At 39.4% G+C, this 50,897-nt stretch carries 84 protein-coding genes and 3 tRNA genes (2 of these 87 only partly in view); 30 read left to right on the forward strand and 57 right to left on the reverse strand.

The genetic code is table 11. The features are described 5' to 3' along the window. From C7120_RS14040 to C7120_RS08965, 7 genes are all read right to left on the reverse strand, one after another. Positions 1-195: the 5' portion of a DUF2829 domain-containing protein gene (locus C7120_RS14040; protein WP_199220677.1), read on the reverse strand. Its footprint begins 513 nt before the window's first position; the window shows 195 of its 708 coding nt (coding positions 1-195); its start codon is at positions 193-195; the stop codon falls past the left edge of the window. A gap of 12 nt (positions 196-207) precedes the next feature. Then, entirely contained in the window at positions 208-489 is a 282-nt protein-coding gene (locus C7120_RS08940; RefSeq protein WP_107621255.1) for a hypothetical protein, read from the reverse strand. Between the two features lie 22 nt (positions 490-511). Next, positions 512-820: a hypothetical protein gene (locus C7120_RS08945; RefSeq protein ID WP_107621256.1), complete on the reverse strand. Its 309-nt coding sequence runs from the start codon at positions 818-820 to the stop codon at positions 512-514. Positions 821-832: 12 nt separating this feature from the next. Then, positions 833-1,228 (reverse strand): hypothetical protein, encoded by a 396-nt coding sequence (locus C7120_RS08950; protein ID WP_107621257.1) that lies wholly within the window; start codon positions 1,226-1,228, stop codon positions 833-835. Positions 1,229-1,385: 157 nt separating this feature from the next. Beyond that, entirely contained in the window at positions 1,386-2,150 is a 765-nt protein-coding gene (locus C7120_RS08955) for a hypothetical protein (RefSeq protein WP_146154238.1), read from the reverse strand. After that, positions 2,143-2,370 (reverse strand): hypothetical protein, encoded by a 228-nt coding sequence (locus tag C7120_RS08960; protein ID WP_107621259.1) that lies wholly within the window; start codon positions 2,368-2,370, stop codon positions 2,143-2,145. The genes C7120_RS08955 and C7120_RS08960 overlap by 8 nt, the downstream gene beginning before the upstream one ends. A 74-nt stretch (positions 2,371-2,444) precedes the next feature. Further along, the gene (locus C7120_RS08965) at positions 2,445-3,896 is read right to left on the reverse strand and encodes a phage/plasmid primase, P4 family (RefSeq protein WP_107621260.1); all 1,452 of its coding nucleotides are present in this window, start codon (positions 3,894-3,896) and stop codon (positions 2,445-2,447) included. A 985-nt stretch (positions 3,897-4,881) separates the two neighbouring features. Between C7120_RS08965 and C7120_RS08970 the strand changes: the two genes are divergently transcribed. From C7120_RS08970 to C7120_RS09040, 13 genes are all read left to right on the forward strand, one after another. Beyond that, a complete protein-coding gene (locus C7120_RS08970) occupies positions 4,882-5,322 on the forward strand; it encodes a hypothetical protein (RefSeq protein WP_107621261.1) in 441 nt (146 codons plus the stop codon). Between the two features lie 27 nt (positions 5,323-5,349). Further along, the gene (locus C7120_RS08975; protein ID WP_107621262.1) at positions 5,350-5,583 is read left to right on the forward strand and encodes a hypothetical protein; all 234 of its coding nucleotides are present in this window, start codon (positions 5,350-5,352) and stop codon (positions 5,581-5,583) included. Between the two features lie 2,127 nt (positions 5,584-7,710). Then, on the forward strand, positions 7,711-7,953 hold the full coding sequence (locus C7120_RS08990; RefSeq protein ID WP_107621265.1) for a hypothetical protein: 243 nt from the start codon (positions 7,711-7,713) through the stop codon (positions 7,951-7,953). 79 nt (positions 7,954-8,032) lie between these two features. After that, complete coding sequence (locus C7120_RS08995) at positions 8,033-8,239, forward strand: hypothetical protein (RefSeq protein WP_107621266.1); 207 nt, start codon at positions 8,033-8,035, stop codon at positions 8,237-8,239. Between the two features lie 64 nt (positions 8,240-8,303). Then, positions 8,304-8,555 (forward strand): hypothetical protein, encoded by a 252-nt coding sequence (locus C7120_RS09000; RefSeq protein WP_107621267.1) that lies wholly within the window; start codon positions 8,304-8,306, stop codon positions 8,553-8,555. Positions 8,556-8,658: 103 nt separating this feature from the next. Continuing rightward, positions 8,659-8,937, forward strand: coding sequence for a hypothetical protein (locus C7120_RS09005; RefSeq protein WP_107621268.1), 279 nt, complete (start codon positions 8,659-8,661; stop codon positions 8,935-8,937). Between the two features lie 68 nt (positions 8,938-9,005). Continuing rightward, positions 9,006-9,326, forward strand: a complete 321-nt coding sequence (locus C7120_RS09010) for a hypothetical protein (protein ID WP_146154239.1) — start codon at positions 9,006-9,008, stop codon at positions 9,324-9,326. A 142-nt stretch (positions 9,327-9,468) separates the two neighbouring features. Continuing rightward, positions 9,469-9,687 carry a hypothetical protein gene (locus tag C7120_RS09015; protein WP_107621270.1) on the forward strand — a complete coding sequence of 73 codons (219 nt, stop codon included), beginning with the start codon at positions 9,469-9,471 and terminating at the stop codon, positions 9,685-9,687. Between the two features lie 108 nt (positions 9,688-9,795). After that, positions 9,796-10,206 (forward strand): hypothetical protein, encoded by a 411-nt coding sequence (locus tag C7120_RS09020; protein WP_107621271.1) that lies wholly within the window; start codon positions 9,796-9,798, stop codon positions 10,204-10,206. Continuing rightward, the gene (locus C7120_RS09025) at positions 10,203-10,673 is read left to right on the forward strand and encodes a hypothetical protein (RefSeq protein WP_107621272.1); all 471 of its coding nucleotides are present in this window, start codon (positions 10,203-10,205) and stop codon (positions 10,671-10,673) included. Before C7120_RS09020 ends, C7120_RS09025 begins: the two co-directional genes overlap by 4 nt. Positions 10,674-10,749: 76 nt before the next feature. Continuing rightward, a complete protein-coding gene (locus tag C7120_RS09030; protein ID WP_146154240.1) occupies positions 10,750-11,298 on the forward strand; it encodes a hypothetical protein in 549 nt (182 codons plus the stop codon). 68 nt (positions 11,299-11,366) lie between these two features. Continuing rightward, positions 11,367-11,678, forward strand: coding sequence for a hypothetical protein (locus C7120_RS09035; RefSeq protein WP_107621274.1), 312 nt, complete (start codon positions 11,367-11,369; stop codon positions 11,676-11,678). Next, the gene (locus C7120_RS09040) at positions 11,678-11,965 is read left to right on the forward strand and encodes a hypothetical protein (protein ID WP_107621275.1); all 288 of its coding nucleotides are present in this window, start codon (positions 11,678-11,680) and stop codon (positions 11,963-11,965) included. The genes C7120_RS09035 and C7120_RS09040 overlap by 1 nt, the downstream gene beginning before the upstream one ends. Positions 11,966-12,093: 128 nt before the next feature. On the opposite strand, the gene C7120_RS09045 is transcribed toward C7120_RS09040, so the two are convergent. After that, the gene (locus tag C7120_RS09045) at positions 12,094-12,666 is read right to left on the reverse strand and encodes a hypothetical protein (protein WP_107621276.1); all 573 of its coding nucleotides are present in this window, start codon (positions 12,664-12,666) and stop codon (positions 12,094-12,096) included. Between the two features lie 155 nt (positions 12,667-12,821). Between C7120_RS09045 and C7120_RS09050 the strand changes: the two genes are divergently transcribed. The 8 genes from C7120_RS09050 to C7120_RS09085 all read left to right on the forward strand — a co-directional run bounded on the left by C7120_RS09050 (position 12,822) and on the right by C7120_RS09085 (position 17,993). Further along, the gene (locus tag C7120_RS09050; protein ID WP_107621277.1) at positions 12,822-13,058 is read left to right on the forward strand and encodes a hypothetical protein; all 237 of its coding nucleotides are present in this window, start codon (positions 12,822-12,824) and stop codon (positions 13,056-13,058) included. Positions 13,059-13,223: 165 nt separating this feature from the next. Next, positions 13,224-13,751: a hypothetical protein gene (locus C7120_RS09055; RefSeq protein ID WP_107621278.1), complete on the forward strand. Its 528-nt coding sequence runs from the start codon at positions 13,224-13,226 to the stop codon at positions 13,749-13,751. Between the two features lie 2 nt (positions 13,752-13,753). After that, positions 13,754-14,047, forward strand: coding sequence for a hypothetical protein (locus C7120_RS09060; protein ID WP_107621279.1), 294 nt, complete (start codon positions 13,754-13,756; stop codon positions 14,045-14,047). 66 nt (positions 14,048-14,113) lie between these two features. Beyond that, positions 14,114-14,824 carry a hypothetical protein gene (locus C7120_RS09065; RefSeq protein ID WP_107621280.1) on the forward strand — a complete coding sequence of 237 codons (711 nt, stop codon included), beginning with the start codon at positions 14,114-14,116 and terminating at the stop codon, positions 14,822-14,824. A gap of 504 nt (positions 14,825-15,328) precedes the next feature. Further along, positions 15,329-16,165 (forward strand): phage antirepressor KilAC domain-containing protein, encoded by an 837-nt coding sequence (locus C7120_RS09070; RefSeq protein ID WP_146154241.1) that lies wholly within the window; start codon positions 15,329-15,331, stop codon positions 16,163-16,165. 37 nt (positions 16,166-16,202) lie between these two features. Next, positions 16,203-16,409: a hypothetical protein gene (locus tag C7120_RS09075; RefSeq protein ID WP_158267364.1), complete on the forward strand. Its 207-nt coding sequence runs from the start codon at positions 16,203-16,205 to the stop codon at positions 16,407-16,409. 133 nt (positions 16,410-16,542) lie between these two features. After that, entirely contained in the window at positions 16,543-17,484 is a 942-nt protein-coding gene (locus C7120_RS09080) for a tyrosine-type recombinase/integrase (RefSeq protein ID WP_107621283.1), read from the forward strand. 32 nt (positions 17,485-17,516) lie between these two features. Beyond that, positions 17,517-17,993, forward strand: coding sequence for a hypothetical protein (locus C7120_RS09085; protein WP_158267365.1), 477 nt, complete (start codon positions 17,517-17,519; stop codon positions 17,991-17,993). A gap of 59 nt (positions 17,994-18,052) precedes the next feature. Here the strand turns inward: C7120_RS09085 and C7120_RS09090 are convergent, their stop codons facing one another. From C7120_RS09090 to C7120_RS09250, 33 genes are all read right to left on the reverse strand, one after another. After that, complete coding sequence (locus tag C7120_RS09090; RefSeq protein WP_107621285.1) at positions 18,053-18,973, reverse strand: hypothetical protein; 921 nt, start codon at positions 18,971-18,973, stop codon at positions 18,053-18,055. A gap of 2 nt (positions 18,974-18,975) precedes the next feature. After that, positions 18,976-19,332, reverse strand: a complete 357-nt coding sequence (locus C7120_RS09095) for a hypothetical protein (protein WP_146154244.1) — start codon at positions 19,330-19,332, stop codon at positions 18,976-18,978. A 3-nt stretch (positions 19,333-19,335) separates the two neighbouring features. After that, a complete protein-coding gene (locus tag C7120_RS09100; protein WP_146154245.1) occupies positions 19,336-19,608 on the reverse strand; it encodes a hypothetical protein in 273 nt (90 codons plus the stop codon). A 4-nt stretch (positions 19,609-19,612) separates the two neighbouring features. Next, positions 19,613-20,104, reverse strand: a complete 492-nt coding sequence (locus C7120_RS09105; RefSeq protein ID WP_107621288.1) for a hypothetical protein — start codon at positions 20,102-20,104, stop codon at positions 19,613-19,615. Between the two features lie 68 nt (positions 20,105-20,172). Next, the gene (locus C7120_RS09110; RefSeq protein WP_146154246.1) at positions 20,173-20,952 is read right to left on the reverse strand and encodes a hypothetical protein; all 780 of its coding nucleotides are present in this window, start codon (positions 20,950-20,952) and stop codon (positions 20,173-20,175) included. Positions 20,953-21,210: 258 nt separating this feature from the next. After that, positions 21,211-21,441 (reverse strand): hypothetical protein, encoded by a 231-nt coding sequence (locus C7120_RS09120; protein WP_107621291.1) that lies wholly within the window; start codon positions 21,439-21,441, stop codon positions 21,211-21,213. Positions 21,442-21,443: 2 nt separating this feature from the next. Next, the gene (locus tag C7120_RS09125; RefSeq protein ID WP_233247056.1) at positions 21,444-22,250 is read right to left on the reverse strand and encodes a phage antirepressor KilAC domain-containing protein; all 807 of its coding nucleotides are present in this window, start codon (positions 22,248-22,250) and stop codon (positions 21,444-21,446) included. A gap of 7 nt (positions 22,251-22,257) precedes the next feature. Then, on the reverse strand, positions 22,258-22,446 hold the full coding sequence (locus tag C7120_RS09130; RefSeq protein ID WP_107621292.1) for a hypothetical protein: 189 nt from the start codon (positions 22,444-22,446) through the stop codon (positions 22,258-22,260). Continuing rightward, complete coding sequence (locus C7120_RS09135; protein WP_107621293.1) at positions 22,443-22,949, reverse strand: hypothetical protein; 507 nt, start codon at positions 22,947-22,949, stop codon at positions 22,443-22,445. The genes C7120_RS09130 and C7120_RS09135 overlap by 4 nt, the downstream gene beginning before the upstream one ends. A 5-nt stretch (positions 22,950-22,954) precedes the next feature. Next, a complete protein-coding gene (locus C7120_RS09140; protein ID WP_107621294.1) occupies positions 22,955-23,173 on the reverse strand; it encodes a hypothetical protein in 219 nt (72 codons plus the stop codon). Positions 23,174-23,308: 135 nt separating this feature from the next. Next, a complete protein-coding gene (locus C7120_RS09145; protein ID WP_107621295.1) occupies positions 23,309-23,812 on the reverse strand; it encodes a nucleotide modification associated domain-containing protein in 504 nt (167 codons plus the stop codon). A 4-nt stretch (positions 23,813-23,816) separates the two neighbouring features. Continuing rightward, positions 23,817-24,593, reverse strand: coding sequence for a site-specific DNA-methyltransferase (locus C7120_RS09150; RefSeq protein ID WP_107621296.1), 777 nt, complete (start codon positions 24,591-24,593; stop codon positions 23,817-23,819). A gap of 125 nt (positions 24,594-24,718) precedes the next feature. Further along, positions 24,719-25,312: a DNA adenine methylase gene (locus C7120_RS09155; RefSeq protein ID WP_107621297.1), complete on the reverse strand. Its 594-nt coding sequence runs from the start codon at positions 25,310-25,312 to the stop codon at positions 24,719-24,721. A 6-nt stretch (positions 25,313-25,318) separates the two neighbouring features. Continuing rightward, positions 25,319-25,723 (reverse strand): hypothetical protein, encoded by a 405-nt coding sequence (locus tag C7120_RS09160; RefSeq protein WP_146154247.1) that lies wholly within the window; start codon positions 25,721-25,723, stop codon positions 25,319-25,321. Positions 25,724-25,805: 82 nt separating this feature from the next. Further along, entirely contained in the window at positions 25,806-26,243 is a 438-nt protein-coding gene (locus C7120_RS09165; protein WP_107621299.1) for a hypothetical protein, read from the reverse strand. A gap of 70 nt (positions 26,244-26,313) precedes the next feature. Further along, the gene (locus tag C7120_RS09170) at positions 26,314-26,709 is read right to left on the reverse strand and encodes a hypothetical protein (RefSeq protein ID WP_107621300.1); all 396 of its coding nucleotides are present in this window, start codon (positions 26,707-26,709) and stop codon (positions 26,314-26,316) included. A gap of 38 nt (positions 26,710-26,747) precedes the next feature. Next, positions 26,748-26,861 (reverse strand) — tRNA-Tyr (locus C7120_RS13940). Positions 26,862-26,908: 47 nt separating this feature from the next. Then, positions 26,909-27,358, reverse strand: coding sequence for a DUF4494 domain-containing protein (locus C7120_RS09175; RefSeq protein WP_107621301.1), 450 nt, complete (start codon positions 27,356-27,358; stop codon positions 26,909-26,911). 13 nt (positions 27,359-27,371) lie between these two features. Continuing rightward, positions 27,372-28,181: a phage antirepressor KilAC domain-containing protein gene (locus C7120_RS09180; RefSeq protein ID WP_107621302.1), complete on the reverse strand. Its 810-nt coding sequence runs from the start codon at positions 28,179-28,181 to the stop codon at positions 27,372-27,374. Positions 28,182-28,190: 9 nt separating this feature from the next. Beyond that, positions 28,191-28,694 (reverse strand): dUTP diphosphatase, encoded by a 504-nt coding sequence (locus C7120_RS09185; protein ID WP_107621303.1) that lies wholly within the window; start codon positions 28,692-28,694, stop codon positions 28,191-28,193. A gap of 5 nt (positions 28,695-28,699) precedes the next feature. Continuing rightward, positions 28,700-29,005, reverse strand: coding sequence for a hypothetical protein (locus C7120_RS09190; protein ID WP_107621304.1), 306 nt, complete (start codon positions 29,003-29,005; stop codon positions 28,700-28,702). A 19-nt stretch (positions 29,006-29,024) separates the two neighbouring features. Further along, positions 29,025-29,609, reverse strand: a complete 585-nt coding sequence (locus tag C7120_RS09195) for a hypothetical protein (protein WP_107621305.1) — start codon at positions 29,607-29,609, stop codon at positions 29,025-29,027. Further along, on the reverse strand, positions 29,609-30,502 hold the full coding sequence (locus tag C7120_RS13945; protein WP_158267366.1) for a hypothetical protein: 894 nt from the start codon (positions 30,500-30,502) through the stop codon (positions 29,609-29,611). The genes C7120_RS09195 and C7120_RS13945 overlap by 1 nt, the downstream gene beginning before the upstream one ends. Positions 30,503-30,508: 6 nt before the next feature. Further along, on the reverse strand, positions 30,509-31,021 hold the full coding sequence (locus C7120_RS14045; protein ID WP_199220678.1) for an HNH endonuclease: 513 nt from the start codon (positions 31,019-31,021) through the stop codon (positions 30,509-30,511). 200 nt (positions 31,022-31,221) lie between these two features. Then, a complete protein-coding gene (locus C7120_RS09215) occupies positions 31,222-31,662 on the reverse strand; it encodes a DUF3127 domain-containing protein (RefSeq protein WP_107621308.1) in 441 nt (146 codons plus the stop codon). Between the two features lie 20 nt (positions 31,663-31,682). Then, a complete protein-coding gene (locus C7120_RS09220; RefSeq protein ID WP_107621309.1) occupies positions 31,683-32,426 on the reverse strand; it encodes a phage regulatory protein/antirepressor Ant in 744 nt (247 codons plus the stop codon). Next, positions 32,423-33,181 carry a lambda exonuclease family protein gene (locus C7120_RS09225; protein WP_107621310.1) on the reverse strand — a complete coding sequence of 253 codons (759 nt, stop codon included), beginning with the start codon at positions 33,179-33,181 and terminating at the stop codon, positions 32,423-32,425. The genes C7120_RS09220 and C7120_RS09225 overlap by 4 nt, the downstream gene beginning before the upstream one ends. Further along, entirely contained in the window at positions 33,178-34,047 is an 870-nt protein-coding gene (locus C7120_RS09230; RefSeq protein WP_107621311.1) for a hypothetical protein, read from the reverse strand. Before C7120_RS09230 ends, C7120_RS09225 begins: the two co-directional genes overlap by 4 nt. Before the next feature lie 2 nt (positions 34,048-34,049). Further along, positions 34,050-34,277 carry a hypothetical protein gene (locus C7120_RS09235; protein ID WP_107621312.1) on the reverse strand — a complete coding sequence of 76 codons (228 nt, stop codon included), beginning with the start codon at positions 34,275-34,277 and terminating at the stop codon, positions 34,050-34,052. Between the two features lie 70 nt (positions 34,278-34,347). Next, on the reverse strand, positions 34,348-34,881 hold the full coding sequence (locus C7120_RS09240; protein WP_107621313.1) for a hypothetical protein: 534 nt from the start codon (positions 34,879-34,881) through the stop codon (positions 34,348-34,350). 91 nt (positions 34,882-34,972) lie between these two features. Further along, positions 34,973-35,084 (reverse strand) — tRNA-Ile (locus C7120_RS13950). An 84-nt stretch (positions 35,085-35,168) separates the two neighbouring features. Continuing rightward, positions 35,169-35,251 (reverse strand) — tRNA-Ser (locus tag C7120_RS09245). Between the two features lie 276 nt (positions 35,252-35,527). After that, the gene (locus C7120_RS09250) at positions 35,528-35,701 is read right to left on the reverse strand and encodes a helix-turn-helix domain-containing protein (RefSeq protein WP_158267367.1); all 174 of its coding nucleotides are present in this window, start codon (positions 35,699-35,701) and stop codon (positions 35,528-35,530) included. 264 nt (positions 35,702-35,965) lie between these two features. On the opposite strand from C7120_RS09250, the gene C7120_RS09255 reads away from it, so the two are divergent. Next, the gene (locus C7120_RS09255) at positions 35,966-36,661 is read left to right on the forward strand and encodes a S24 family peptidase (protein ID WP_107621315.1); all 696 of its coding nucleotides are present in this window, start codon (positions 35,966-35,968) and stop codon (positions 36,659-36,661) included. 260 nt (positions 36,662-36,921) lie between these two features. Continuing rightward, a complete protein-coding gene (locus C7120_RS09260) occupies positions 36,922-38,064 on the forward strand; it encodes a site-specific integrase (RefSeq protein ID WP_107621193.1) in 1,143 nt (380 codons plus the stop codon). A 42-nt stretch (positions 38,065-38,106) separates the two neighbouring features. Here the strand turns inward: C7120_RS09260 and C7120_RS09265 are convergent, their stop codons facing one another. The 16 genes from C7120_RS09265 to C7120_RS09335 all read right to left on the reverse strand — a co-directional run bounded on the left by C7120_RS09265 (position 38,107) and on the right by C7120_RS09335 (position 46,238). Continuing rightward, the gene (locus C7120_RS09265) at positions 38,107-38,655 is read right to left on the reverse strand and encodes a thymidylate synthase ThyX (protein ID WP_107621194.1); all 549 of its coding nucleotides are present in this window, start codon (positions 38,653-38,655) and stop codon (positions 38,107-38,109) included. Positions 38,656-38,670: 15 nt separating this feature from the next. Continuing rightward, on the reverse strand, positions 38,671-39,525 hold the full coding sequence (locus tag C7120_RS09270) for a hypothetical protein (RefSeq protein ID WP_146154228.1): 855 nt from the start codon (positions 39,523-39,525) through the stop codon (positions 38,671-38,673). Between the two features lie 344 nt (positions 39,526-39,869). Further along, positions 39,870-40,151, reverse strand: a complete 282-nt coding sequence (locus tag C7120_RS13795; RefSeq protein WP_146154229.1) for a hypothetical protein — start codon at positions 40,149-40,151, stop codon at positions 39,870-39,872. A gap of 139 nt (positions 40,152-40,290) precedes the next feature. After that, complete coding sequence (locus tag C7120_RS14280) at positions 40,291-40,899, reverse strand: RtcB family protein (protein ID WP_107621316.1); 609 nt, start codon at positions 40,897-40,899, stop codon at positions 40,291-40,293. Then, positions 40,896-41,471 carry an RtcB family protein gene (locus C7120_RS14285; protein WP_107621317.1) on the reverse strand — a complete coding sequence of 192 codons (576 nt, stop codon included), beginning with the start codon at positions 41,469-41,471 and terminating at the stop codon, positions 40,896-40,898. Before C7120_RS14285 ends, C7120_RS14280 begins: the two co-directional genes overlap by 4 nt. Positions 41,472-41,590: 119 nt before the next feature. Continuing rightward, positions 41,591-41,947 carry a hypothetical protein gene (locus tag C7120_RS09290; RefSeq protein ID WP_107621198.1) on the reverse strand — a complete coding sequence of 119 codons (357 nt, stop codon included), beginning with the start codon at positions 41,945-41,947 and terminating at the stop codon, positions 41,591-41,593. Between the two features lie 2 nt (positions 41,948-41,949). Next, positions 41,950-42,210, reverse strand: a complete 261-nt coding sequence (locus C7120_RS09295; RefSeq protein ID WP_107621199.1) for a hypothetical protein — start codon at positions 42,208-42,210, stop codon at positions 41,950-41,952. A 1-nt stretch (position 42,211) separates the two neighbouring features. Beyond that, complete coding sequence (locus C7120_RS09300; RefSeq protein ID WP_107621200.1) at positions 42,212-42,448, reverse strand: hypothetical protein; 237 nt, start codon at positions 42,446-42,448, stop codon at positions 42,212-42,214. A gap of 18 nt (positions 42,449-42,466) precedes the next feature. Continuing rightward, on the reverse strand, positions 42,467-42,916 hold the full coding sequence (locus C7120_RS09305; RefSeq protein ID WP_107621201.1) for a hypothetical protein: 450 nt from the start codon (positions 42,914-42,916) through the stop codon (positions 42,467-42,469). A 1-nt stretch (position 42,917) separates the two neighbouring features. Then, positions 42,918-43,178, reverse strand: a complete 261-nt coding sequence (locus C7120_RS09310; RefSeq protein ID WP_146154230.1) for a hypothetical protein — start codon at positions 43,176-43,178, stop codon at positions 42,918-42,920. A gap of 99 nt (positions 43,179-43,277) precedes the next feature. Then, the gene (locus tag C7120_RS09315; RefSeq protein ID WP_107621203.1) at positions 43,278-43,544 is read right to left on the reverse strand and encodes a hypothetical protein; all 267 of its coding nucleotides are present in this window, start codon (positions 43,542-43,544) and stop codon (positions 43,278-43,280) included. A 199-nt stretch (positions 43,545-43,743) separates the two neighbouring features. Next, positions 43,744-43,971 (reverse strand): hypothetical protein, encoded by a 228-nt coding sequence (locus tag C7120_RS13800; protein ID WP_146154249.1) that lies wholly within the window; start codon positions 43,969-43,971, stop codon positions 43,744-43,746. Between the two features lie 14 nt (positions 43,972-43,985). Beyond that, positions 43,986-44,156: a hypothetical protein gene (locus C7120_RS13955; protein WP_158267362.1), complete on the reverse strand. Its 171-nt coding sequence runs from the start codon at positions 44,154-44,156 to the stop codon at positions 43,986-43,988. A 279-nt stretch (positions 44,157-44,435) separates the two neighbouring features. Continuing rightward, the gene (locus C7120_RS09325) at positions 44,436-44,750 is read right to left on the reverse strand and encodes a hypothetical protein (protein ID WP_146154250.1); all 315 of its coding nucleotides are present in this window, start codon (positions 44,748-44,750) and stop codon (positions 44,436-44,438) included. A 67-nt stretch (positions 44,751-44,817) separates the two neighbouring features. Next, positions 44,818-45,186 carry a hypothetical protein gene (locus tag C7120_RS09330; RefSeq protein WP_107621207.1) on the reverse strand — a complete coding sequence of 123 codons (369 nt, stop codon included), beginning with the start codon at positions 45,184-45,186 and terminating at the stop codon, positions 44,818-44,820. A gap of 182 nt (positions 45,187-45,368) precedes the next feature. Beyond that, the gene (locus tag C7120_RS09335; protein ID WP_233247051.1) at positions 45,369-46,238 is read right to left on the reverse strand and encodes a hypothetical protein; all 870 of its coding nucleotides are present in this window, start codon (positions 46,236-46,238) and stop codon (positions 45,369-45,371) included. Between the two features lie 687 nt (positions 46,239-46,925). Here C7120_RS09335 and C7120_RS09340 point away from each other — a divergent pair. The 7 genes in view from C7120_RS09340 to C7120_RS13960 are tightly spaced (at most 14 nt apart) and all read left to right on the forward strand, a layout consistent with a single transcriptional unit that may run on beyond the window. Continuing rightward, positions 46,926-47,117, forward strand: a complete 192-nt coding sequence (locus C7120_RS09340) for a helix-turn-helix domain-containing protein (protein WP_107621209.1) — start codon at positions 46,926-46,928, stop codon at positions 47,115-47,117. Further along, positions 47,101-47,409 (forward strand): hypothetical protein, encoded by a 309-nt coding sequence (locus C7120_RS13805; protein WP_146154232.1) that lies wholly within the window; start codon positions 47,101-47,103, stop codon positions 47,407-47,409. The genes C7120_RS09340 and C7120_RS13805 overlap by 17 nt, the downstream gene beginning before the upstream one ends. Then, on the forward strand, positions 47,406-47,687 hold the full coding sequence (locus C7120_RS14170; RefSeq protein ID WP_107621210.1) for a hypothetical protein: 282 nt from the start codon (positions 47,406-47,408) through the stop codon (positions 47,685-47,687). The genes C7120_RS13805 and C7120_RS14170 overlap by 4 nt, the downstream gene beginning before the upstream one ends. Beyond that, complete coding sequence (gene dcm / locus C7120_RS09350; RefSeq protein ID WP_107621211.1) at positions 47,684-48,952, forward strand: DNA (cytosine-5-)-methyltransferase; 1,269 nt, start codon at positions 47,684-47,686, stop codon at positions 48,950-48,952. The genes C7120_RS14170 and dcm overlap by 4 nt, the downstream gene beginning before the upstream one ends. A gap of 11 nt (positions 48,953-48,963) precedes the next feature. Beyond that, positions 48,964-50,010 carry a hypothetical protein gene (locus C7120_RS09355; protein WP_107621212.1) on the forward strand — a complete coding sequence of 349 codons (1,047 nt, stop codon included), beginning with the start codon at positions 48,964-48,966 and terminating at the stop codon, positions 50,008-50,010. Positions 50,011-50,024: 14 nt separating this feature from the next. Continuing rightward, on the forward strand, positions 50,025-50,342 hold the full coding sequence (locus tag C7120_RS09360; protein ID WP_107621213.1) for a hypothetical protein: 318 nt from the start codon (positions 50,025-50,027) through the stop codon (positions 50,340-50,342). After that, positions 50,330-50,897: the 5' portion of a hypothetical protein gene (locus C7120_RS13960; protein WP_158267363.1), read on the forward strand. Its footprint extends 173 nt past the window's final position; 568 of the gene's 741 nt are visible here — the first part of the coding sequence; the start codon lies at positions 50,330-50,332; the stop codon falls past the right edge of the window. Before C7120_RS09360 ends, C7120_RS13960 begins: the two co-directional genes overlap by 13 nt.

Raw genomic sequence — 50,897 nt, forward strand, 5'->3', positions numbered from 1 at the left:
AGTGTCAGCAGGCTTGTACGCCTTTTCAAACACCGATTTCGGAGACCAACTCTCATAACCGTCTTCGTAACGAACATGATAGCCCTGTCTCCATTCGTGGTTATCTTCATTAGCGCGTGCAAACCCTTTTTCAACAGCAGTAAGTTCATCCATCACTTCTGCTTCAACACTCTTTGTTCCAATGTACTTTTTCATCTTCTTTATGTTTTAATAATTAACAATTTTATCTTGACTATGCAACTGTAGCATAAACTCTTCAATCTCACGGATGGTTGCCAGCCTAACCTTTCCGCCCCACATAAAATTCTTAATGTCAGAACTTTTGCAGATTATTCCATTGTGCCACCCAATCAAAATTCCGTACCCATCGGCGTTGGCATAGCCGTTATGGATAAAAACTCTTTGACCTTCAAGATGAGCTTTTCCACTTTCTTTATTGCTTGGTATTCCATAGAGGAACTCGCCAAGCCTAAATTCCGTTCTTTTCATTATCTTTTTCAGATTATAAAACCTAAACCACTTCCTCGTATGTCTTTTCAAATATATCGGGCTTGCAAGGGTAAAACTCGCCATTTACGCCCTTGATAATATAATCGCCGATGTCTGCTTTCATTTCTCCTTCCAACGTTTGTATGCGCAAACCTTTTTCTTCAACGATACGCTCATACTCATCCCATTTCCAAAAGGCTACCCCTTTTGATGTAGTTCCCTTTAAGATGAATTCGGATTTTTGCTCTAAAAAAGCTGTTACTTCCGCCAAGTTGTCTCCATTCCATTGCACGGCTTCAATTACAACTGGTCTCTTTCTGTACTTTTTCATATATTTTTAATATTAAATATTACCTTTATAAATCTCTTTTTGTAACACTTTCCAACAGCACTTGGCAACCCAGCCTACCATATAGGCTGCGTGTTCATCGTTGGTCAAGTCGTATGTTATACCCAACTCGTCAAACATTGAATTTGCAGCGTGTAGGCTTTCGTGGGCAATGCGCTTAACCATTTCGCTACCGAGTATTTCTCCCTCCAAAACGAAAAGTATCAACACGCCATATTTCTTACTTTTCTTGTGCATAACACATTGGTATGTATAGGCATTGCCGTCTTCGTACTTTTCTATTGGTTTATCATTGTTCTTATGACAGACAAATTTATCCTTTACGTCCTCCCAATTCGTAGCAACCCATAGCTTACGCGGATATATTTCGCAGTTAAACTCTTTCAGCATAATAGCACCAATTTACAACAGAGAAGAAACGCACCTGAAAGCAATATAGCAATGCACAGGCATCGCAAACCTTTTGAGCAATGTTCCCAATTAAAGCCAAGAGAAACAGCCAAGAACACCATTGACGCAAGCAGCGACCCATATATCAAGACGTCTATCATACTGTACACCCTTTCCTTGCTTTCAATTCTTTGTATCTTTTCTCGCTTACAAGGAACACACCTCTGTCCTTGAACTTGATTGCGTGGTAGCGGTTGTTACCGATATAGTAATCTGCCTTAACAATATCTTCGTAAATTGATAGATATTTAGATAGGCTACCTGTCTCAAAACTTTTAATCATATAATAAGCATGATACCCACACAACTTAGCATACAACTTATCGTCCGTTACTCCTTTTGCAACACCTTTGTATTTCTCAAAGAAGTTGTAAAGGTCTATCTCGTCGGGCAGTTGAGGCTCGTGAGAAACCTTGCGCGGTTCAAATTTGAAACTTTTTGCTTTGTCTGCAAACTGGTGCAAATCCTCCAGCTCCTTGCGCAGGACACTATTAAAAATATTCATATCACGTGTATTTGTTGAAAAGTCTTTGCCTTTCCCTAAGTCAATAGCGCATAAGTAATTATAGGCTTCTTCTCTATCAAAACACTCCCGAGCTAAACAGTCGGTACAAATCTCCCTCCACTTGTCATTATACCCCATGTCAAGATTTAGGGCATCTAAATAAGAAAGTGGGCGCAGATAAGACTTGTTAAGTTTTACCATATAATCTTCCACCCAATAGGCAAAACCTTCGCGACACGTATCGTCCGCAACTTTGATGATGGCAACATCAGAACAACAAGAATAGCCTAATGATATAAGAATGTTTGCTTTCTCTTCGTCTAATACCTTTACCCAATATCCATTGTCCTTATTCATTGTCTTCACCCTCCTCATGTTCCATGTCTGCGTCTACAATGCAGTGTAAAATTTTGCCGTATTTAACTTCTCCACTATCGGTGATAGAAGCATCGGCATTGGTGATAAAGACACTTACGTCTATACGCTCCAGCCCATGACTGTTCACAAAATCACTAACAAGAGACGCGATTTCTCTTGCAAGACCTTTCTTCGCTATCTCAAAATCTTCTCTGTCCATAGGAACCTTTCAATTATAATTAATACAAACCTTCAGAATACAACTTCTCAACGCACATTCCCGTTTCTATCTTGTCAAATATTAAGCGCGTAGCTGATTTCGTGGTCGCAGAATATCTCGTAGATATTGTTGCTGGAGTTCTTCCTCTTCTCATAACCAATGGCTCTCATTTCACGACCAAACATATTCAATGTTTCTACCTCGAACATCTTTCGCTCGCAGAAACTGACATAGTCATTATAGAGAGACTGCGCAGCTACATACTTGGGCTTCTCATCCCAATGACCGCTGTATCTAATGGGCCGATACTCCCTCGCACGTAGAAATATCTGTATCGTCTGACCATTCTCCAACAGATAGTCTTCCGTCTCTTCCAAGCTCTCCTTGGTAGGAATGAACTTAAAACCGTCTTCTTTTAATAATTTGTAGCCTTGAATAAGCCAATTGCGAATACCACTCAATTCAGTAACCAACTCTGACACCAAGTCGGGACGCATGTCTTGCTTGGAAACAGTAGTGCGGAAATGAATAAGAAGCAGACGACGCATGAAAGCCTCACCCATCGACCTATTAGAGGGCTTCTTATTCATATTGAAAACGAGGTAAGGTATATCGTCAGTCAATTCTACATTACCACCAATACGCCTGTACTCTTTCTGTTCCCCAGAGCACAGCGACTTGAAGTTGCCCTCATAGCGGCTTATATCGGAGGTGTTGACCTCGGTACAATAATTGAATATCTTACCGACAATGACAGCCCTGAAGCGTGCACCATCGTCGCCATCTTTGATTAGATTGTGCAACGACATAGAAGAGATATTGGTATCTCCGTACACCGCTTTGACAACCTCAAAGATAACACTCTTGCCATTAGCACCGCTGCCAACCAACCACAAGGTTTCCTCTATCTTGCGGGAAGCGGAATCACGAGGAGCAATGCCCAAGGAAAGAAACTTCTGAAGAAGAGACACCTGAGCGGGAGTAAGAATGGATTTCAAGAAAGAAGCCCACTTAGGACAAGTCGCCGCAGGGTTATACTCGTAAGGTAAAACGGAAAGTATATCCATCCTGTCAGAGAATGGATGACATACAGGATTGTCTATATCAGAGAAATCATACACACCATTGCTGAAGCCAACAACAAAGCGGGTAGGGGATAGCTTCGACATGGAAGCACCTTGCTTGGCAGCACGCAGAATGTTGGAGCGGGCTTTGACCAAATCAGACTTGTTGATGTGGGCCTTAACCAAAGATCCGTTCAAGGCTTGCTCCAATAAAACATCGGACAAAGGAGACCAATACTTGCCATTGAAATAATACACGGCATCATCATAATACCGAAGCACCTTGGCACAAGCGGAACGAATGTGAAACTCGTAGCCAAAGACACGGTCCCCAAACAAGGCGGACTGAATAACCAAACGCAAGTCTTTCTTGCTGTACGCAGAGTACAACTCATCGGAGAGCATGTTGATAACCTCCATGCTGCGCTCGTAATCCTCACTATGTAATGCTTTCCTTGCCATTTATGCTCCTAACTTCAAAGTTTTAGAGGGTTGCTATATAGTATATCTTATATATCTTATTCTCTTATCTTTGATTTGATGAATAATTAAGAATTATATCCATTATGATGGCAAAGATATCCTTTGTACATGGGACTTGCAAGTAAAAAAGCAAAAATCTAACGAATTTCAGAAAAATCATCCGTTTGAAGAGAAAAATCTACCATAAAAGCTGAAAAATCATATTTTAACACAAAATTAACACGAATTTTACACGGAAAAATAAGAAAAATGTCTTCTTTCTTTTTAATATTTTTCTTTCTTCTTTATATAATATATAATTAATTGATAAATATATCCCCATTCTTATATCTTTCTCTTTGTGAGACTTTCTCTTTCTCTTTTCTTAATAACATACACAAACATGATTAATCATAAATAAAACGAAATGACGAGTATTATAATTGACTGCAATAAAAAACAAAAAAATAAAAATAAAATTTTTGTGAGAAGTGAATACGCCCGTCCAAGCCAACCACAAGGGGAGGGGGTACCCCTGTTCATACGCTTTCCACAAGAAAAAAGGTTATATTATAAATATAATGTAACGTCCTGGAAATCATGGGATTTACGAGCTTTTCGTAGATTGGTTTAGAGTCGTTTTTCTCTCCAATTTTTTAAGCAAAATATCCACTAATATAACCTTTATAGTCTCTTTTTTATACTTACTTACCAAAAATAACTATTGTGTTTTGCTATCTGTAGTTTGCAATTCTGGTATATGCATATTTATTTTGTAAAGAAATCCGAAAATCTTATATATTTGGGCAAAATATCTATTATAATACTTGCATATATTAGATATAATGTGTATCTTTGTAATATAGAAATAAAGATACAACGGTATCGCTCCCAGCTGGGAGGCTCTTTGAAATTTTGACGACAAGTAAAAAGCACTTGTTGTTTTTCGATTGATTTTTTATAAACATCTAAAATATATACGATTATGAAAGATTTAAGATTAAAAGATTTTGTAGAATTTTCTGGAATCAACGCAAAGTTAATAAACACAGTAAAGAAACAATCAGGCTTAAACTGGGTTGAGTTTCAAGACTATTTGGAAAATGTATCAAATAGCCCTTGCGGTGCTGCTGGTGGCTTTTCTGGTTTCGTATGGTATTCCGAAACCTCAAGTTTTTGGCGTAAAAACCGAAAATTAATAACCGAACTTATGCAAGAACAAGCAGATAGTTTGGGTGAAAACTTATTATCAATGGTTTTGGGTTTTGATAGCCTCAAAGACGGTTCTTTTTCTCAAGAAGAAATAGGGCGGGCTTTGTTTGGCAACTTTAACGAAGACTACATACAGATATACAATACTTTTGCGTGGTTCGCATTAGAAGAAATTGCATACAGATTTTCAGACTTTAAGTACGAAAACGAATAAGTACGATTAACATTAAAAATTACAATTATGAAACGCAATGATTTATCACAGTTCACATTTGAGTTAGTAAGTAGCGGATGCTACAGAGTTCATTATTTTACAGAGAAGCGGGGCGATTTCTGGGTCTATGGCATCCATGACATGTTAATTATTGACGCAACTCTACATGCGGAAGTTGCCAAGGCGAAAGACATCAAGGCCTTGAGGGACATCGTAAAACGCAATGGAACTCACTATCATGCCAATGGTAAAGAATTCTAAAAGAACGATGCTTGGGAAAGTCAGACAGATTCTTTGATCACATTATCTATGCGGGAAGAAACATTCCGCATAGATACTTATTTGTTTACCCAAAAAATTACAATTATGAAAGTTTACAACATTACAAATAGGCTCAGTGCACAAGCACGGCGTGAACTCGTGAACATCATTGATACACACGAGAAGTACAGAAACGCTTACTTTTTCAGTCCATCTACGAGCGCAACAGGCAGGCGTTGTAGCGAAGATCGTTTCAGGGAGTCGCACACGGATGTCTCTTTTTTGAAAGGGGAAACGTTGTGATTTATCGTGGTGCTCAAAGTTTGGACAAAGATGGTAAAGAGCGTTGTGTTTCTGAAATTTGCAAAGTCGTTGACAAACTCGGTAAAGTTCACACGGCAACGGTTTGCAAAGAGTTCAGAACTCAGCACACAGTTGCTAACTACATACAAGCAATACGATACTATAACACGTATAGCGATGTCATGACAAAGTTAGTGAAAGAGTCTAAAGGTTGTGAAGTTGTATTATCAAACGCAGCAAACGCAATTCAGAAAGCCCTTGCCGCTGGTTTCAAACTTGAGGACATAACCGCCCTTCTTTGATTTTTCATTCACTTAGAATTAGCCGCTACCAACTTTTTACAGTTGGTAGCGGTTTTTCGTTCTTTTTTTTGTCGTTGATTAAAAGTTTTTGGAACGGAGGAGGCTCCTCCGTGTAGTTCGATTCTACAAACTTTGCCAATCGGCTGTAGGTTCTTGAAACTTACAGCCTTTTTTGTTCTTTGAAAATTTTACATAAAATGCAAATGAGAAATAGACCGTTTGCGAAAAGTTTTTGCGAAATATAGCCAAAATCGCAAATGCGCGCAACTGGTTGAATGATGGGAAAAATCATGTGAATGATGTATAAGCCGTCGAGGATATTTGCAGCCGTGAATGATTTGTTTTTGCAGCTTGAAAAATAGTTGCTTAAATCATTTGCGGTATTTCCATAATTGAATTTTAAACACGGAAATGTATTTGCAAACTTGCTATGAATTAGCAGAACCGCAAATGCTTTCCACCTTGAAGGGCGCGAATGAAAGACTTTGCGCCCTTCTCTATGATGTGTTAATTTGCTGGTATTGTTTATCTGTTTTTAGTTACTGAAATAGTATTAACACGGGTACAATATTGACAAATGTTAAAGTTGCATTTTTGTGTGGTTTCTATTAAAAATAACCAACTGAATATTTGCAAGTTACGTTATTATTTCGTATCTTTGTAGTAGAAAATAAGAGATGATGTTTTACTCGCCAAAGTGAACAATTCCCATTTTTCTATTAACAAACTTACTGGTACAAAAACGGGCTAAACCCCAATAAGGATAAAGCCCGAAAAACCTAAAAACGGTTTTATAAACTCGCCAAAGTTTACATCCGCAAAGTTAGTGTTTTTATTTGTTCCTTGCAAGTTTCGCAGGTTGTTTTTTGAATAAAGACCGAATTACAGCCCTTTAGATGGTTCTTTGACAGGCTTTCATAAAGTGTTTGCGACTGGCAACAAACAGCCATTTTGCCCGCATCCTGCTGCCTGTGTGCAGCTGGGAGTTTGCAGCGTGGTTGGAAAAATAATACTCTTTATCTTTTGCGGCTGGTGGTTCCTCTGGAATTGCACCCGCGGCAAAGGGTTAATTATCCGAGTGCGTAAAATGAAAAACTTTTGCACACTCACTTTTTATGTTTAACTTTTAAAATTATTCAATTATGAGAGCAAAAACAAAAAGACAGAGAGTTTATTTTTTGATGGAGTGTTACCGGTTGGTACGGTTTTATATCGGTTTGCAAAAAGTCCTTCGGTTAAGTTGGTTTGTGAGAAAATAACACACACAAGACACACCGAGGACGAGGGCGGGGCATATACATTTTACAAGACAGACAAAGGGGCTTATATAGATAATAGCTTTGTAGGAAGTCTTTACTTCTTGTCTGCAGCGGATGCTCTCCGGTACATTGCAAAGGAAAATTATGTAAATGTGCGAATAACCGAAAGAACAACACAGAATTAAACAAAGTACGAACAATTAAAACCGTCTGTATAGGTTGAAAAACACCTATACAAGCACAACTAAAAAAGATTTTGATTTATGGAAAAAGAAATCATTATTCCTTCCAGCTTGCAAAAAAGTTGGGAGGAACAAGCAATTAGGGAAAATATCCCCTACACTGAATTTGCGGAATTTATCAGAATGAAGCAAAGACAGTACGAAGAAAGTTGTAGAAATGTATATTACCGGATGACGGTTACCGTCAAAAACGGAAAAGAAAGCCGTTTTGGCAATATCTCAACAATCAAAGATTTGCTAAAACAAAGTACGAAAGGCAACTGAAAACGGCAATTTATAAAGCGATTCAGGCAAACATAACAGTTTGCCCGGATCCAATTTTATCAACAAAGATTTTAGAATTATGGAAAACAAAAGAGATTACACATGGTCAAACATCATGGTGAGTTTGGAGAACGCAAGAACCGCCGCACACTCTTTGGATGATTCTTCACGATTTGGGTACGAACGTCAAACAGTGTTGGAAACTCTGGAAGAGTTTACCAAGCAGCTTGATAAGTTAAAGCAAAAGTACGATACCATTATCTACGAAGAGCGCCTGTACGGATAAACCCTTATACTCCCTGAATATTGAGTTGTTCAGGAAGTACGATTAATTATTAAATTTCAAAATTATGGAAGAAAAAACAATCACGTACCCTAATGGAGTTAAGCATGTTTTCAAAATGGTTAGAGACAAAGCCATGTTCACATCCCATATTTGGGTGTATAAAGATGGGGACACGTATCTCCATATTACCCCAAAGAAAGAAGAACCCAATTGGTGTAATATTGCAAAAAATATTGACGGTTTTGGGTTTATGAGTATGGGCGATATTTGCTGCCAGTTTGACGAAATAACCATAGACGACGTTTGCCGCTTCTAATTAAATACCAAAAGCGACCATTTCCTTTGCGCGCAAGGCTCTAAAAACTTTCTGTGGACTAATCATCTGCAGGGAGCACTATTATTAACTAAATTCAAAACTTATGGAGAAGAAATTCGCTTTTGTGATTTGCGTCAATGGCAGGCCGATGAGAACTTTCAAATGGTGCTGTAGGCACGAAGAGGAAATAGTGCTGCAAGCAGCTTCTATGTGTATGGGGGCAAGATGTTTTAAAAAGACCGCTGCCGTACTCGTTTACGAGCTGCAAGGCTCTATGTTTAAATTAATCCATTCTGTTCAATGGAGAAACGAGTGGGAAAAAGTGAAAGAATTTCCAAGTACGGCCGAGTTTTGTGATGGTCGGCTGCTTGAGAAAGGATGACAAAAACTTCTTGCAAAGTTAAATTTGCAAGGAGGGCAAAATTATCAACAATTTTAAATTCAATTATTATGAGCAGAAGTTTGCATGTAGCATCTTGCTACAAAGTTAAGTACGAAAGAGTAAGTGTTTATTCGACCCAGGAAGATGAGTTTTGCCGCATGCTTTGCGACAACTGCGAAACATCTTGGCGAGAAGGCGATGGTGCCGGAGATAAGCTTGAAGTCGAAAAGGAAGACTTGCGGAACTTTGTGAAAAGAGTAAAAAACAACCCGGAAGTGATAGCCGGGTACGACATCAAATTGTCCCCCGAAGAACTTGTTGAGATACTCGTCAAGATTATCACGCAAGCAGAACCCGAAGACAGTACGATACACCTTGAGTGGTTCTGACAAAGGCAGCTCTGAATGTTTTAATTAATATTCAGAGTACGAAAGCAAATGTTTTCATAGTGTGTATTTTTAGTGTTAAGGACAAGGCTAAAGTCATATTAGCCTTGTCCGCAAGGCAACAATTCAAAAAAAAGTAATTATTATGAAGTGTTTTTATAGCAAAGCGTCCTTTGCTCATAAGGACGACACCCACACAGACATTTGTCTGTATAGAAAGGTGGGGAAGTGGCATAAGGTGGAAATGAAACATTTCACCATGTTTGACGATCTTTTGTCGCACAAGGCAGAAACATTCGGCACGCTGAGAGAGGCAAAAGACTTTTATTTGCGCACGATCACTTGCGAGCTAAGTACGATGTAGCATTTGTTTCGTCGCAGGATGGTATGGCAACATAAACAATTGCCATACTTTCAAATATCCTATTATTATATTTGGAGATACAATATTATTTATTAAATTTGCAAAAAAATGAGCAAAGAAAAATTCATGAGAAGAAAGTACGATGTGCCTTTCAATGAGGTTATCCCTCTCGGAAAGGAAAAGTTTGATGTTAGCAACCTGAACTATCGCCACAAGATCTGCTATTTCCCAAGAGAGAATAGCATTATCTTAAAATCAGGCTATCTTGCCGTAAAGGTAGATGGGAGCTTGAAAGAAAGGGGGGAGTTTGTAGAATTAAGCAAATTAGAAGCCCCACAGAAATACCCGGAGAGGTTCATCGATTCCGCTCTTGGAGAGCAGTACGACGGCGACAAGACCTATACAGCCGGCATCCAGTTAAACGCAAAAGAAATGCTGTTTTGCCGGAAGCACGGCTGGGTCGCAACCTATATCCGCTCTTTGATACGGGAGAAAATGAAAGAAGAAGGGTTTGAATGATGGAGTACGAGATACAGTTTCACGGAACAGCGGACAATGTTGCTAAGGCAATAGAAGCCATGCAGGACTTCTCGTCCATACTTCCCCCTCCGAAAGACATGGGGATATACAAGATGATACCCATATCGGAAGATTATTTTTATTATCTTCTTTCCACACGAGGAATCGTTAGCGAGGAGCAAGGCAAGAAATCCTTGGACAGATTTGAAGTCGAAACATCAAATATGAACGAACACCTCGTGTCGTGCTATCGGTTCTTAGCCGAGCAAATGTTATATTTCTATGACAAGTACGACGCCTGTACATTGGAGGCGTGGAGGCAAAAACATTGGGGAGTTCCCGAGCAACCGTCCATAAGAGTCTGCGAGGACGGTAAAATAAAGCCCTGTGGTGAGTTTTCTCTGCCTAGGGAGATAGTTGGTGCAATCTGTAGAAAATATGGCGTTACAGCGCAAATAAACGAGTAAATAGAGAATCCTCGCGGCCGAGGCGGGTATGATATCCAGCCTCGACACATCTACAAACATATAAACAATTAGGAATATGAGAAAGAAAAAAATGCCATTTGCGGAGTTTTACGACAAATGCGTTAAACTCTATTGCATGTACGAGCCACATTTCTTTCTGCGAGGCTGTGAGATTATCACAAACTTTGATGGGAACGAAATTGACAACGGCTGCTGGTACTGCATCGTGAAAATACGGGAACATGTTTACACCGTACTTGCATACGACCATACATGCGACAGCGAAGACAAGCCCTTTGTGGTAAATTGCGATTGGTCTTTTATTGCCACCGCACAAGGTGGCATTGCAAATATCGGTTTTTTTGCAGAGTGTGAAGAGTTTGAGAATTTAGAAGAGGCCTTTTACTACATGGTAAAAGAGCCGTCTCGATATTATCAAAATAGTACGAATTATGTTCGCATCGTAGACAAAGACAGCCCTGAAGAGGTTTATGGATGGAAAGAGGGGTGCGGACTTATAGAGGGGATAGCCTTTATAAAAGAGCATGAAGATTGGTTTACAGGTAAAACCATGCAAATTGTGTTGGCGGATAAGACGGTACTCTACCAAAGAAAGGTTAGTTAAAAGTACGATGCGACGGGGTCTTATCATTCCCGCCGCATGCAATATTAATTATAAAATTTGTGTATATTATGGAAGAACAAAAGTATGCTGGGTGCTGGTACTGCGACAATATTATAGACCACCCAGACCAAGTGGGGCTATTATATCTTGGTTTCCCAAGATGTTTTGTGCTAATTCCAAGCAGTAAAGAGTTTTACTTCTCAACCTACGAAGAATTTGTGAACGGAGCGAGCGAGATAAACTGGCTTGATCCAAAAGATATTCGCAATTACTCTGAGTACGACAAAGAGAAAGTCTTAACTTTGCTGTGGAACTTCTCTGTCGAGCAGGAAGCCAAAGATGAAGAATTGTATAACGAAAGTAATGAGGAGGATTTTTAATGGGAATACCGACTAAATTTGTCGCAACATTCAGCGTGAACAGTGGAAATGAGGAAATAATGGAGCGTCCGAACAAGGCAAAGATGGCTGACGAACTACGCAAGATTATTCGCAAACGAGCAGGGGAAAACGGCAATGGACAATACGAAATCCGCAAAATGTTCACAGATGAAGAGCGGAGTAAAATGCACATTCCCGATGACATCAAAGGGCAGATAATAGAGTTAGGCACTTTTACCAACGGCAAGAACTGGTCTTACAAAAGACCGTTCAAAAAGTATTTTTGACGAAATTCAAGCAGATTTTTGCAATTCCTTGCAAAAAAGTCGGACGGTATACATATCTTTGCAATGTTATTAGTTTTTCATTGTAATGAGATTGTTTTAAGGATTTACACTAAGAAAGGGCAGGGTTTTTACTCCTGTCCTTTCTCTTTGTGCGAAAGCAACTCTGTGAGCCGCCTAATTTGCTCATTGGCGGCTTCAAGTTGTCTATCCTTTTCATCAAGCATCGTCAAAAAACGATCCGCCAACTTGTTGCGCTCGTCAAGCCTTTGCCGGATTGCATCCATATCCGAGCTTTCTGTTTTGTCATGTTTTTCTAATCGCAATTGCATAGACATAATATTGTCTATTCCTTTCGATAACATATCAAGCATTTTATTGGTGATTGCGTCAGCTCTCTGACTCTGCTTCTCGCTGTTCCCGTTGTTAATGGTTACAGCACCGCCTCCCGAATTACTAATATCGGAAAAACGCTTTGAGGTGCGATCGTCTTCCTCTGTCCCATCTACAATATACTCAAATGTTGCCATTTTGTTTGAGACAATGGCAAAGACAAGGCTTTCTGGGACTTTCCTTTTGCCCGTGAGAATAAGGTTAAAGTTGGCTTTATTGAAACCTATCCTTTCTGCAAACTTCGGCTTTGTAAGCCCACTCATAATAACGAGTTTCTGAATGCGTTGGCGTATTTGATTGTCGTTGTCCATCTTTAATCAATTACTAAAATTTTATAAAATAATACGCAAAATCATATTCTTCCGAATATTATTGAATATATTTGCAATGATTAACTAAAAACCATATTTGTTCATGCAAAATTAGCAAAAGAAATCTTAAATACAAAAATAAACAGAAACATTTTATGGAAACAGATCAAGTTGAAGTAGACAAGGAATTGTCTATGGCACTCCGAAAGATACATGAGTGCCAGGTAATTTACATTAATGCTATGGGAAAGTACGATGACAAACAGAGCATGGAACAATTTAGAGGCCATTGCAAAGCCATCATCAGTGTGATTAAAGGTAGAATTGCCGACAACATCAACTGCCAGATAGAGGAGGCTGCAGAAGAAAAATACGATAAAGATTTCACATAGCTTGCTTTTCTTGCAAAGTTTTCATACCTTTGCATTCTATAACATTTTAATTATAAACCTTTAAACAATTAGAATTATGAAGAAAATTTTAGTTTCAATGTTTGTTGCCATTGCGGCAATGGTGACTTTTTCGTCGTGCGACAAACCGGTAAAGGAGATACGATTATGAATGAATATTTGACAATAAAAAATATTTCATTGGCTTGTGTGGCAACTTCTATACTTGTTCCAATTCTTCACTTCTTGTCGCCATTTAACCTCAAGAATTATGCAACAGTGTTAGCATTCGTCTCTTATGCTTTGTTTTTCTACCAGTCTGCAAAAGATACAGAAAGCAAAAACATAAAAAGGTGTGGTTATGCATCGTTGGCCTCTATCTCGTTTTTTCTCTTTGTTTTTATATGGAAAACGTGGTTTTATTACACCTTTGGGGATTTTTATGATATAAGTAGCAACTTTGAGATTGTCTATTTCGTCCCTCTTATTGCACTATCTTCTTTACATTTTATGATGATAAGGGAGGCGGGCTACAAGATGGCTTTCATTTGCATTCCTGCAATATTAGGGTATCTGATGATAGGGGCGCAATTTGTGGACACCAGTGTATTAATAATGTTTATGTTCTCGTCGGCTGTGGTAATTCCATACGCATTGCTTGCATTTTCTTATTATCAACTTTATAAAAAACTATAACTATGAGTGAATTAGATGATTTGATTAAGACGGCGAAAGCAAATACATCGGGAAACATTTTGCAAACAGATGACAAGTATAGGACTCTTCTTGTCTTGTCAAACATTGCTTACTATGTTGGCATCGCATTACTACCGCTGGCGGTGGTTTTGTTTATCATGGCAGCATCTGGCGAAAAAGACTACATTGCTGGCATTTCTATGGGATGTCTGTTAGGCGGTATAAATGGACTTTTCTTCGGTCTGATCGGCAAATGCCTTATAGATATATATAACAAAGTAAACCAAAACAAATAGTCTCTTTTACCCATGCAAGCCTAACCGCTTGCGTGGGTACTATGTGTAACTTTATATTTTAACACTATGAGGAAAATATTTTTAATATTAAGTGCTACTATCTTTTTAATTTCTTGTGGAAGCTCATACGAACGAAAGGTGAAGGCTGCTTTCAAAAGTTATGTGAGCACGCATTTTGACAATCCCAAGGATCTTAAAGAGATTGTGGCAATAGACTCTTGTGATACAATTTCAATAAAAGAAGTCCAAGATTTACTAAAATCGACAAAAACAACTTATGACTCTATCAATAAAGTTGTAAAAGAAAGGGCAGAAAAGATTAGCAAATCTTTGAAAAATCCTAAATTGCGAGGTTTAACCCACAGGAATCCCTACTTTAATGAAGCAATACATAAATACAATGAGGCATCAATGGAAAGGTTGTCGCTAACATCATCTGATTTATCTTGGGCATTGTATGATATAGGGAAACCATTGGAAGACAGGTATAAGGATTTTATGAGTAAGCGAGGAAAGACCTATGTCCAATGCAAAATACATGTAAGGGTTGCGCGCGAGGAAAAAGATAGAATGGTTACATATTACGCTATTTCTGACACTCTGCTTAACAATATCGAAATTAGAAGTAAGGGAATAGGAACAGAAGAAGTCCTTGGCGCCGACAATTTAATTGATTTCTCTGAAATTTCAGACGAATATTTATCAAGAATTAAAAACGCAAAAGAACTTGATGAATACGGAAAAATTGTTCTTAACATAATAAATAGGGAAATATAATAATGGTTGTGTCCATTTCGCAGGGCAAACGGTTAAGTTGCTCAATTAGCAGTTGGGCTTTTATTTTGCTCACTATTTAGATACGGGCGGGTTGCCTTTGCGTGAAATTTTCAAAGCTCTCGGAGTGGAGACCATTTCTTGAACAGCGCAAAATGGCAGCCGCTTTCTTTGTGAATCTCGCTCGCATCTTTTAAATATCCAAGAGATAAGAAGTGCTAAAAAAGTATAATTCTCCACGAGGATTGATACACGTTGTGAGAAAATTGTGTATCTTTGTAATGTCTAATAAATCAAAGCGGATTGAGGTATGCTCTTCCGTTTTTCTGGGAGGGCATTTTGCTTGAACAAAACTTTCGAGGAATAAACAAAACGGCGTACCGTCCCTTGGTTACATTGTAATGGTGTTTCCGTGCTTTCGCTTTGAAGCATTAGACAAAGGGTAGCGGTACGCTTTCTTTGTGTACCAACCCAATAAAGTTTAAACGTCTAAAAAAATCAAAGCAAATGGACGAAATTAGAAGTTTTAGTGCTCCGCATCGCATGGAGCTTGACAAAACATTTTCTTATAATGGCTCTAATGTCAGAATGAAGAAAGTGAATGGTACGGTTTTCGTATGCCTTACTGACATGGCGAAAAAGTTCCCAAACAAAACTCTATCCCACATTATTTACAGCAAGGAACTTACAGATTACATTAAACGACTGACCGAAATGCAAAATTGCACTTCGGCTGATTTACTGCAAGTTACGAAAGGTGGAAGTGAAGAACAGGGCACTTGGGCGCATCGGAAGATTGCCTTGCGTGTTGCCCAAAAGTTGTCGCCCGACTTTGCGATTTGGGTTGATGATAGGGTTGAGGAACTGCTGACATACGGCACAATATCCGTACAGCGTCATAATCTCCCTGCAGATTATCCATCTGCCTTGCGTGAACTCGCAGACAAGGTAGAGGAGAACCAAAGGCTAACACTCGAAAACAAGCAGAAAGACAACCAAATCAAAAAGCTACAGCCCAAAGCAGATTTTGCTGATGCAGCTTTCAAGGCAGAAGGAAATGTAGACATTGGGCAGGCAGCGAAAATCCTCGGGCTGCCTTTCGGACGAAATACCCTTTTCAGAAAGCTAAGAGAGAAAGGCGTTTTGTTTGGGAGCAGAAATGAACCAAAGCAAAGATTTGTCGATGCAGGCTATTTCGTGTTGACCGAATTGCCGCCTATTAAACGAGAAAGCCATCCGGACTTAATTGTCATGAAATGCATTTGCACACAGAAAGGACTGGCGTATATCAACACACTTTTCGGTGGGAGTTTAAACAACCCAACACTTGCAAAAATCAAATAAACACAGAACGAAAATGGAAAAGAAAATAAATAAAAATATGATACAAGAGAGTGTAAATGTAAGTAAGAATGTTGCAGACGCGGCAACTTGGGTTGAAAATCTGCATCGGTTCTTCGACAAGGAAGATCAGCACAGCATATACCTACAAAACTCCGAGGATATATTTGCCAAGCTAACAAGCGCAATACAGAAAATGATTGGCTGCGAGGCGTATTGGAATATTGTAGATAAGATTACAGAGTAATTTTAGATGTTAATAATGGGTTTGCGCTATCGTCCCTTGCAATACGGGCAGCTTTCGTGATTGCCAGGGTGGTGCAAGAGAAAAACCTGTACCACCTACTTAGAAATAAGTTGAACATCTAAAACATACAATTATGAGCAAAGAAGAATTAAGACTGTTTTTCGGCGGCAAGTGCACCGACAAGCAATTTGCGTCTATTTTGTCCAATCCTTTTATGGACAACATAGATTGCTATTCATTTGGGACGTGGATAAAAGGATTTGTGGGTGCATTTATCACAAAATATCCGACGCGCCCGCAGGTTGTCAGAATGATGTGTGAGGCTCTACACAAGGGCACAATCAGGTGGCAAGACCTTACAAAGGTAAACCTTGCTACCATTACAGAGTATATCAAAGCGAACGTTACCCCCAATAGCGCATGTACTTATCTTGCCCTTATCAAGGCGTTGCTCAACGAGTATTCCGAAGAAGGTGTTATTCCTTGCAAGAGCTTTACGAGCGTGCTCAACGGAAAGAAAGTGCCATCACAACATATCGCCCTCACGGAGAATGAACTGAAAGCCTTGGACGACTACAAACCTAAGAGTAAAACAGAAGATTCCGTAAAGACTTTGTTCATGCGTGCGTGCCTCACGGGAGGGCGTTGCTCTGATGTCAGACGTATGACCCAAAAGAACGTTTCTGACGGCATTCTGTCTTATGTATCACAGAAGACCAAGACAGAGGTAAACCAGCCCGTTCACAAGCGACTAATGAAGTATCTATGCAAGCCATGTCAGGAGCACTGTACGTCGGTTACGAGCAGGACAATTCAGAGAATCTGCAAAAGACTGGGAATGACGGAAGAGGTGCAACTATATGTCGGTGGCAAACTAAAGAAAGGCCAGAAATGGGAGTTCGTTACCATGCACACCGCAAGGCGTACTTTCTGCACTATCCTTGCGCAGAAAGATGTGCCCGTTGAGGTTATCAGGACGCTTGCCGGGCACAGCACGACGACAATGACAGATAGATACGTCTGCATTGATGGGAGGAAGCCGGGAGTAAACGCAATGGCATTCTTTCAAGGTTAAACACTAAATATCAACAAACAAATATCAAGAAAATGGCAGCTATAGACAGAATGTACTTAAGCAACTATAATGATAAATATATCCTTATGAAATGGATAGAAAGGCACAGGCCATCTCTATTGCAAAATGTATTTCACCCAACAATGACAGAAGCAGAGTGGGATAACGAAAAACAAGAAATATACAATTCCCACCTAAAAATAAATGAAGAAGAGTATAAAAAACACGGTGGGAATAAACATAGAATTGTCCTAAACTACGCAAAGTGTGGCTACGAGTGTCCATTGGAACAAGCAGAAAATGAGGCTAAATTATATAAAAGACAGCGCGAAGAGCTTGAAGACGAAATTTGGTATAAATTCAAATATAAGCTCCCCATTGCTTGTTTCTCGTGCGAATCAGACACGTGGCTAAAATGGCACTGTCCTCTTGACTTTGTTAGAGAACACTTGAAAGATCAGTGCGGAATGAAAGAGCATTGGTATTATAAGCTGTTCTTTTTGTATTGAATTTCACTGCAAGGAAACAAATCCCTCACAAGCGCAGTAACTTGTGAGGGAACCTTTTTTTACTCTCCAAACTCAATGTTTGGTATTTTATTTCTCAATCTTCTTCTGCCATCCTTATCCATTTGTCTGTGGTTATACTGAATTGAGTATAGATGTATGTAGTCTCTTACCTCTTGTGCGCAGTAAAGAAACAGTTCTTTGAAACCAAGATAAGAATAGTAGAAATCCACTTCATTTTCAAACCCCATTATGTGGCAGGCTTCTGGAAAAGTGAATGTCTGAGCGTAGTGCGGAAGCCAGTTTTCCATAAAGGATTTTATTCCCTTATCAAATGGGCACTTTAATTTGCGCTCTAAGCCACCAATATCCCAAAGGTGGGTGCTTATGCCGTCCTTGCTGCACAAACGCAACAGGGCGAGATTTATGCGGTATTCCGGTCGTTTAACAGGCAACTCGCTAAAAAGCGAAAACAAAGCATGATACGGTGTATATTCCAGAGCCGTAATCAGCTCAAAGAGCACATCAAACAAAGGCTTGCCATTGTCGTGCTCTATGTTCCAAACAATATCAAGTAGATTGGTCACTTTCCAACATTTCACTGAACCAAAGTACGATATGGGTTTTGTCTGATTGGCTCCGTTGGATAACTGTACGAAAGCACGATTGGAATATAAATCTTTGTATGGGTGACTGCCAAGAATATTTCTCATAGCCGACACTTGTTGCATCGCTTTATTGTTATCGTCAAGCAGAAAGCAGGCTATTAGAGTGGCTAAAAGTTTATCTCCATAGTCTTGGTAATAGTCAGACAAGATAAGTGGGGAGAGAGGATATTTCCCTCTCTCCTTATACTTCCTTGCTAATTCTTGCAACCAAGTACGATGATTAACGCCAAACTCTTTGTAGAACAGGGCTAAGTTCTTCTTCTTGCACTCCTGCCGAATAATCTTTCTTCGCTGCTTTTCTTCCTCGTTGGTCATTGTCACATCGTTAGGTTATCAGAATTAACAAGCCACTCAATCATATCAACGCAGTTCTCAAACAAGTTTTCTCCAACGCAACCACTCAATGTAAGATTGACTCCTTGGTTGTCGTACCGAACGACTTTATTATTAAATAGTAATTCAAATTCCACATCTTCATAAATTAAACGGTTTGGTAGCAATTCTATTAATGCCCCGAGCGACCAAGCGGGATAATCCACTTGTAAATTATCTCCGCTATCACATACTTCGGGAAATGACGAACCTAAAGGATAAAACATATCAGCCGTATCTGCCGATACACCTAACTCTTGGAGTTTCTTACTCTGCACTCTTGTTGTACAAATCTGTGCCATAATCTATTTTCCTGTTAATTCCAACACTTTCTCCTTAAACTCTTCTTCTGATTCGCAGAAGTAATAATCTTCTGCATCGTCGTCTGTGTCATAGACAACTCCGTCTCGGTAAAAAATAACAACATCTTTTCCCTCATGCGGCATACCTTTCCGAATGTGATATGGCGCAATCAACCCATTATACCTATCACATTCAGGGTAATCTATAGGAAGTAAACCAATGCCTTTCAGCCAACCCCTTAGTTCCGCAGTATTACTATTTATATATGCTTTCATAACATTATCCTCCATACATTACCAATTCGTACTTATCAAAGTCGAAGTTCTTGTAAATAGAGATAAAATTAAATATCTCGTATTCGTAGGTCGAACTTCCCGATACAAGCATTTTGTCTATATCTGTATCTTCTTTGAAGTCAAGTTCCATAGACAACGGAACACCCTCCCATGAATAATGCCACCGTTTGTTCTTTGTATTGACATAGTCTTTCATTCGGATTAAACTATCCTCGTCATCGCCGAGCATTGTTTCCAAATAGGATATAAACCTCTTTCTGATTTCCACAATCCATTGGTATAATTGCTCTTTTGATACCGTTCCGAGAACTGTATCTTCGTTCTCGTCTATTTGTGTGAAAAGTCTATTGTTTTCGTTCGGCACCTCGTGAAATATATCAGTGCAAGTGTCATGCTTGACCATTTCGCTCACCTTTTCGTACTCACTGTAGTAGCTTTCATAGTCGTTACCGTCCTTAAAAGAGTCTCTTAACATAAACCCTTTTGGTACTCTTTCAAAACTTATCCTAAATCCCATATATTTATACTATGATATGTCCACCGTTAAACTTTCAACTTAAACCCAATTTGAATACTCTCCCGCTTATACTTAAAATCTTTTGCATGGGTATTCTCTCCTCCGTTCCTAATGTGTAGATTTACAAGAAGGTTCTTGTGCTTGGCATGTAAATCATCATAAATCTTCAAAGCCTCATCATATTTTACAGCCAATGCGCTATCCATATAATCACACATCAACACCCTGTCGGAACTTTTGCTATTCAGGTCATAACTTTTAAGATACCGAGTTTTCTTTGAGATTTTGTTTGTCAGCGCAAAGATGATGTTAGGCTTATTTAAGTCGTTCTCGATGGTGAGAAATACCCCATACGATGTTATCTTTTCGTTTGAGTTCTGCCTTATCCTTGTGAGAATAGCGTTTACACTATCAATGCTCTTTGAGAACTCTGCCTTATTTATATCTTTGGTAAACTCTGGCACTTGTATTCTCCGTTTGAGTTTGCTGTCGTACACTTCCTTTTCAGAACAATAGTATTCTATTCCTTTTCGGGTGTGCTTGGCGATGATGTAGAATTGATTGTATGCAATAAGTTCATTCATGCCATAGTCGTTTACGGGATTCACTCTACAAGGTAATTTCGCTATAAACTCTCGTATGGGTACTTCTAACTCAAAAAGGCTATCACAAAAAAACGCCCTTGCCTCTTCCAATAACGGCGTAAGCACCAATTTTCTTTGAAACAACCAATCACGTTTGTATGATTTCACAAACATTATCACACCGTCCTTGCCGTCTTTCGGCATAACTGCTAATCGTAACATAATCTATAATCCATATAAAAAATTTTTATATTTAAGTATTTCAAAATACAAGTCCTCTTCCATATTTTCAAGATGTTTGTGTATTAACAGACTTAGTACTTTCTTCGTCTCTTCTTCATAAGAAGACTCTTTAACTTCATTTAGCATTCGTCTTTCTAAAGAGAAGACGTGCTCTGTTAGCCTTTCCTTGAAGATAGAGAGTTCCGTTATAGTTTTTTGTAATGATACTGCTTTCGTTATTTTCTGCGGATCCATAGATTAATATCCTCCTAAATGTTCACAACAATAATCTTTAACAGCAACCTCCGCCTTTGCTAATAGCAAAGACAAATCATAGCATTCATCATCAAAAACAGTAATATCGCCACCGTCTTTGGCACACCCTTTTCTTGTTATTGTCAAGCACCAATCAGTAATACTTGAATAATAAAATTCTATATGAAATTTATGAACTTTTACTATCTCTGCTAACCAATTTATATCAGCCATAATTACCTCCCTCCTAAAAACTTGTTGATAAAATAACTACACCCCTTGCCTGTAACCTTAGTGGTTATCGTAGTGTGCATAACACCCTCATTACCACTGCGCACGCCTTTCTTCAACTCAAACAATCCTTGTTCAATGTACAGTTGATTGGGTATATTGTAGTACTCCCCTTTCTTTCCAAGATAGCCATTGTTGCGTAGCCACTTGAATAAACGGTTTTGACCTATCTCATATCCGTTCTGCGTAATTATCTTGGCAAGTTCACCAATCAGACAACTTGACTTGCTTGCTTCAATGGCATTGGCAAAGGCTACTTTCGGGGCTTGTTCTGCCAGTCTTGCGTGTAATTCCTTGCCCTCTTGCTGTAACTTTTCTTTCTCGGCACGCTCTTCTTTTAGCTTCACGGCAAGTTCTATCACGAGATCAGGGTTATCAACCATTTGCTCCAACGTCGGCTGCGTGGCGGTCATGCCGTACTTCAACAACTCTTTGATTCGGTCATTACACCAAATGGCGAACGCTGGACTAAGCCAACGTGCAAACTCTAACGCTACATCTTCGTGCATCCAAGTGCCTTGTGCTTCTGGGTTACCACCTTTCACCACTATAACTGCCTGAAAATCAGCCGAAGTGCTTTTTCTCACTTCGGTGAGTGCATTAATAAATTCAACCGTGGATTGATTTTGCAGCCAATCTACTGCACGCTTACCGAACGGTTTAGCCATTTCCGTGGCGTTCACCATAACGCCGTCACCACAACTGAAAGTAATACTACATCCTTTATATTCAAATATCCTTAAACTTTCCATAGTTCAATTATTTTTTATTAATTTCTTTCAGATACTCCTCCACATCCTGACTATACACAACTCTATATTCATGGTGAAAGTCGAAAACATGACCTTTATGAGCCCCCCACCAGCTACCATAATCGTCTTTCCAAATAACAGGGATGCCTAATTTGAAAGCAAATAGTACATCCAAAATCTCACTTATATCATTCATTCACAGTCCTCCTTGTAGTTAAAATCATTCCTAATCAGGTTATCAACTAACTCTTGATTAAAATGCCAATTTTTAATATAACCATCAGCATTAACCGAGAATATTATATAGTCTCCATAACCGTTTCTGTAAGGATCTAAAAGTGCAGGAACATAACTTTCTATACGAATAATCTGTTGTTTGTTATTATTGAGCAAACAATACACCCCATCATCGCACACTTTGTAATGCACATCTGCAGTAGTTCCTTTCCTCCAATTAACAATCTGCCCATTGCTAACATCAATCAAAGGCTTCCATCTGTAATGGTCGGAGTATATGCAGCTGGTAGGCTTATCTTTAATCTTTACTACACAAGGAACAAATGGCTCACCATCACCTTTGCTGTCATAAAGACTTATGTCATCTGCTCCATTAACGACAGTGTCCTCATAGTATCTAACGCCAGCATCTACTTGTAAATACCCAACATTGGTCTCTTTGTTTTTAATATTCACTATCATAATTTCTAATCTTCTAATCTTTTGTCAATCCATTTATATAAACTCAACACATGAAATTTCTCACCCGCAATTGCGGAGATATTCATGCGATGTTTTACATCTTTCAAAGCGTCCTCATATCCTTTGATGTATGCCCTCCTTTCTGCGTAAGCAGAAATTGTCGCATCATCATCCTTTGCGTAAGGGAAAGCCTTATCCGCCTTGTTTTCTATAATCTTACTCATAAATCAATCTTTTTGAATTTACCACACTTTTTACAAACGAAAGTAGCCTCTATTCGGTAAGGCATTCCTCTTTCGCCATACTTATAAACTCTCGTCTTATTTACAAGTTCCCACTCGTGGCAGCACGACCATTTCTTAAAAAGTTCCTTTATCATCGCTTCCTTTTTGTTCTTTAATGTCAATAGCCGCCAATAGACAATATGCACTCATATCCATAAGTGTATCTATTATTTTCTCATCTTTCACTTCCAACTCGCCTTTCTTGCAGAACGACTTAATTCTATTCAGTTTGTCATTCAGCCTTATAGTGTATGAAGTCAGCCCAAATTCTTTGAATGTTTGCGTTGTACTATCTCCGTAGTCTGCGTTTTTCTTCTTGAATGTTTCAAGCATTTGTTTTGTGAGTTCTTCAAGCATCTGCTCTTTTGTTGCTTGCGAAGAATTTGTAAATGTTTGATAGTGTTCTATCTCGGTAGAATATAAGTCAATGCGCCTAAAAAAACAAGAACAAATCGTTCCGTCTTCCGATACGGAATCTACCACAAATACAGTGTCAGGGTTTATATTTTTGACAGCTCTCCTTCCTTTTTCGTTTAATATGACTGTGTCTCCAATTTTAAATTCTGTTTTTTCTTTCATATCATCAAAATAATTTGGGTTGTTGTAATTCGTTTTTAATTCTCTCGTTAGCTATCTCAAAGAAATGGTCGTCAAGCTCCATTCCTATAAAGTTTCGCTTTTCTCTGATGACAGCAATACAGGTAGAACCGCCACCAGCGAAATTGTCCAGCACCAAATCGCCCTCGTTGGAATATGTGCGAATAAGGTATTGAAGCAAGGGGACAGGTTTGGCTGTAGGGTGCAACCAATCTTCTTTGCTGTGCCCTTTTGGGAAGGTGATAATACTGCTTGGATATTTTTCGTCTGCGATAAAATCTTCGGCTTTACCATACTTTCCGTAATTCCTGTTTGTGTCCTTGTGCTTACTGTTACCTCTACTATGATTGCGTTGTTGCGGCTCACATTTAACCATTTGTGGATTATAGGTTGGTTGTTTCTTGTAAAAAACCTCAATATTTTCATGCTGTCTCATCGGCATTCGCTTCGCATTAAGAAATCCTGTTTTTCTAACCTTGTCCCATATTAGTGTGGTCTTCCACATTTTAGGATTACTCATAATGAGCATAGCGTCGAATATCCCGAAAGCAAAAAGTAGTATAGCCCCATCATCTTTGATAATACGCTCATACTGCTTCCATAATGCTTGCAAATCAATCTCTTTATCCCATTGCGCATGCTTGTTTGATTTGTTCAGACAAGCAAAGGGTGGATCTGACAAAATCAAGTCAATGGACTTATCTGGTATATCTCGCATTAAAGAAAAACAATCACCATGATATAGCTTATTTAGTTCCATCATCTTTCGCGTTTACACCAATTATCACAACATTTCCAATATCCTGCCTTAAACGCTTCTTCAAGTTTTGCTTTCGGGTGCTTCTTTATCCAATCGGCAGCATATCTGTCTATTTTACTTTCCATATTTTACAACGTAAACAGTTTCTCAATAGGTTTTTTTGTTATTGTTTGGTTCATGGCACAAGTGATTTGCTTTTGCCAAATGCATTTGAAGTCATCGGGCATTTGATATTCTGAAATGAATATTCGATAACCCTCTGAATGTTTCTTCCTGCACCAATCATAGAACTTATTATAGTTAAAGTCTTTTGATGTGGTGTATTGTTTGGTGCCTTTATATGGAATGTCGCAGTAGATAGTCGTTCTATCAGCGGATGGCAATTCAACCTCCTCGTAACTACCACTTCGGAAATCCACATCTTGCAATAGCGGGATTTGTGGCAGAATGTTTCGGATTGATTCGGAAACATAATCTCTCGTCTTGCCGTTACCAATCTTCACACAATGCCCACTGTACCCGCCGGAGTAGAAGCGACCATTCACGCTCGCCCCTCCACGATAACAAATTTCAATTTCTGTGAACAAATCAATAATATGATCCGTTTCTCCGAACTCATTCTGAATATCGTAATCCTCTGCTTCATAGCCAAGTTTACGAAACTCATTTTTAAAAGTGCCTGACTGTTCAAAGAAACAATGAACTGTTCCTGTTATTTTCATGGGGTCTTACTCTTCTCCAACACCAAGCATTTCCATATCCTTTTGAGCAAAGGCACTGAGTTTTTCTTTGTTTTTCATGCTCCACTCCAAATTGGTCTCGTAAAGATGTTCGCATCTTTTGATTTCTATTAAATTGCGGATAAGGTTGATTCTATCATCAATAGTTTGTCCTGTATTCAACCCTATATATCTAAAGGTTGTTTGCTTACAGTTCGGATATGCCAAACCCCAACTTGATATTTCCAATCTATCTTTATTGTTTATGAGCAAATCTTTTAATTCGCTTACAAACCGATATTCTAATTTGGCAATTTTCTTCATCATAACCTCATCTACAAGAATGCCACATATACAGCCAAAAGGTATATCGTACATATTTTTATGCACTCTTCTTATATATTTCTTTCCCATTTTTTTTGAAACCTCTAAGAAGGAGTCCACCAATGATTTCACTTAATGGTGGATTCCTAAAAGTTAAACATATTTTACACAATTAAACACCTTTCCAATTTAAAACCAATGGATCATGTGTGTACTCATAGTATGCATGTTGTAATTCATGGATATTGCGACATGTTGGCGTGTACTGAACGTTATCACCGAATTGAAGAACCCACATGCTAAGGTCGTATTGAAAACGATGCACATAGAGTTCCCTATCTCCAACACGCAGGAAGAACCCCCCAATATCCTTATCGTGCTCAAACCCAAAACCTTTCAGAATATCCTCATTTATCTGTATGGGGACAATATTCTCTATTTCTTCTTCCCAAACATCGGACTCATTCCCGTTAAAATCAAGGTAGACGTCTCCGTTTTCAAAGATTGCAGACACGTACATCGGGATGGATAGTTTGTCTGTTATCTCACTATACTCTTGTACCCAGTCCCCGATATGAATATCTTGCAGTGTTAAATGATTTTTATACATAACTTTCTCTTTTTACTTTGTGCCGTCTTGTATGCAGCATAAATTTGTCTTTCTGTTCTTTTGGAACAAGTCATTTCTTTACTTCCTCATCAATCACCTTGTAATGTTTGCCTTTAAACGGTCGTCCCTCGTAGACAACTTTACGAACAACCCAGTTTCCTATGTTGTTAGCAGTCTGACAATCACGGATAGAGTTGTATATTTCCCCAGTTTCAAGACAAAGGACACGTACAGACCAGCCTTTTCTCTTTGGAAATTTAAGTCTTGTTGTATCACACATGCAAACGATGCTTTCTTTTTCTTGATTTTTACCTATTGCAAAAACCGAGGCCATTCTTCCAAGTTTTTCTTGCTCGTTCCTATACTCCAATACAGAGTATTCGTTGTCTCTGAAAGTCAAATCAATAATCTTACCTTCTTTTTCCGCAGAGCATAGATACCGATATTCGTTTTTGCAGTCCTTCATTTTCGCTCAATCTTATAAATTAACAACATTCTTTTTAGTGGAGAAAGCAGGACTCGAACCTGCATGGATTTACAATGCGTTTAACATCGCGACTCTCACGCTATACACCATCCTTGTATTAAGGACGCGTCTACCAATTCCGCCATTTCTCCAAAATGCGGGGTAGTGTACCCCGCTCCACACCAATGTTTGTTCGTCTTTATTGTTTTTTATATTCAAAAACATCGAATAATGGTGTTTCTGAAATAGAAACCACCTCGTAGTCAATCATTGTGTTGCTCATAACTTCTTTTACATACAGGCGCGCCTTATCAAGACTTGCAGCTTGCACAAGGTAAACAACGTTGGAACGTTTTTCTTTCTCTGTCTTTTCGTCAATGGCAATGAATGCAAGTTTTGCTTTATACCATCTGTCATCGCTGTCAGCATCGCTGAAGAAAATCTCACCATAAGGAGCACGAGTAATCGCCTTTACGTCAAATTCGCCACTGACATAGTGCGACATTTCTTCTGTTATGGCACTCTCTGCTTCAGAAAAACTCAACGCCTCTACAGTGTAAGCCTCTGTAACCTTTTTGGTCTGACCATCTTCCGTAGTTTTATTGTAACGTACTTTGGTCTCAAACCATTCTGATGTTCTGTTTCTCATGTTATTTTCTGTTTTAATTATTTTGTTCTATCAATGGCAACACTCCATGTTTCTTCAATTCTTCATATAGGAACAAATGTCCTTTTTGCGTCCATTTGGAATGTTGCTTTGTTTCTGTTCTGCCATTGTTGTGTTCAATTACTACCGATTCGCTTTGGATATATCCATAAGGCAGATACTTTGCTTTCAAAATCCATTGTCCTGCGACCTTGTGCTGAATACCGAAATTGCGAAGCAGGATATTAAAAGCCTTTGCACTCATTCCATAGTTCTGCGCAATGCTTGTTGTACAGATAGTAGCATTGTTAGCCAATATCAGGTCGCAGTAATCGGCTTTAGGCTTTATCTTAGCAATAGTATCACTTAGTTCTAATACTTGCTTTTCTGCTTCCAACGCTCTTTTGCTCTGCGACTGAGCTTTCTCGTATTGGTCTGCCCAAGCCCTTGCCGCTTCTGCGGGATTTGAAAAGTCAGGGATTGCCAACGCTTTTACATTGTTAGCAAATTCTTCACACTTAATAAAGTATCTTCGTGCTTGCTTTCCTTTTTCGTTACCCTCTACCATCGACAACTCTTTTGCCATACCGATTGATAAAGCGTACTCTTTTTGTGGTCTACCACCATTGGGGTTTTTGACAAAGTTATCAAAAACCTCAAAGTCTTGATTTTCAATAAACCCATACTTGTCGATTCTGTTCTTTATCCAGTTGGCAAACTCTTGTTTGCTCTCTAAGAAAGCATGAAGCATTCTTGCGCTCACCGCATTCTGACCATTTCTATCCTCGATAGGAATTAAGTCTTTAATATTATTACTTTCACTCATGTTATTTCGTTATTTTACCCCTGTACTACCGTATCCGCCCGCACCACGACTTGTTTCATTCAATTCTTCCACCTCAATAAATTCCATAGGAAATGTAACCCCAATCTTTATTTGTCCAACACGATCTCCGACTTCGTACTTCGGCATGTCGGACATGACATGATAGAACACCGCAGAAACCTCACCTGTATAGGTCTCGTCAATAGTGCCTACCGCATTGCTTAACACCATTCCCGTTTTCCATACAGAGGAGCGTGGACGTAAGTCAATACAAAACTTTAACGGCATTCTCGCCGTGTCTACAGACATGTGCTCTTTATATTTGCCGTTTTCCACAACAAGAATCGTCTCCTCTCCTCGCTCAATTTGAAACGCAATCCCTAATCCGTACTTGTAAACATTTGGCGCAACCTCTTCGCACGATGTTGCGTACACATCAAAACAAAAATCGCTGTCGTACTTCTTGTAAGGCATCTTTGCCAATGGACTTAATTTCTTTACTTTTATTTTCATATTGTTTAATTTAATAGTTGTCGTTTACAATAATCTTCTATCTCGCTCTCGTGTGCTTCCAATTCGCAAGGTATCTCTCCACCATCTTCATTGTAAGCACATAATTCTAAACTACAAATACGAACAGAAGCATAGGTTGTTACCCAAGCCCCCGTCCCATTGTAGTAATCGTCCTCTTGACAACTATCCGTCTCTATACTCCCGCAGACATTGGCCAAAACGTTGTTTCCAAGTTCTACTTCCAAATCAAAAGTCCCGTCGCAAGAATCATCAAGGATGGCATTTGCGATAGCGTGATCTATTTCGTTCATGTGCTTTATCGTTTAGTCATCACTTTCTCATTGATTTACCGCTAATGGTAATCTTCCTTGTCACGGCGTGCAAGCGATCTACGACCCTTTCGCCATACTTTTCTTTTAAATGGTCCTCGTCCAGGTTTGTTGTCATAATAAGCAACTTCCCGTTTCTTTCCGCCGCATCCACTAACTCCGCAAACGGAATGCGCTTGTTTCCATAGATATTGCTGACATCTTCTGTGCCAACATCGTCAATATAAACAATATGCTTTTTCATGATTTCATCAGGCTTAGAGTTTAGTTCTTGTGCGGTGTAAATACCTACTAACAGCCTGCAGTAGTAGTTAAGCAACAATGGTATTATGCGCATTCCGATAAGCGACTTTCCCAATCCGCACTTGCCAGCTAATAGTAATCCACGCCCCTTGTTATCAGTAAGCCATTCTGTTATTCGCTCGTAATCAGGCAGCCATTTCGCATCTTTCCCGCAGAAGTATTTTATTCCATTGTACAAGTGTTCTTGTGCGCATGGAATATGAATACACACTTGTTCTGGCAGCGGTTTATATCCCGTGTCTCGCAAATACTCTATCTGTTTTTTGAAATCTATCTTTTCCATTATCCCCAGTCTGTAGATTTATCGTAATTCATTTCGTCCGCATTTATTTTCACCCCAACAGACATCTTACCCTTATTTCCTTTTGCTTGCGCAACAAGTTCGTTGTATTTGGAACTAATATTAGACACGGATAGGTTACTCAACATCCAATTGTCTGTTATCTTTTCAAGAAAAACTTTCAATGCGTTAAGCAAATCGCTTTCCTCTACAGGTAGATTTTTATTTTTGCGAGAAAATCTGAGCTGGTTGAGTAACTGTCCCATTTGTGCCGCATCAACGGCTTTCCAGTAATATTCTTCCCCAGTCTTTTCCTTGAAGTAAGGTTCAAAAACAGCTCTCGCTTTTGTAACCGCAGAGGATTCTCTTTTAACTTTTCTTTTAGACTTTGACTCTTCTGAATTTTCAACCGCGCTTTTGGCGCGGAACCCTCTGTTAAGAGATATATTCTTTACTTCTTTACTTCTTATATTCTTTAGTTGTTGCTCATTTGTTTGCTCATTTGTTTGCTCATTTGTTTGCTCATTTGTTTGCTCATTTGTTTGCTCATTTGTTTGCTCATTTGTTTGCTCATTTGTTTGCTCATTTGTTTGGTAATCGTCATATTTACAGATAGTTATATCGCTAAATCTGTTTGTCGTTTTTACCAAAATTGCGCCGCTTTCCTGGAGGGTTTTTAGCTTCCTCCTTACACTTATTACTGGTATTTCTGTGGCTTCACTAAGACTTTTTACAGATGTAACAAGTTCCCCTCTGCATATCTTTTTACCCCTCCACTTCTTGTCTTTGCTGTTTGCAGACAAAAGTAAATGTAGGAACAAATGAACCGCTTGTGAGTCGGTGTACCATTCCCAATCTTGGAATTTCCGATATAACTTTATCCAACTACCATCCATAATAGACTATAATTTGCTTCCCTTAATACAACTTCTTCTTTCCGCAAGTTTTCTTAATACGCTATTAGTATCAGAAAAGAGCAGCGTGTCGTAGTCATGACAACCTTCAAGTGGTATTTCCTCTTTGCGATTTAGCAAGTTACTTATAACAAATTGGTTGTCATGAACGAAACTTTCATGCGCAATTTTGTACAATATAGAAACAAGCTCAAAATTAGTAAATCCACTAATTGATAAGTCGTGGATAAGATTTGTTACAGAATGGTCATTTCCATTTCGCATTTCATGTTCCATCATATGACAATCTTCGCACAAAGTTATTAGCGTCTTGTCTGGGTAATCCCATATTTTTGCACCGTTCCTGTAACAAAGATGGTGCACATGTAGTGTTTTCTCTGTACTACCACAAATTTGGCATGTGAAATTATCACGCTGCAAAATCTGTAATCTGCGTTTCTGCCAATGTGGACTTCTGATTTGCTCTTCGTATGAGAGCGTTTTTTCTTGGTCTTTTTTCATCCCAATCTATTTTATCCCAATTTGTAAAAGATAAACCGGCAGGGCGATTGGGAACACCTTTTCGACGAGAGTAGCTAACACCGCCTATCCGGCTTACCATGAAATAATATTATCGTTTATAAAACAATCTTTGACTCGCTTTCATATCTCATCAAATTAAAAAGCCCCACCGACAAAGGCAGGGCTAACATGTTCATATATCAGAAGGGGAGGTCATCGGAATCTTCCTTTGGTTGTGGTGTAGCTGGTCGTTGAGGCACCCCTTGGCTATTCACCTGTGGAGGGAACTGTTGCTGAGTGGTCTGCCGAGTAGTAGCTTGTTGGTTTTCGGGGTAAACGACCGCATTTCCTTGCTGTTGGGCATTTCGGTCTACTTTCCAACAAGAAATTTGGTTGTAGAATTTCCCATTGTACTCATGGCAGTCAATATCCAAGTGCACCCGAACCCTCTCGTTTAATTGTAGACCTGCATTTAAGATTTTTTCTTCTCCAAAAATCTGAAAGCAGATTGAGCGAGGATATTGCTCGTTTTCGCCCTCTACATTGATAACATACTCTTGTTTGCTCCAATCACCCCTTTGGGAGGAGCCCGTAACTTTTGGCAGCACATTGACAATAGTGCCGATAATTTGTATATCCATTGTTATGAATTTATTTTAGTTTACCTTTGTTTGTAGCCTAACTTTTCAAGCAGGCTCTTTATGTAATTTACTCCTTTCTGATAGACAAGTGTCTTGATATTGATGCAAATTTCACCATCAGACTTCTCGTATTTCTGTTCAATAGTTCTGAAGCACCCATTGTCGATGAAACGCTGCATTGGTTGATTCTTATGAGTGAGAACTCCAGCGTCTCTAAGTATCTCAAAGAGCTTGTTTCGTCCTACGCCCACAAAATCAAGCGTATTGGCAACAGATTTCATTTCAATGGCATCCTTACTGCTCGCTACTGCATCAAAGAATTGAACTTTAGGTTCCTGTTCTACAAGAAGTCTGTTTTGCTCTTCTATCTTTTCTTGCTGTTTGGCAGCAAGCATTAATGCTTGAGCAAAGGTTTGCGGAAGTGAGAATCCACCATTTTTAATGGTTTCTTCCATTCTATTGAAAGCCTCAATGTACTTTTCTTTGAACGCCATTGCCTTGGCCCCGGTGTACCCCATAACAAGTATAGTGAAGCCGTCTTTTGTCATTTGGTAGTATTCAGACTTTTGTGCGCCGCCTTGTGGTAACTTGTTGATATTCACCATTAACGCAAAATTGCGCTCTCTAAATTCGGGGCTACAATGTAAATTACGAATATCGCGCAATACATCTGCATTTCTTTTTCCGAATACTTCTGCTATTTTAAGGCTTGTTGTCAAAGCCTTTCCGTCTTTGCTTTTGTAAACAAGTTCACCGTCTGTCATACTATCATTTTAGCATTATTAATCTTTTCTATCTTTTCTCTAAAGTACTGCACCGCCAACTCCGTGCGTTCAAGAAGTTGCTTCTGAAACTCAACATCCTTTGGTATGGTAAGCACCTTTAGTTGTTTGCTCTTGGAAGTACGCGGATCGTAACTTACAAATTTGCAGAATGGTACTTCGATATCAGTTTCACGTTCAACGCAAATCATGTTGTACTGACACTGGCTGAAATATTGCAAATTGTCTTCTTTTAAATCTTCTGCCGTTTCGTATAAGAAATGTTTAAGATGAATGGCAGGGTTGAACGGGCACTTGATTTCCAAGATGCCACCACTGCGGATAATACCGTCAGGTGAACCTCCAGCAAACCTTTCATAGCCCTTAAGCGGTATAAATGGAGCGTCAAGCACTTCTTCCCCGGTTTCATTGCAGAACCGCATTCGTGCAGAATTCTCCATAAGCGTTCCCCAATCCATTGCCCGTGAGTGCGGCGCACAATCTTCCATATATTCAAGGAAAGCGTTGTCAGGCATGAATTGCTCGGCTATCTTCCCATCAAGATAAGAGAATGTGCCTTGTGAGAACGGGACCTCTTTTGTTCTGACTCGTGACTTTGGATTAAGTTTCTTATACTCCTCTATTTCCTCTTCTGTCATATCCTCCTTGTGGTTGGCAAGGAGGATATAGATTTCAGAGGCGGTCACACGACCCTTTCGGGCGAGGTACCAATCTGTCGTTCTTTGTAAGTCGTTCATTTCTTCTCGCCTTTTTTCTTTTCAGAGGGAGCCTTATCTTTTTCCCCAAATAAGTCTTTGGCAGGATTAACCTCTTCTTCCGTGGCCTCCAAGGGCGTGGTACTCTTAGGGAAAAATGTCTCTTGAACGGTTGTTGTCCCTTCTTTGATCGCAGTAGCAAGACCTCGCAGTTCAACGACCATATCAGTATCAATCTCGTCAACCTTTGATACAGATAGGTAGTCCAAAATACATTGCTCTTCGACGCCGATTTTTGAGAAATACTGCATCATACTCTGCCGGATGTTTTCAAGCGCCATAGATTGCCCAAGGGACACCTTTTTTGCCTTGCCAATAACTTTCTTGATAAGGGCAGATGGGACAACTTTCATTACAGCATTACGCATGGCAATAGCGCAGGCTGCGTTCCCTGTTACAACTTGCATGTCGTCCGAATATGTCTTCCCATTTTTGTCGGTGATTCTGCGTTTCACCTCAACAGATGTTGCATAGTTGCTTTCGAGATCATGACATACACCTTGTGCGGTAATCATCTTTCCGTCATTGCCAATGATGCGTGCTTGGACTCTCAGATTGCCCCAGGCTGACGCAATAATTTCTGCCATGCGAACCGAAGGCCCTTCAATAACCTTTCCTTGTCTGCGAAGCACATAGAAACAACTTGCAGCCGTTTCCTCATCCATAGTAGCAAGTGTTTCAATGTTGTTTAATACTCTTGCAAGATTGCGTGGGTATTGCTTTGCCGTTGCAATCTGCGTGTCAATCTCACTCTTGTTGATTGCCGCAAGCATTTCTGCCTGCTGTACTTCGATAACTTCCATTTGCGCTTCTTCCACAGATGGCACTTGGTTAAAATTTTCTTCCATAATTATTCACTTATTTGTTGGTTAAAAATATCATCAATCACTTCAAACGAAAAGCTGTTTAATGTTTGGTTATAGGTTATTTTGTTTTCGGACACCATTTGATTAATTTCACTTTTAACTTGGGCGGTAACTTCGCCCATCACCTCGTTGAAATTAGCAGAGATTGGAAACTTGTGGGCCTCAGCTTTCTGTTTGTTTATCTGCTTTATTATATCGTATACATCTATCATACACAGAAATAAAAAAAGCTAACTATCTTCACAGACGGTTAGCCTACACCTAAATACGCAAATATAACACTTATAAATTCTTTCTCCTGGCGTACTCTGCAATAAGCAAAGAGTCCGATTTGTTATCATCAAGATTCCTACACCTTTCGCTTCTCCTTAAATCCACATCAGGGAATAGTCTCCTTGAAGCGTTAAAAGAAGTAGCCTTTGTGTTTATATCTTTTACATTGGTCTCTTTCCCGTTGCGCTTTATGACCTTATACGACACAACCAGATCTGAATTTGTCCAAATCTCTTTCTGCCACGCCTTTGGCGGCACAAGGTGGTAGGGTATTTCAAGAGCGACAAGAATGCCTTTCAGTATTCCGAATGTCTGACCAAAAGAGAATGTGGATTTTGCGGAAGATCCGAATATCGCATGTATCTCTTCCATACAAGCCACGACATTCTCGTTAGACTTGTCTTTTATTCTTTTTAATTCTCTTGACAACCCAAGTTCGTCATTGTCGGCTATAGAAATAAATTCTTTCGAGTTGTCGGGGTAGATTACAGAAAAATATCCTTTACTTCCAGGGTCTATACCAATAAATGTTCTTCCTTCCATATATCTTATAAATTATGTTCAACAAAAAATCCGCACTACCTTCACAGGCAATGCGGACACAAGATTTATCACTTTGTTTGTAGTCTAATAGTGGAGGTGGCAGGACTCGAACCTGCACGGACTTACAAAGGCTTTAGCATGGCCACTCTCAACCTTATGCCATCCCGTATTCGGGGTATGTCTACCAATTCCATCACGCCTCCAATAAAAACAGGGGCGCTCCCCTGTAAAAAAGAATCAATTAAATACTTATTTGGTATGATAAAAAGTGACTCTCACGAGCTTTGCGGAAGACGGAGGACTCGAACCTCCGATACATTTCTGTATTACACATTAGCAATGTGCTGCATTACCACTCTGCCAGCCTTCCATGTTGCCACACACCTATCCGTGGAAAGATGTGTGGCTATGTTTTATTTGAGCGAATTGCGTTATCAATTCTTTAAAGTCCATGACTACTCATTTTTTTTGTCTTAGCCTTTTATACGTTTTTATGAATATGTCTATGATATTCTATAGAGGTGCAACTTTTAATCAACCACCCCAACCGCTTTGCCTACATTCAACTTGGACCTGTCTTTCGGCGGACGCAACGGCTGCGTCTGTTTTCCAATAAATTTGCTTTCGGCGTTATAGGCTCTTGCGCCTATAGCTCATTGTTGATGAAAGCTATTAGCTGACTTTTTGCAAAGTAGTAGCGTCCCCTTGGTTTTGTGAACGGTATAATACAGTCTCTCACATACCTCCGCACGGTCTTCTCACTTACATTGAGAACGGCAGCGGTCTGTCTCGTCGTCAGATATGTTTCTTCACTTGCCATATTAGTTTTTCCATTTAATTTACACATTAATCTAATGATTTTTTGTATATTTGCAAAATTAATCTAATATATGTCGTGAGACATCGTAGATTTCGTTTTATTCATATCAGTATATGGTAAGATTTCTTATGGCAAATATAGGCATAAAATCTAAAACGCAATAGATTTTGAATAGATATTTAACATATATTTTGATTATGAAACATATTAAAACGAAGCAAATGTGATTTGATTATTAAGTAAACACCTAAAATACAGTAAATTATGGCAAATATTAATTCTTATCAAAGATTGTTGACGGTCCTTGACAGTTATCTTCAAAAAAGTTCAGACAATTCTCCTACATCGTTTGAAAGAGAGTTTGGTCTGCCAAATGGCTTCTTTCATAATGCCGAGAAGCGAGACACTCCGGATGATCAAAAGAGATTATACAGGAGTACTTATGAGAACATCCGTAACGCCCAACCGCTTTTTAACATCAAGTGGCTCGAAACGGGAGAGGGGAAGATGTGGCTACATGACGAGACAGAAAATGCAATTGAAGTGTCCAAGGTTGGTAGACCATACTACAATGTAGACTTCCTTGGTGGATTTGACTTGATGGTAAATGACCAAACAACAATCCCCGTTTCGTATATAAGTATGGAACCATACAACAAGGCTGGGTTCTATTGGTGCAACCTGACGGGCGATAGCATGTCTCCTCTCATCAGGTCTGGGGCAAAGATATGCCTCAAACACATAGAAGATGGCGTGAACGGAATAATTTACGGGGAAGTCTACGCACTTATTACAAGAAGTGATATGCGTACCGTAAAGTGGGTTGTGCGCTCTAATGATGAAGACAAGGTGCGCCTTGTTCCTGAAAATAAAGATCCTAAATACGGAGACTTTCAAGATGTTTCCAAGTCTGATATTATAAGGGTCTTCAAAGTAGAGCTTGCTGTCAACCCATTATAGAAGTACAAAATTCGTACCATTTTTATGTAAATATCTGATAATCAGCATATCTTCGAATCCCAACGGAATCACTTTAATAGTTAGAAAATCAGGCTTGTTAAAACGCATAACAAACTGATTATCAGCTGTTAAAATAATTATCAAACAAGATTATCACTTTGTTTACACCCTGCCAAAGGCGGACAAAAACGGACATTAGGGTACATTCTCGTAACAAAATCGTACCAAAGCGTCGTACCAATTTTGAAAGTTAAAGTGATATGAAAAAAATAGCAAATACAAGGATTGTCTTTGATAGGCACAATACTGCATCTAAGAAAGTTGCAGTACCCGTTTATGTTGAAGTTACCTTTGTCAAAGTCAGGAACTTCTATAACACAGGTGTAAAGGTGAAAAAGGATCAGTTTCGCAATGACAGAGTATGTAATTGCGGCCAGCAGGTAGAGTACAACAAGCGCATTGATATTGTTCGTAACACGATTATTGACTATATTAATACAAAATTAGAGAACAATGAGGCGTTTACTCTTGCTGGGCTGAAAGAGTATATGAGTAACAATAGTATTGTAGGTCGCAAGGACGCCTTTCTGTCGTTTATGTATCAACGCATCTATGAGCGCAAAATAACAGATGGAACAAGGAAAGGGCATTTGTCTGTCTATCATGTCCTCAAACGCTGGGGAAGAATAAAGGACTTCTCTGATATTACACAAGGCAACATCCTATTGTGGAATGAGCTTTCGATTACCAACGCCATAAAGACAAAGTCCATTTACAATTATCACAAAGTATTGAAGCTATACATCCGTGAAGCAAAGTTATTCGGTTATGTAAAAGAAAACCCGTATGATGTTCTTCATTTTAAGCGTTCAGAGAACTCTGATAGGCGTTTCCTATCAATAGAGGAGCTTGATAGGCTTAAGGCGGTAAAACTTACAGAATTACCCTTAATTAAGGCGAGGGATTGCTTTCTCTTTCAGTGCTACACCGGACTTGCTTATGTGGATATGTGTAATTTCGATTTTGAGAGTATGGCAAAGGAGGTGGACGGAGCATATAGGGTGAAGAATGAACGTGTAAAAACGGGGAATGCGTATAATATCACACTACTTCCTCCTGCGATGGAAATATTGAAGAAGTATGAGTATCATCTACCTATACAAGAAATGCATGTCTATAATAGGAATTTGCAAGCAATTCAATATCGAGCAGGAATAGAAAAGCATATCAGTTCGCACGTTGGAAGACATACTTTCGGGACTGTGTGCATTAATCAACACATACCTATAGAGGTCGTAAAGGAGTTTATGGGACACAAAGACATCAAGACTACTGCTATATACGCAAAGATATTGGATAAGACGGTGAACAAGGAGTTTGATAAGCTCAAAAACGTATTCTAAAGAACGGAAAGGGTGAACGAATATAGCCCACCCTTTCTCTGTTTAATACATATATTTATATCTTTCTACCCTAAACTCGTTACTCTTATCATAATGACACGAATTTATCTCGGGGCAGAAACCTCGATAACAACAACTTGGGACGCAATACTTTGCAAGTATAGGCTCAATATCGGCTAACTTTGATATTACTCCATTCCAAATCTTTCTCGTTTCCTTAGAAGCATTTATACACAGTCTGACCTTAGAAATATTGATGATTTCCTGCGCATTGAGAGAAAGCATAAGGTTTACCGGCTCGCCTTGCTTCATTTCGTTGCGATCAAGTCCGGACTTGGTTATATCTGGTCGGCTTGTTGATACATACGGCTGTGCGTGAACGTGTCTTACTAAGTGCCCCATTACCCAATAAGGAATATCGAATAAACGTACCTCAAAATGCAATTCCCTTAGCGGACTGTGCTCCGCTCTTATAATCTGTATCTTAAACTTATCACTCGGTTCGTGGTCGAGTGGTGGCAAACGTTGCGTGAATCTTGCAGCATTCACAACGTCGAGCCAAGAGGACTTTCTTTCTACTTCTATCTTCATATTCGCAAATAAATCTTAATCAAAAAACACAGTTTGCTCATTGACTTGTTCATCATCAGTAATCTTAATTGGTACTGGCTTGTCAAGCCTTACCATGACTTTTATTCGTGAGAATTGAGAGGCATCTATTGGCATGAAAGCACAATTGGTGTCTTCTGATACAAGATATTTGCCGTCCCACGACCAGTGTGCTCCATGACAATCTACAAATGTTCCCTTGTTTGGCGTAAGTGTTCTTAAATCAGCCTTTCTGCCAACGTTAGAAACATTACTATACAATTCGTTGTACTCAGGGCGCATTGCTATGACTTCCCTGAATAAATGTAGATTATAATCCTTCAGCTGATTCATAAAAGCCGGCAGGTGTTTTTTAAGATAATCCTCTATAACAGCATTGTCAAACCATGTCCTTGGTCTGAATTGCAGTATATGCTTGTCTATAAACTCTTTTGTGAACTTACTCTTTTCAACCATGACTATCGTTCCACCAAAGCCAAAATCTTCTCGTAAGGCAAAATCAGCATCTTTATTATTGTGAAGAAACGGTATTGGTAAATACACCAAGTCCACAATATTACATACTTTTGAGACACAGCCCAACGAAACGTTAAGGGTTTCCTTATGCTCCGCTTTGAAATCTCTGATAAAAGTACCATAAGATTTAGCCCTCATCGTTGGTCCTGTGCATGAATTTATTTTACCATACTTGCACCTTCGGACATAGTTTCTTAACAGACACATCCCTTGTGCATATAAATTGCATCTTTCTGGACACTCACACAAATACATAAAGCCCCTTGCTCTATCTGTTAATTTTTCTCTACTAAACAAAGAAGAGCCATCGCTAATATACGAATATATTTCTTTCATTATATCTCTGTTTTTGTAATCGGTTTCCTTTTTATCTTATGGAATCATCAAAAGTTTTCCATACGTATTTACAGATAAATTCTTTAGCTTCGCGGTAAGACTTGTAACAAACATTGTCAAATGTTGCAAGACCATTAGAAATAGACATATTACTCCATGATATAAAAAATCTGCGTTGTGGATAAAATAACTTATCTCCATTCGCTAAATTTTCTTTCTTCACTATTCGGTAATGGGGTATATTACAATATATTACCAATACAATTATAGATAACAAGATTGCTACTGTAATTACCAACACCAATATTTCAAATAGATTATTAAATACTATCATATCGTTTTTATTAATGTTTACACATCAGATTAATCGTCTTGTTGGTTTCCTCTTTTAGAAGAGAATCAAACCTTCTACAAATATCACTAAGTCTTGTAACATCGGCTTCGTTATTCAAATCAAGATTTAGCTCTTCTATGATGATGTTTTCAATACCTAATTTTATATTGCTATTATTCATTTCTAACCACATGGCACACACCTCTCGTCTTGGATAGGCAATTCTATCCCAGAACCATTGCTTAAAATCAGACCATGTGTATATAGGTATGTTTATTCTTATGCGTTTCATTGTTATAACATCTTAAATTTTCCACATTTCTTGCACCTAAAGCCAATAGTACCATGTTCATTGTTAATGTACCCCGTTAAATCAGGAGTTGTTTGTACATAATCGTGCTTGCAAAACAAACGCTTTAGTATTTTCATTGTCAGTTCGCTTTATAGTTATATATAGGCTTGATAATCTCTACAATATCCGCTGTAGGCTCTATCGCTTTCATAATTTCATCGATAGGCTTGTAAACCTGTGGAGCTTCGTCTATGGTAGCTTCATTTACAGAAGTAGTATAAATGCCATCCATAGACTTCTCGTAATCATTCATTGATACAGTTTCCTTTGCCTTACTTCGGCTCATTAAACGTCCAGCTCCATGTGGAGCAGAATGATTCCAATCCTCATTACCCTTTCCAATACATATCAGAGAGCCATCACGCATATTGATAGGAACAATGAACTTCTCTCCTTTCTGTGCACTTACAGCACCCTTGCGAAGTATCATATTCTTTGTGTCAATGTAATTGTGAATGGTCTCAAACGTGCTGACAGCGTGCAAGTCCATTTGCCCCAATATCAGTTCAGCAATAGTCTTTCTGTTCAGAGAGGCAAACCGCTGGACAATCTCCATATCGTTGATGTAGTCCTCGAAGTCCTTGCCCTCTAAATATGCAAGTTCTTTTATAAACTTTGGTTGACTTAACTTTTGCAATTCGGAGTTGATATCCTTTTCACGACCTTGTGCCTTTAGGACTGCTATCAACTCTTTCTTTTATCAGCCAAGCTGTTCAATTTCTCATAAGCAAGATTCTGATAATAGTTACATACACCTACGCCAAGGTTACGACTACCTGAATGGATGACAAGATACAATCTCCCATCTTCGCTCCTGTCCACTTCTATAAAATGATTACCACCGCCGAGAGAGCCAATGGAAAGAATAGCACGCTCCAAATTAACGTGTTCGGCGCATCTTAAATTCTTGAAGCTAAAAGAATGTATAGGAATAAGATGGATATTGAAACCCGATGGCACGTGTTTATGTATCACCATATCCAACTCTTTTAAGTCAACATCTTGCTCTTGTAGTTCTACAACTAACATGCCACATCCAATATCTACCCCCGTGAGATTTGGGGTAATCTTATCAGTGATAGTCATAGTCGTGCCAATCGTACACCCCTTTCCTGCGTGCGAATCGGGCATAATACGAATTTTGGCATTATGATACGGTTCAAAATCAGCTAATGCCTTAACCTGCTCGTAAGCCTCATTTTCAAATGTTTCGGCAAATACTTTTACTTCATTACCGATGCTGTTCTTTATTATCTTCATTATTCTCGCTTAATAATTTCCATGCTTCATACGAAATCGTTTCTGGGTAACGAGTAGCAAGGATTTCTCTCAAGGAAGCCTCTGCAAGAAGAGATATTATCTTTTACGTTTTGCTTTATTCATATCCCCAACGCTTTCTTTAGTCGTTCCTTGTAATCTTTATTAGCGGCTTGCTGCGCTTCATAGAGCGTTGCAAAGAACTTGTCGCCAATAGAAAATATACCCAATATTTTTACGTCCCAAACATCATTGTAAAAATCTATCCCATAATCAAAAAATGGTGTGCGAGACTTGTACTTTTTCTCGCTGTCCTTTTCCCATTCCAAATTGGGTAAATTCTCAACCACGGTCTGTTTACCTGCACCATAAGCATAGTTAATCGCTCGCTTTACATTAGCAACCGACACCGTGTTTCCGAAGTTTGCCTTACGGTCTACATAGTGCAGAATTCTATCTAATATCTTTTTGTATTCCATATCTACTCCTTTCCTCGGTCTTCAATGTGAAATGTTGTCCATAGTAGCGTCATACTTTCCACACGACATTGACCGTCTTTAATTGTTTTGTCTTTGAAATATTCTTTTAGCTTCGCCATTACCTCATACTGTTCGCAATCTCTTTTGTCAATAAAGAAATCTCCCTTATCGGCAAAGCTCTTGCCATCTTCACGGTTCTCCCACGAACGAGTATTAAAGATTTTCTTCAAGCCGGCTATTGCCTGCTGTTTTGTTATTTCCATACTATCCTTCTATTTTCAAGGTGTTGGTAAGAAAGTCGCTGATGTAATCATTGGATCTCTTCACGGAAGCAAGACAACTATCCCAGTTATTGCAAACTACATCGTCCACTCGCTTTACCATTTCATTTATCAACTCACAATACGCTTTCAGATTCTCAAAGCGTTCTTCGTCAATGGAAGTATCGCCTATAGGCTCTATGTTACCAATCAACTTGTTTACAATGTCTATTAGTTCCATAATCTTGTAACTTTCTTATTATTTGAATATGCTGTTTATTAGCAATACTGCCGCAACTCCCCATCCGCTGAACGCTATTGTATATGCTATACATCTTGTGATAGTAAATCTTCTCAAAGCGTCTGCATAACGGTTCTTGAACTCAATCGCATCGCCAAACTTCCTCTCAAAGGTTTCCGTACAAGCATCGGACAATATCCTTTCTATCTTCCTGCGTCCTTTCTCTGTAATAATTGGGCCAAATTCGTCGTTCTTATATAAGCCATTCTCGTGTGAGAATACATTGGTATAGAAAACTGTATCTCCGTTGTATTTATCTTGGAATCCGACTCTAATATCAATTCGGAACACACCATGTTCTTGGTAATACTTCTTCGCCAAGTCGCGGATTTTTCCATCGTTCAACTCGGCTTTTTCTTGAAGTTCGTTATACTCATACTCGCTTAATTGTACAATTCTGTTTTCCATACTAAATTTCTTTTAGGTTAAACAAATCTGCCTGTGTCATACCCTCAAACCAATCAGGGTTAAAAGGGTTGCAGCAGTAAAGTCTTTTGTACTGATCCTCGGATATTTTCCACAGGCTTTCATTATACTGGAAAGCCCATCCCGTTCCGAACTTCTCTACCATCTTATCACGCGCTTCTTCGTAGCTTTCGGCTTCCTCTATGTGGTAGCAGTTGTGATACTTGGTATCACTCATCATAAATGTAAAATAAAATCGTTCCATATTTCTTTTCTTGTTAGGTTGTATTTCTTCTGTTTCAAACGGATAAGTTGCACGTATTCCTGCCACGCTTCCTTTCCATATAATTGAATAATAATTTTTCTATAGTCCTTTTCTTTCAGGGATGGTAGAATTGATTTGCTCATTTTTATATCTTTTTACGGTTCCTTGAAATAATGCCCAAGTATTTTCTTCTATCACTTTGAGCTTAACCTGCTCTTGTCTTACAATGTAGGCAAAGGCTTTTCTTTGCCACTTAGTATTGCGCCTAACCTTGAACAGTACCTTTGTAAGCGCATATTCTTTGTTATAAACGAGAGTTGCTCCTTTGCAAGCCTTCTTAATCTTGCGTGGAATTAATTTGCTCATAACTTATCTTCTTTATAAAGTTCGCAAGCTGGATTAGTAACTTTTATTTTCAACAGTCCGTTGAAAGTTCGGTTGCTCTTCCGCTTAGCACAATATTGTATCACTTTACTCTCGCATTCCCATCTTTCCCGATATGCGCACGTTCGACAGAATTTTGTCGGTTTCAGGGTGGCTTGTGGCGAGATATCAAATAATCCATTCATAACTGAATTTCAATTTTGTTGTTTTCTAAAATCTTTCTGTAATACTCATTCTCTTCTTCGAGTTTGGTAATGATACATTTCAAGCGTTTAGCCTCTGCATTGTAGCGTTCACGCTCAAAACTCTCATAGGTCGTGTTATGACAGGTGCAGCGTTCAATATCGTTACTTACAGCTACTGCCATACACCGGGAACAAGCACCTTCCAACGCCCTTAATATTCTCATAATGGCATTTCATATCATAATATCACCACCTCTCGATTTGGGTATTCTCCCTCGACTTCTATATTTTCAGCTTCTCGCCAGCCGCAGTATTCACCGCCGTAGTCTCCATTTTGGATAGACACTTCAATATCTCCATACTTTTCATATGCCTCTTGAAGCCTTTTCTGTAACTCTGATATTGTCATAATTCTTCTTTTTCAAATTCTGTTTTTAATAATCGGCATGTAAAAAGTCGACCATTGCGACTTCCATCATGGAAAAATGATTTATAATCATTGTAAAGTTTGGAAGACGGATTGAACGAAATAAATATATAGTTATCCGTTCCATTCAAAACATCCATCCCGTTCAAATAGACCTTTCCTGTCTTTGACAAGTTGTTTCCATTCACAAGAGGCTGATAGTACAGTCCCGTTGCCTTGTGTCTAATTCTGTAGGGTTTCATATTGAATATTGTTTATAAATTAATTATCAAACCAAAAAACAAACCTTACCTCTTCCTTTCTAAAAGCTCTCATATAAGCTAAGAGTGCGTCGTAGTCTTCGTTAATATACGACCCAAGAGGTTTTCGTGCTTCTTTTATAGCTGTTTCTAATTCGTCTTGAGTAACCCAGCTGTGAGAGTGTGCATCGTATCGCCATAGTTCATAGTCTTCCTTTGTCTTATAAGATATATCATCAGGCAACCCCTTTGGTTCAAAAGCCTTAATACTTCCATTATTGCGGACGTTTGCCAACGCCGCAAACATTTCATATGCTCGCGATCCATCAAAATCCATGGAATGATTCCAAGAACAATTCCTGCTTCTTGTTTCTACGTGTCCGTGTATATCACAACCATAATTATTAAATTTTATGTTCTACCATTTGTTTACTTACCCACTCAACGGCATTTTCGTGCATGTCATTGGCTTTTATGTCATCAATCTCATTGAGTTCCCATTCACAGCCAAGACATATTTCTCTCTCGACATCTATATCGTGGAACACCATATCGTTTGGGTCAGAATAGAAGGCCATCGTTTCGTAATAGCGTTCATTTCCGACGGTGTTAAGGGTGAGTCTTCCCCAATATTCGACCATTAGTCTTCCAACTGTGCTAACAACCACTTTTTGGTTTTCGTATTCCAATAAGGTGTTTCTTCTGAAAAGACACCTGTCAGAACAAATGAAATATCCTGCCCAGCCTCTTTCTGTTCTTTTTAATTGTTTCATAGTTATATCGTTTTTTGCACACTCTTTTTCTTGCGAAAATCGTTACTTTTGACGAGTTTTACTTTCAGTTTCTTGCTCGTGCGCTTACGCTTGCGTGGGTATGCAACATGTACGCCTGCAGTAGGTAGGCTTGAATTATGTAGTATCGTCTCAAAATCTAAATTACTCTTTCTCATAATAAATTAAGCATTAAAATTGTCAAGATAAGCAAGTGGATTAGGTTTCTCAACTTTGTGCGATAGTCTCTTTTTGTGATTGTAGATAACATGCTGGAAGCTCCTACTTACTTTGTTGTCTATGATTGTATATTTGCAACCAAGATTAACCCATCCAGACCAACATCCGCTCTTTGGGTTATACCAAGCAACGAAATGTCTATGATAAGGTTTGTTTGTGTATTCGCTTGCGGTCGTGTCGTTGAGAACGGGGATGACGCACTCTGCTACCATTTCACTCTTGCTTACTTCCTTGTCGTCCACCATTCCTTTTATATATCTGCTTGCAGAAGCCTTGCTCATCCCAAAAGACTTTGCTAAACAACGCATAGATTTCGGTGCTTTAGAACGGTTACACGAAAATTTATTTTCTTGAACCAACTCGTTCCGTTTTTCGGCACTGAAAACATTGTGAAGCAATGTTCTTCGTAAAAGAGTAATGACTTTGCGAAGTGATACTTTCGTTATCTTTTCTCTGTTATTTACAAAGACAGAATCTTCTGACACAACATCAATCTTCCGAACATAATCTTCGGCTGATTTATATTGACCTCGTTTACCTCTTGTGATGATAAACTTACTCTTGAATGGTTTTGCAAAAAGACAGTTCTTCTTCTCATTATAGATAAAGAGCTCACTTTCTTTTGCCATTTCAAGTAAAGACTTCGCTTTGTAATAGGAAACACAGAACAACTCACCAAAAGCCTTTATACTCAAATTATTCAAATATAAGGTAGAATTCTCGTGCAAGGCTTTGACTATTGCAGCCAAAGCTATCATTTCAATGGCATGCTTATCAAAGCGATGTCTTTGAAGTAAATTAACCGGCATGTTCAATGTCTTATACATACACAAGTATGAGGTCTTACGCCAAAGGATAGCCTCTACTCTATTCCTTTGGCCGCCTCAATTATCTTTAATGTGAATGTCCTGTTGGCAGCGTTGATGTAGAGGAAATCAACTGCTGCAAAGATACAAATATCTAACAAACATCTATTGTGTTTCGCCATAAATCTATTGTTTGTTAGATATATTTAACAAATATCTAACGAAAATATTATGTGCAATTCTCACCTTTCAATCTGCTTTATCGTTAATTAATAAACTGATTTATAAGGGTTTTGCGGTATGATGTAATATTTTAAAAGTAATTATTATTCCCCAAACAGGCTACATTATCAATCTTAATCTTTCTAAATACAGATAGATTTTTGTTAGATTTTCTTGCACATGTTTAGACTTTTGTGTACTTTTGTCATCGCAATATGATTGCAAGAGGTATTTGACTTATTGGGTCAAGAAGGCCGAAAGGTGGTTGTGTATAGCAGAAATGCCGAGACTACACAAGAGACCAAATAGGTTATATGACGATAGTGCGTACAGTCCTTTAACGCATTGAGTAGCCTGATTGGGCGACAGGAATCGCTAAGTCATACAACGAATATAAAAATAGCCCACACTGTCATTTATGTGGCTGCAATCGAATTGGGTGTGGGTACATATAATATATAAATAAACTATTAAATGAACACGGAAAGTAAATTTTTGAACATCAAAGAAGCTGCAGAGTATTTAGGTTACTCCGCTGGCTATTTATACAAGTTGGCAAGTCTAAAGAAAATCCCGTCATACCAGCCAACGGGAAACAAAATTCTTTTTGATAAGGAGGAAATAGAGAAATGGGCAAAGAACGGAAGCCATGAAAATCAAAGATGACACAGAGCCAGTCTACCTTATTGACTTCTGCCGAAGAAAAGAATGTCAACAAATCAAAGTAGTAGAGACAAACGACGAGGAAATCCATGCGTTCCTAACAGGTATCTTTTCCAGCAAGCGAAAGAAAGGCAATGCAAGAATAGAAGATGGGACATTAGTAAGGGTACGCAAAATAGCAAAAGACGGCTCTTGTTGTGAAAGATTGCTTAACATGCCAATCTATAACATAAGCCCTTTACAGGCGAGAATTTACACACAAAAATGTATTAGATATTATTTTGAAAAACAATGAACATAGATTTTACAGAAAACAAATACGGGCACTTCGCATTAAGCGGAATATATCTGCTAAGGTGTTTCAAACATCTTGGCTTAGGGGCATGGGGGCTTGCAAGACTCTTTCACGAAAGAGTGATTAAACGCTACCCTCTTGCTATCATATTAGCCGTAATACTCTCTTCTATAGTCTTGTGTGCCGTACAGATAGGTAAAGCAAGGGCAGAGAGGGATAATGTTAGCCATGAACTGTATGTAACCCAACAGAAACTTGATAGCTTGAGTGCAAGATGAACGTACTAAGCCTTTTCGACGGCATGTCGTGCGGCAGGATAGCCCCGAAAGAGTTAGGTATCACGCCTAATATCTATTACGCTTCCGAGATAGACAAACATGCCATAGCGCAGACACAGCTCAACTTTCCCGACACGGTGCAACTCGGAAGTGTTACAGATGTTGATGTAAGCAAACTCGAACCGATAGACCTGCTTATCGGCGGAAGTCCCTGCCAGTCTTTCAGCTTCGCTGGCAGGCGCAACGGAATGACTACTACCGAACACGAGGAGGTATTAACGCTTGAACGCTATCTCGAATTGAAAGAACAGAGCTTCGAGTTCGAGGGGCAGAGCTATCTGTTTTGGGAGTATATGCGTATTCTGACCGACATTCGCAAATACAACCCGAATGTTTTGTTCTTCCTTGAAAACGTGGAAATGGGAAAGAAGTGGGAGTCAGTGTTAAGCCACGCTATCGGTCTGTACGGCGTGCATATCAACTCGGCTTTGGTTTCAGCACAGAATAGAAAGCGCATCTACTGGACAAATATACGTACACGTAAGGAAGGCTTGTTCGGGGAGATTTATACCGATATTCCCCAACCCGAAGACAGAGGTTTGCTATTGAAAGATATTCTCGAACAGGAAGTAGACGAGAAATATTACCTAAGCGACAAAGCTGTTAGTGCTTTGATTGCACATAGAGAACGCAACAAAGAAAACGGCAATGGCTTCGGGGCTGTATTTCACGAGCCGCAAGAGAAAATGGGTGCACTGAATGTTGGAGGTAAAGGTATGTATGATTTGGTAAGCATATACCAGCGCCCGAGAGGCTTCAATGCAGGTGCAGAATATACGGACAAATCACCGACATTAAGCACCCGTTCATGGGAGCAGAATAATCTATTGTGTATCTCTTCCAACCAAAAGCATGCTACTATCTCCGAAAACAAAAGCACGCCGCTTGTTGCAGCTGGTGGAATGGGTGGTGGACATGTGCCGATGGTGTCGTATATAGAAAAGAATATCAGACATGCGGACGAGAAAGCTCACGCCATGTTGGCGACAATGCACAAAGGCGTACAGGCTAACGGAACCACATTAATAGCAAACGAACGGGACTTTATGCGCATCCGCCGCCTGACGCCCACCGAGTGCGCCCGCTTGCAGACTATCCCCGAATGGTATAAGTGGGAGTGCTCCGAGACGCAACAGTACAAGATGCTCGGCAACGGGTGGAATATAGAGACTATTAAACACATTTTCAGTTTTATGAGCTTATAAACAATATGACAATGGAAAAAGAAAAGAAAATAATTGCCTATAAGGGCTTTGACAAAGATTTGAAATGTCGCGGATTTCAGTATGAAGTCGGCAAGGAGTATGAAATTGATGGCGACATCAAAGTTTGCGAACGAGGCTTTCATGCCTGCGAAAGTCCTTTGGAAGTGTTTGACCACTATGACATGTTGAACTCTCGATTTGCAGAGGTGGAACAGTCAGGGGAAATGGACAGAGAAGATACCTCTACTAAAGTCTGCTCCTCTAAGATTAAGGTAAAGGCAGAATTGAAACTTGCAGATATTATCAAACTCGGTGTCGAGTGGCTAAAAGAAACGACCTTACCGGGAAAGGTGGCGACCAAAGGTAAGCTGAATGATAATGGCGGGGACTATGCCCAGATTGGTTCCAGCGGGGACTCTGCCAAGATTGGTTCCAGCGGGGACTCTGCCAAGATTGGTTCCAGCGGGGACTCTGCCAAGATTGGTTCCAGCGGGGACTATGCCAAGATTGGTTCCAGCGGGGACTATGCCAAGATTGGTTCCAGCGGGGACTATGCCCAGATTGGTTCCAGCGGGGACTATGCCAAGATTGGTTCCAGCGGGGACTCTGCCAAGATTGGTTCCAGCGGGGACTATGCCAAGATTGGTTCCAGCGGGGACTCTGCCAAGATTGGTTCCAGCGGGGACTCTGCCAAGATTGGTTCCAGCGGGGACTCTGCCAAGATTGGTTCCAGCGGGGACTATGCCAAGATTGGTTCCAGCGGGGACTATGCCAAGATTGGTTCCAGCGGGGACTCTGCCAAGATTGGTTCCAGCGGGGACTATGCCCAGATTGAAAGTACAGGAGAAGACTCTGTTATAATGGCCGCTGGCTACAACTCTATTGCGAAAGCAAAAAAGGGGAGTTGGATAACACTTGCCGAATGGAAGAAAGACCGTGAAGACGGAAAATGGAAACCTGTCTGTGTAAAGACCGAGCAAGTTGACGGGAAACGCGTCAAGGCTGACACTTGGTACGAGTTGGTTGACGGAGAGTTTGTAGAGCAACAAGAATATTAAATTAATTAAAAACAATGGAAGCAATTAAAAAATTAATCGGAAAGAAAGTGATTGTACGCTCTTACGGAGCAGGTGTGTTTTTCGGAACATTAAATGAAGTCGAAAAATGCGAAGACAAGTACACGGTAGAGTTACTTAACTGCCGTAGGCTTTGGCAATGGGCTGGAGCGTGCAGCATTACACAACTCGCAGTAGATGGCACGAAAAAGCCCAACGAATGTCGTTTTACAATTACAGAGAAAAGCATTGTTGTTGCATCTGTTATCGAAATACACGAGTGTTCAAAAGATGCTGTTAAGTCAATCGAAAGTGTAGACGAATGGAAGCAATAGATAAGATTAATGCGTTTTTGCGCATAGACGAATTTCCTTCTGGCTCTGGCTATGGCTCTGGCTCTGGCTCTGGCTCTGGCTCTGGCTATGGCTCTGGCTATGGCGGTGGCTATGGCTCTGGCTCTGGCTATGGCTCTGGCTCTGGCTCTGGCTCTGGCTCTGGCGATGGCTCTGGCTATGGCTATGGCTATGGCGATGGCTCTGGCTATGGCGATGGCTCTGGCTCTGGCTCTGGCTCTGGCTCTGGCGATGGCTCTGGCGATAATATTAATTCAATAAACGGGAGTGCTGTCCACACAATAGACGGCATTCAAACTATAATAGCTCAAGTTGTTGGGCAGTATGCTAAAGGGTTTATATTGGGCGGCGACCTCACGATGACGCCTTGCTATATTGCTAAATGTGGCAATTCCTTTGCGCATGGAGAAACGCTAAATGATGCCTTTAGGGATGCAAGGGTGAAATTTGAAGAGCGTGCCCCTCTTGAAGAACGAATTGCACGATTCAACACTTTGTTTCCAGAAAATGACAAGCCCATTTCTGGTAGGGAATTAT

This window comes from Prevotella sp. oral taxon 376, from assembly GCF_003043945.1.
In the GTDB taxonomy this organism is placed as follows: Bacteria; Bacteroidota; Bacteroidia; order Bacteroidales; family Bacteroidaceae; genus Prevotella.

What these genes read in the sequence shown, in the direction of transcription:
- C7120_RS08940 (WP_107621255.1), bottom strand. Translation starts at nt 489, where the DNA reads ATGAAAAGAACGGAATTTAGGCTTGGCGAGTTCCTCTATGGAATACCA.
- C7120_RS08945 (WP_107621256.1), bottom strand. Translation starts at nt 820, where the DNA reads ATGAAAAAGTACAGAAAGAGACCAGTTGTAATTGAAGCCGTGCAATGG.
- C7120_RS08950 (WP_107621257.1), bottom strand. Translation starts at nt 1,228, where the DNA reads ATGCTGAAAGAGTTTAACTGCGAAATATATCCGCGTAAGCTATGGGTT.
- C7120_RS08955 (WP_146154238.1), bottom strand. Translation starts at nt 2,150, where the DNA reads ATGAATAAGGACAATGGATATTGGGTAAAGGTATTAGACGAAGAGAAA.
- C7120_RS08960 (WP_107621259.1), bottom strand. Translation starts at nt 2,370, where the DNA reads ATGGACAGAGAAGATTTTGAGATAGCGAAGAAAGGTCTTGCAAGAGAA.
- C7120_RS08965 (WP_107621260.1), bottom strand. Translation starts at nt 3,896, where the DNA reads ATGGCAAGGAAAGCATTACATAGTGAGGATTACGAGCGCAGCATGGAG.
- C7120_RS08970 (WP_107621261.1), top strand. Translation starts at nt 4,882, where the DNA reads ATGAAAGATTTAAGATTAAAAGATTTTGTAGAATTTTCTGGAATCAAC.
- C7120_RS08975 (WP_107621262.1), top strand. Translation starts at nt 5,350, where the DNA reads ATGAAACGCAATGATTTATCACAGTTCACATTTGAGTTAGTAAGTAGC.
- C7120_RS08990 (WP_107621265.1), top strand. Translation starts at nt 7,711, where the DNA reads ATGGAAAAAGAAATCATTATTCCTTCCAGCTTGCAAAAAAGTTGGGAG.
- C7120_RS08995 (WP_107621266.1), top strand. Translation starts at nt 8,033, where the DNA reads ATGGAAAACAAAAGAGATTACACATGGTCAAACATCATGGTGAGTTTG.
- C7120_RS09000 (WP_107621267.1), top strand. Translation starts at nt 8,304, where the DNA reads ATGGAAGAAAAAACAATCACGTACCCTAATGGAGTTAAGCATGTTTTC.
- C7120_RS09005 (WP_107621268.1), top strand. Translation starts at nt 8,659, where the DNA reads ATGGAGAAGAAATTCGCTTTTGTGATTTGCGTCAATGGCAGGCCGATG.
- C7120_RS09010 (WP_146154239.1), top strand. Translation starts at nt 9,006, where the DNA reads ATGAGCAGAAGTTTGCATGTAGCATCTTGCTACAAAGTTAAGTACGAA.
- C7120_RS09015 (WP_107621270.1), top strand. Translation starts at nt 9,469, where the DNA reads ATGAAGTGTTTTTATAGCAAAGCGTCCTTTGCTCATAAGGACGACACC.
- C7120_RS09020 (WP_107621271.1), top strand. Translation starts at nt 9,796, where the DNA reads ATGAGCAAAGAAAAATTCATGAGAAGAAAGTACGATGTGCCTTTCAAT.
- C7120_RS09025 (WP_107621272.1), top strand. Translation starts at nt 10,203, where the DNA reads ATGATGGAGTACGAGATACAGTTTCACGGAACAGCGGACAATGTTGCT.
- C7120_RS09030 (WP_146154240.1), top strand. Translation starts at nt 10,750, where the DNA reads ATGAGAAAGAAAAAAATGCCATTTGCGGAGTTTTACGACAAATGCGTT.
- C7120_RS09035 (WP_107621274.1), top strand. Translation starts at nt 11,367, where the DNA reads ATGGAAGAACAAAAGTATGCTGGGTGCTGGTACTGCGACAATATTATA.
- C7120_RS09040 (WP_107621275.1), top strand. Translation starts at nt 11,678, where the DNA reads ATGGGAATACCGACTAAATTTGTCGCAACATTCAGCGTGAACAGTGGA.
- C7120_RS09045 (WP_107621276.1), bottom strand. Translation starts at nt 12,666, where the DNA reads ATGGACAACGACAATCAAATACGCCAACGCATTCAGAAACTCGTTATT.
- C7120_RS09050 (WP_107621277.1), top strand. Translation starts at nt 12,822, where the DNA reads ATGGAAACAGATCAAGTTGAAGTAGACAAGGAATTGTCTATGGCACTC.
- C7120_RS09055 (WP_107621278.1), top strand. Translation starts at nt 13,224, where the DNA reads ATGAATGAATATTTGACAATAAAAAATATTTCATTGGCTTGTGTGGCA.
- C7120_RS09060 (WP_107621279.1), top strand. Translation starts at nt 13,754, where the DNA reads ATGAGTGAATTAGATGATTTGATTAAGACGGCGAAAGCAAATACATCG.
- C7120_RS09065 (WP_107621280.1), top strand. Translation starts at nt 14,114, where the DNA reads ATGAGGAAAATATTTTTAATATTAAGTGCTACTATCTTTTTAATTTCT.
- C7120_RS09070 (WP_146154241.1), top strand. Translation starts at nt 15,329, where the DNA reads ATGGACGAAATTAGAAGTTTTAGTGCTCCGCATCGCATGGAGCTTGAC.
- C7120_RS09075 (WP_158267364.1), top strand. Translation starts at nt 16,203, where the DNA reads ATGATACAAGAGAGTGTAAATGTAAGTAAGAATGTTGCAGACGCGGCA.
- C7120_RS09080 (WP_107621283.1), top strand. Translation starts at nt 16,543, where the DNA reads ATGAGCAAAGAAGAATTAAGACTGTTTTTCGGCGGCAAGTGCACCGAC.
- C7120_RS09085 (WP_158267365.1), top strand. Translation starts at nt 17,517, where the DNA reads ATGGCAGCTATAGACAGAATGTACTTAAGCAACTATAATGATAAATAT.
- C7120_RS09090 (WP_107621285.1), bottom strand. Translation starts at nt 18,973, where the DNA reads ATGACCAACGAGGAAGAAAAGCAGCGAAGAAAGATTATTCGGCAGGAG.
- C7120_RS09095 (WP_146154244.1), bottom strand. Translation starts at nt 19,332, where the DNA reads ATGGCACAGATTTGTACAACAAGAGTGCAGAGTAAGAAACTCCAAGAG.
- C7120_RS09100 (WP_146154245.1), bottom strand. Translation starts at nt 19,608, where the DNA reads ATGAAAGCATATATAAATAGTAATACTGCGGAACTAAGGGGTTGGCTG.
- C7120_RS09105 (WP_107621288.1), bottom strand. Translation starts at nt 20,104, where the DNA reads ATGTTAAGAGACTCTTTTAAGGACGGTAACGACTATGAAAGCTACTAC.
- C7120_RS09110 (WP_146154246.1), bottom strand. Translation starts at nt 20,952, where the DNA reads ATGTTACGATTAGCAGTTATGCCGAAAGACGGCAAGGACGGTGTGATA.
- C7120_RS09120 (WP_107621291.1), bottom strand. Translation starts at nt 21,441, where the DNA reads ATGGCTGATATAAATTGGTTAGCAGAGATAGTAAAAGTTCATAAATTT.
- C7120_RS09125 (WP_233247056.1), bottom strand. Translation starts at nt 22,250, where the DNA reads ATGGAAAGTTTAAGGATATTTGAATATAAAGGATGTAGTATTACTTTC.
- C7120_RS09130 (WP_107621292.1), bottom strand. Translation starts at nt 22,446, where the DNA reads ATGAATGATATAAGTGAGATTTTGGATGTACTATTTGCTTTCAAATTA.
- C7120_RS09135 (WP_107621293.1), bottom strand. Translation starts at nt 22,949, where the DNA reads ATGATAGTGAATATTAAAAACAAAGAGACCAATGTTGGGTATTTACAA.
- C7120_RS09140 (WP_107621294.1), bottom strand. Translation starts at nt 23,173, where the DNA reads ATGAGTAAGATTATAGAAAACAAGGCGGATAAGGCTTTCCCTTACGCA.
- C7120_RS09145 (WP_107621295.1), bottom strand. Translation starts at nt 23,812, where the DNA reads ATGAAAGAAAAAACAGAATTTAAAATTGGAGACACAGTCATATTAAAC.
- C7120_RS09150 (WP_107621296.1), bottom strand. Translation starts at nt 24,593, where the DNA reads ATGATGGAACTAAATAAGCTATATCATGGTGATTGTTTTTCTTTAATG.
- C7120_RS09155 (WP_107621297.1), bottom strand. Translation starts at nt 25,312, where the DNA reads ATGAAAATAACAGGAACAGTTCATTGTTTCTTTGAACAGTCAGGCACT.
- C7120_RS09160 (WP_146154247.1), bottom strand. Translation starts at nt 25,723, where the DNA reads ATGGGAAAGAAATATATAAGAAGAGTGCATAAAAATATGTACGATATA.
- C7120_RS09165 (WP_107621299.1), bottom strand. Translation starts at nt 26,243, where the DNA reads ATGTATAAAAATCATTTAACACTGCAAGATATTCATATCGGGGACTGG.
- C7120_RS09170 (WP_107621300.1), bottom strand. Translation starts at nt 26,709, where the DNA reads ATGAAGGACTGCAAAAACGAATATCGGTATCTATGCTCTGCGGAAAAA.
- C7120_RS09175 (WP_107621301.1), bottom strand. Translation starts at nt 27,358, where the DNA reads ATGAGAAACAGAACATCAGAATGGTTTGAGACCAAAGTACGTTACAAT.
- C7120_RS09180 (WP_107621302.1), bottom strand. Translation starts at nt 28,181, where the DNA reads ATGAGTGAAAGTAATAATATTAAAGACTTAATTCCTATCGAGGATAGA.
- C7120_RS09185 (WP_107621303.1), bottom strand. Translation starts at nt 28,694, where the DNA reads ATGAAAATAAAAGTAAAGAAATTAAGTCCATTGGCAAAGATGCCTTAC.
- C7120_RS09190 (WP_107621304.1), bottom strand. Translation starts at nt 29,005, where the DNA reads ATGAACGAAATAGATCACGCTATCGCAAATGCCATCCTTGATGATTCT.
- C7120_RS09195 (WP_107621305.1), bottom strand. Translation starts at nt 29,609, where the DNA reads ATGGAAAAGATAGATTTCAAAAAACAGATAGAGTATTTGCGAGACACG.
- C7120_RS13945 (WP_158267366.1), bottom strand. Translation starts at nt 30,502, where the DNA reads ATGGATGGTAGTTGGATAAAGTTATATCGGAAATTCCAAGATTGGGAA.
- C7120_RS14045 (WP_199220678.1), bottom strand. Translation starts at nt 31,021, where the DNA reads ATGAAAAAAGACCAAGAAAAAACGCTCTCATACGAAGAGCAAATCAGA.
- C7120_RS09215 (WP_107621308.1), bottom strand. Translation starts at nt 31,662, where the DNA reads ATGGATATACAAATTATCGGCACTATTGTCAATGTGCTGCCAAAAGTT.
- C7120_RS09220 (WP_107621309.1), bottom strand. Translation starts at nt 32,426, where the DNA reads ATGACAGACGGTGAACTTGTTTACAAAAGCAAAGACGGAAAGGCTTTG.
- C7120_RS09225 (WP_107621310.1), bottom strand. Translation starts at nt 33,181, where the DNA reads ATGAACGACTTACAAAGAACGACAGATTGGTACCTCGCCCGAAAGGGT.
- C7120_RS09230 (WP_107621311.1), bottom strand. Translation starts at nt 34,047, where the DNA reads ATGGAAGAAAATTTTAACCAAGTGCCATCTGTGGAAGAAGCGCAAATG.
- C7120_RS09235 (WP_107621312.1), bottom strand. Translation starts at nt 34,277, where the DNA reads ATGATAGATGTATACGATATAATAAAGCAGATAAACAAACAGAAAGCT.
- C7120_RS09240 (WP_107621313.1), bottom strand. Translation starts at nt 34,881, where the DNA reads ATGGAAGGAAGAACATTTATTGGTATAGACCCTGGAAGTAAAGGATAT.
- C7120_RS09250 (WP_158267367.1), bottom strand. Translation starts at nt 35,701, where the DNA reads ATGGCAAGTGAAGAAACATATCTGACGACGAGACAGACCGCTGCCGTT.
- C7120_RS09255 (WP_107621315.1), top strand. Translation starts at nt 35,966, where the DNA reads ATGGCAAATATTAATTCTTATCAAAGATTGTTGACGGTCCTTGACAGT.
- C7120_RS09260 (WP_107621193.1), top strand. Translation starts at nt 36,922, where the DNA reads ATGAAAAAAATAGCAAATACAAGGATTGTCTTTGATAGGCACAATACT.
- C7120_RS09265 (WP_107621194.1), bottom strand. Translation starts at nt 38,655, where the DNA reads ATGAAGATAGAAGTAGAAAGAAAGTCCTCTTGGCTCGACGTTGTGAAT.
- C7120_RS09270 (WP_146154228.1), bottom strand. Translation starts at nt 39,525, where the DNA reads ATGAAAGAAATATATTCGTATATTAGCGATGGCTCTTCTTTGTTTAGT.
- C7120_RS13795 (WP_146154229.1), bottom strand. Translation starts at nt 40,151, where the DNA reads ATGAAACGCATAAGAATAAACATACCTATATACACATGGTCTGATTTT.
- C7120_RS14285 (WP_107621317.1), bottom strand. Translation starts at nt 41,471, where the DNA reads ATGAAGATAATAAAGAACAGCATCGGTAATGAAGTAAAAGTATTTGCC.
- C7120_RS09290 (WP_107621198.1), bottom strand. Translation starts at nt 41,947, where the DNA reads ATGGAATACAAAAAGATATTAGATAGAATTCTGCACTATGTAGACCGT.
- C7120_RS09295 (WP_107621199.1), bottom strand. Translation starts at nt 42,210, where the DNA reads ATGGAAATAACAAAACAGCAGGCAATAGCCGGCTTGAAGAAAATCTTT.
- C7120_RS09300 (WP_107621200.1), bottom strand. Translation starts at nt 42,448, where the DNA reads ATGGAACTAATAGACATTGTAAACAAGTTGATTGGTAACATAGAGCCT.
- C7120_RS09305 (WP_107621201.1), bottom strand. Translation starts at nt 42,916, where the DNA reads ATGGAAAACAGAATTGTACAATTAAGCGAGTATGAGTATAACGAACTT.
- C7120_RS09310 (WP_146154230.1), bottom strand. Translation starts at nt 43,178, where the DNA reads ATGGAACGATTTTATTTTACATTTATGATGAGTGATACCAAGTATCAC.
- C7120_RS09315 (WP_107621203.1), bottom strand. Translation starts at nt 43,544, where the DNA reads ATGAGCAAATTAATTCCACGCAAGATTAAGAAGGCTTGCAAAGGAGCA.
- C7120_RS13800 (WP_146154249.1), bottom strand. Translation starts at nt 43,971, where the DNA reads ATGAGAATATTAAGGGCGTTGGAAGGTGCTTGTTCCCGGTGTATGGCA.
- C7120_RS13955 (WP_158267362.1), bottom strand. Translation starts at nt 44,156, where the DNA reads ATGACAATATCAGAGTTACAGAAAAGGCTTCAAGAGGCATATGAAAAG.
- C7120_RS09325 (WP_146154250.1), bottom strand. Translation starts at nt 44,750, where the DNA reads ATGGATTTTGATGGATCGCGAGCATATGAAATGTTTGCGGCGTTGGCA.
- C7120_RS09330 (WP_107621207.1), bottom strand. Translation starts at nt 45,186, where the DNA reads ATGAAACAATTAAAAAGAACAGAAAGAGGCTGGGCAGGATATTTCATT.
- C7120_RS09340 (WP_107621209.1), top strand. Translation starts at nt 46,926, where the DNA reads ATGAACACGGAAAGTAAATTTTTGAACATCAAAGAAGCTGCAGAGTAT.
- C7120_RS13805 (WP_146154232.1), top strand. Translation starts at nt 47,101, where the DNA reads ATGAAAATCAAAGATGACACAGAGCCAGTCTACCTTATTGACTTCTGC.
- C7120_RS14170 (WP_107621210.1), top strand. Translation starts at nt 47,406, where the DNA reads ATGAACATAGATTTTACAGAAAACAAATACGGGCACTTCGCATTAAGC.
- dcm (WP_107621211.1), top strand. Translation starts at nt 47,684, where the DNA reads ATGAACGTACTAAGCCTTTTCGACGGCATGTCGTGCGGCAGGATAGCC.
- C7120_RS09355 (WP_107621212.1), top strand. Translation starts at nt 48,964, where the DNA reads ATGGAAAAAGAAAAGAAAATAATTGCCTATAAGGGCTTTGACAAAGAT.
- C7120_RS09360 (WP_107621213.1), top strand. Translation starts at nt 50,025, where the DNA reads ATGGAAGCAATTAAAAAATTAATCGGAAAGAAAGTGATTGTACGCTCT.